This window comes from Chelatococcus sp. GCM10030263 (genome assembly GCF_042666455.1).
GTDB lineage: Bacteria > Pseudomonadota > Alphaproteobacteria > Rhizobiales > Beijerinckiaceae > Chelatococcus.
On record NZ_JBHTDB010000005.1, the window covers coordinates 516045 to 572712 of the forward strand.

The following is a 56668-nucleotide window of genomic DNA, read 5'->3' on the forward strand; positions in this document are numbered from 1 at the left end:
AGATTACGATTGCCCCGCCCGGCACGCGTGCCGACGAGCGTGCCGTGGGGCATGTGGAACTCTCGACCTATCTCGGTGCCGAATTGGAGCACGTCGTCCACCTCGGCTCGGATTTGCGCGTCGTCATCAGTAATTCCTGCTTCGGCCCGGCCGGAGTGCGTCGCTTTGAGCCCGGGGAATCCGTCGCGCTGTGCTGGTCGGCCGCAAGCGAGCGCCTGTTCGACGACGCAGACCGCGCGATCCCGCCCGTCGGCTCCGACATGGCCAATCGGACGGCTTTTCCACGGGTGGCGAGCGATGCGTAAGCGGCACCTAGCTTTGCCTGTGTCGAGGCGCCGGACCAGGCGTCCTCCGGCGGTTCCAATGCGTCCTCCGGCGATTTCAAAGTGTCCTCCGGGCGATCCTCAGATGTGTTGAACAAGGAATGGCGGAATGACTCTCGGTGTCGGCGGATCGACTTTTGAGGCGGAACTGGCGCGGCTGTCCCCGATGCTCGACGGCATCGAGCCGATTTCCGTCACGGAGCTGCAGCAACGGGTCGAGAAAGCCCAGCGTCTATTGAACGAACAGGGGTTGCAGGCGCTGTACCTCGACACCTCGACGAGCCTTCACTACTTCACCGGCATTTCGCTGAAACTGACCGAGCGGCTGCACGGCGCGGTCATTCCGGCCAAAGGCGACATCGTTTATCTGAGCCCCGCCTTCGAAGAGCCGAAGACGCGCGAATATATGCGCTTCGGCGATGACGTCCGCACCTGGGAAGAGCACGAGGACCCGAGCGCTCTCATCGTCGAGACCCTGCGCAACAAGGGTTACGAGAGCGGCACGATCGCCATCGATCCGGCGACGCCCTTCTTCACCGTGGACGGCCTGCGCCGTGCGGGCAACCGCTTCGACCTGGCCGATGGCCGCTCCATCACCGCAGCCTGTCGGCAGGTGAAGTCGCCCGCCGAAATCGCGCTGATGCAGCGCGCCATGGACATCTCCATGGTGGTTCACAAGGCGGCGGCGCGTTGCCTCTGCGAGGGCGTCACCACGACGGAGGTGCAGGCCTTCATCGATCAGGCGCATCGCAAGCTCGGCGCGGTCCCGGCCGGGGCGGCGGTGCAGTTCGGCGAGGCGACCGCCTATCCCCATGGCGTGCCTTATCCACAGACGCTGAAAAATGGCGACATGGTGCTGATCGACCTGGGCGGCTTTGTCCAGGGCTACCGGTCGGACATCACGCGCACCTTCGTCTTCGGCGAGCCGACGCCGCGCCAGCGCGAGATCTGGAACCTGGAAAAGGCGGCGCAGCGCGCCGGCTTCGAAGCGGCCCGTGTGGGCGCGGCCTGCGAGGCGGTGGATGCCGGAGCCCGCGGTGTCATCGAAGCCGCGGGCTTCGGTCCCGGCTATAAAGTGCCGGGCCTGCCCCACCGCACCGGTCACGGCATCGGCCTCGATGTTCATGAAGAGGCCTATATGGTGCGCGGCAACAAGACGCCTCTTCAACCGGGCATGTGCTTCTCGATCGAGCCGATGATCTGCATTTATGGAGAATTCGGCGTCCGTCTCGAAGATATTGCCTATCTCACGGCTGAGGGACCGCGCTGGTTTACGGAACCATGCCACTCGGTCGACGATCCGTTCGGATATGAGGTCTAGCGACAAGCGAAAAAGACAGGGGAATGGACATGAATGACAGCACGCGGTTCCGGCAGTTCCGGTCTCGTCTCTCCCGCCGTCAGATCCTCGTCGGCGCGGCGGCGCTTGCCGCTCCTGCCATCATCGGCAGCGAGGCGCGCGCCCAGGCCAGCAAGGTGGTGGTCGGCACCTGGGGCGGGGATTACGCCCGCCTTTTGCGCGAGAATATCGACGTGCCCATCCTGCAGAAGCAGGGCATCGAGGTCGTGCAGGATGTGGGCGACGTGGCGCCACGCGTCGCGAAGGTGCAGGCACAGCGGCGTCTGCCACGCGGCAGCGTCGACGTCGTCTGTCTTGAGGCGGTGAACGCCTATCTGCTCAGCGCCCAAGGTCTGCTCGAGCCGCTCGACGAGAAGAAGGTTCCCAATCTCGCCCATCTCGATCCGAAGCTGCGCGCGTCAGATTATGCGGCGCATATCTACAGCCCGCAGATCCTGATCTACAATCCCGAGCGGGTGCCGGAGCCGCCGACCACCTTCGGCGATCTGCTCGATCCGAAATACAAGGGCAAGGTCGGCTTCCCTGACGTGAATTATTTCTATGTGTTGTTGAGCGCCGCGCTCTACGGCAGCGGCAACCCCAATGACATGGCGAAGGCCAAGGAGCTCCTGCCGAAGCTCAATGCCAATGGCCTGAAGCTCTATCCGACGACCGATTCGGCAGGTCCTCCCTACAAGTCAGGCGAGTTGGACGTCGGCGTGATGTGGATGGCGCGCGTCGTCATGTGGCAGAACGCGGGCATTCCGGTCAAAGGCTCCTTCCAGAAAGAAGGCAGCATTCTCTACGTCTCCGGCATGGGTGTTCCGAAGAACGCACCCAACAAGGAAGGAGCGTACAAGTATATCAACGCGATGCTCGAGCCGTCGGCCCAGCAGGGCTTTGCGGCGCAGATGGGCTATCTGCCGACGGTCGACAACGCGCCTCTTTCCGGCAAGGTCGCCGAGCAGCTCGCCCTTCCAAACCCGGCGCCCAAACTGATCGTGCCCGATTATGCCTTCACCACCAAAGTCCAGCCTGAAATGGCCGACTGGTGGAAGAAGAATATCCAGCACGGGTGAGGCAGGTGGCCAGGACTGGCAACACCGCGGTATCGCGACAGGGGCTGGCGGCGACGGTCTTTCTCGCCCCGGCCACCCTGGTCGTGCTGATGCTGCTCATCGCGCCGCTCGCGATGCTCGCCCGCTACAGCGTAAACCGCTTCAGCCCGACCGAGCTGATGGTGGAAGCGTTCACGCCGGAGAACTACGTCCGCTTCGTCACCGATCCGTTCTATGTCGAGGTTCTGCGCACGACGTTGTTCGTTGCGCTCGTCAGCACGGCGCTGTGCCTGCTGCTCGGCCTGCCGCTCGCCCGGCGGCTGGCGCGTATGGCCGCGCCCTGGAAAGGCATCTGCATGCTGGCGGTCGTGCTGCCCCTATTCATCGGCAGCACGGTACGCACGGTCGGTTGGATGATCCTGCTCGCGAGAGGGGGGCTGCTCGACATAGCGTCGGCGCAGCTTCTCGGCAGCCGGCTCGATTTGATGTTTTCCGCGACCGCCGTGATCATCGGCGTCGTCTCCTTCAACTTGCCTTATGTCGTGCTGACAGCGCAGAGCGTCTTCGAGGGCATTGATCCGCAGCTGGAGCAGGCGGCCCAAGGCATGGGGGCGGCGCCCGTGCGCGCCTTCTGGCGCGTGGTATGGCCGCTCGCGCTTCCGGGCATTTCGATCGCCGCCGTGCTCTGCTTCGTCCTCAGCATGAATGCCTATGCGACGCCCGTGCTGCTCGGCGGCCCACGCTTTCAGATGATGGCGCCGCTCCTCTACTGGGAGTTCGCCACCAACAACAACTGGCCCTTCGCGGCGGCGCTCGCCTTCATTCTCATGGCGACCACGCTGCTCCTGACCGTCGTCGCCAATACGCTGATCCCACGCCGCTACCGCGCATGACGCGGCCGAAGGGGGGATCAATGCCGGCCCGCACGTCGCGGCCGCGGTGACGCGGCGCCAACAGGTCCCTCATCGGCGCGCCACGGCCAAATGCGCCGCACGATGATCGGATGATGCGGCTGGCGGGCGTGATCTCGGAGCCGAACTGCTAGCGCCGGGGTAACGCTTTTCTGATTGCTTGCCGGTAGGCGTCCTTTCTGCCCTGAAAGATCTCAGCTCTCCGAAGCTCTCTCGTCGAAAGCGCGGCGAGCCTCGTCAACCTTGCTGAGGTTCTCTGCAGCCCAGATCCACACGCCGCAGAATGCCTGGCCGAGCGTGAGGCCGAGCTCGGTCAACCGATACTCCACCTTCGGCGGGATGACGGGAAATACCTTTCGCGTGACAAGGCCGTCGCGCTCCATCTGACGGAGCGTCTGGGTGAGCATTTTCTGGCTTATGCCGCCGACGAGTCTGCCGATACGCGTGAAGCGGAGCGTCCCATGCTCGGCGAGAACTTCCAGGATCAGCATCGTCCATTTGTCGGCGACGCGGCCGATCAGGTCGTTGACGAGGGCGTCAACCCGCGGGTCGATCTCGGCCGGGGGAGGGGGAAACATTGGCGCGGTTGCTGCTGCCTGCTGTTTTCTCGTCGCTTGTGTCGCGGCCATCGATCGCTCTCTTTTTGGTGCGTATAAATCTTTGAGGTGCCTACTTCATTGGGGGCGGTACGTGTGTATATGAAAGAAGCCGCAACATCCACACCACGGAGATCGGCATGACCCCCAACGGCAACACCATTCTGATTACCGGCGCTACGTCGGGTATCGGCCGCGAGCTGGCGCGGGAATTCCAAAATCTCGGAAACAAGGTCATCATCGCTGGCCGCCGCAAGGCGGTGATCGACGAGGCGACGACAGCAAATCCTGGAATGAGCGGCTATGTGCTCGACATCGACGATCCGGCTGCCATCAAGGAATTCGCGGCCAAGATCCTCGTCGATCACCCCGATCTCAACGTGCTCGTCAATAATGCGGGCATCATGAAGGCCGAGGAACTGACAGCCGAGACCATCGATCTCGCCGTCGCCGAGGCGACCATTACGACCAATTTGCTCGGACCGATCCGTCTGACGGCGGCGCTCCTGCCGCATCTACGCAAACAGCCCCGGTCGGCCATAGTCAACGTGTCGTCAGGGCTTGCCTTCGTCCCGCTGGTGATCACGCCAACCTACAATGCGACGAAAGCGGCCATTCACTCCTATACGATCTCGCTGCGCCGCCAGCTGCAAGGCACCACGGTCGAGGTGCTGGAGTTGATCCCGCCGTCGGTCCAGACGGACCTGATGCCGGGCCATGCCGAGGATCCAAATGCGATGCCGCTGGCGGATTTTATGGCCGAGACGATGGCGCAGTTTCAGCTGCAGCCCACTCCACCGGAAATCAAGGTTGAACGGCTGAAGTTTTTGCGTGATGCGGAGGCCGAGGGCCGCTTTGAACAGACGCTCGATATGCTCAACAGCGCGCATTGAACGCTCACATCAAACGGCGGGATGAATCGCTTCACCCCGCCGTTCCCGGCGTTCCGATAGCCGCCCAGCTCCCGGCCGCGAGACTTTCCCGATATTCCCTGACCGGGGGCATAAACGGCGAGTGTGAACCCGCCGCCTTCGGACCTATTTCAGCGCGCCGGCGGCGAATCGGGCGAGGGCCTCGGCGACGCCCCGGCCATAGGCGGGGTCCGCCTTGGCGCAATTGGCTATGTGACGGTCCTGGATAAACTTGGCCGCCTGGCCCACCTGCCGCGCCGTATTCTCGAAGAGCACCTGCTTCTGCGCCGGTGTCATCTTGCGGAAGAGGTTCCCGGGCTGCTGCCAATGATCGTCATCGACCCGGTGGTCCCAGTGGGCGGCCGCGCCCGTGATCTCGAGCGGCGGTTCGTTCAATTGGGGACGATCTGTCCACTCGCCATGGCTGTTCGGCCAATAGGTGGGCGTTCCGCCGAGATTGCCGTCGGTCCGCATGGCTCCGTCCCGGTGATAGCTGTGGACCGGACATTTCGGCGCGTTCACGGGGATGTGGTGATGATTGACTCCAAGGCGATAACGCTGCGCGTCGCCATAGGAGAACAGCCGGGCCTGGAGCATCTTGTCGGGTGAATAGCCGATGCCCGGCACGATGTTCGCCGGCGAGAAGGCAGCCTGCTCGACTTCGGCGAAGACGTTCTCGGGGTTCCGGTTCAGTTCGAAAAGGCCGACCTCGATCAGTGGGAAGTCCCCCTTCGGCCAAACCTTCGTCAAGTCGAATGGGTTGAAAGGAAAAGCCTTGGCCTGATCGTCCGTCATTACCTGAATAAAGAGCGTCCACCGCGGGAAGTCGCCGCGTTCGACGCTTTCGAACAGGTCGCGATGGTGCGATTCCCGATCGTGGCCGATCAGGTCCTGCGCCTCGGCATCCGTCAGGTTCTGGATGCCCTGCTGGGTGCGGAAGTGGAACTTCACCCACGTCCGCTCATCAGCCGCGTTGATCAGGCTGTAGGTGTGACTGCCGAATCCGTGCATGTGACGGAAGCTCTTCGGAATGCCACGCTCGCTCATGACGATGGTGACCTGATGCAGCGCCTCCGGCAGCAACGTCCAGAAATCCCAGTTGTTGTCGGGGCTGCGCATGCCCGTGTGCGGATCGCGCTTGATCGCGTGGTTGAGATCGGGGAAGCGCAGCGGATCACGGAAGAAGAACACCGGCGTGTTATTGCCGACGAGGTCCCAGTTGCCTTCCTCCGTATAGAATTTCAACGCAAAGCCGCGGATGTCACGCTCGGCGTCGGCGGCGCCGCGCTCGCCGGCGACTGTCGAGAAGCGGGCGAAGATCGGCGTCTGCTTGCCGATTTCGGAGAAGATCGTCGCCTTCGTGTAACGCGTTATGTCGTGGGTGACCGTGAAGGTGCCATGGGCACCGGCGCCCTTGGCATGCATTCTTCGCTCCGGGATCACCTCCCGCGCGAAATGCGCCAACTTCTCGATGAGCCACACATCCTGCAGCAACGCCGGGCCGCGCGGACCGGCGGTTTGGATATTCACGTTGTCGGACACCGGCGCGCCCGACGCATGCGTCAGAAGCGGCCGCTTTACCTGATCGTTCACTGTTGTCTCCTGTTTCGCTGCGACGCCGGCTGAACCTTGGCATTTCGTTCGCGGGAGGAAAATGACAAGAAATCTCATCTATTGAGAGGTATTGCCTCTTAATAGGGGAGCTGATCGGGCTTCTCGCAGAGACCACCGCCGGAACGGGCGCGCCATCAAGCGCGCCGCTTGGCGCGCTCGTGAAAGATCGCGCCGATGAAGTCGAGGCTCGTGCGCGCGGCGAGCAACGCCGTGATGCCGGAGGGATCGTAGGGCGGCGAGACCTCGACGAAGTCGACACCCACCACCTCGAAGCGCCTGGCGACCTCGCGTAGAAGATCTTTGGCTTCGTAGTAGGTGAAGCCGCCGTGACTAATAGTGGCCGTGCCGGGCGCGATGGACGGATCGAAGCTGTCGATGTCGATCGAGACATAGACCCGTTCGCCGTCGGGGATATGGGCGAGCGCGGCCTCCGCGCCGATGGACCGGAACTTGCGTAAGGGCACGATATGGGTGCCATAAGCCTTGGCCGCCTCGTAATCCTTCTTGCTGACCGAGCCCATGTTGTGCGGGCCGAGCGTGGTGATGCCCTTGACATGGGCCATTTCCGAGGCGCGGCGCATCGGGCTGCCGTGGCCCCAGTTGATGCCGTTGCGCTCGTCGATAAAGTCGAAATGGGCGTCGAGATGGACGATGTGAATGGGCTTCTCGTTCGAGAAGGCGGCAATGGTGGCCATGGTGATGGCATGGTCTCCACCCAGGATGTAGGGCATCGTCTTGGCGTCGAGCAGCGCCCGCACCGCCTGTTCGGCATTCGCCAGGCTGCGCTTCGTGTCGCCGTAGATCACGTCGCTATCGCCGGCATCGACGATCCTTACTTCTTCCGCTGAGAGATAGGTCACCTCGTCCTCGAAATCGAAGACGCCGTCGGGGCCGAAGCCGTGGAACATGGAGACCTCGCGGATGGCACGGGGGCCGAAGCGGGTGCCCACGCGGTAGCTCGAGGCAGTGTCGATGGGAACGCCGAGAACGGCGACGTCGGCGCCGTCGAGCCTGTCCCAATCCTCACAGGCGGGCTGCCCGCCGAAGGTCACGAGGCCGACGAAGGGAAGATCCATCCGATCGGGCGTGTTGCGGCTGGTTGGCGAATTCGTCATGGCAGTATCCTCATCGTCCGGGCGCCGGGGAGGCGCTCCAGTCCGGTCGAAGTGCTCAGCAGATCTCATCGGTAATGCCTTCACGCTCGTAGGCGCGCCGGACGGAGGGAAGGGCGGTCACCCGATCCAATAGATTGGCGATATGAGGACGCGAGCGGGGTGGTCTTGTCATCGGCCGGCCCCAGCGTGCCAGCATCGCCAGGTAGAAGTCGGCGGCGCTGAGCTTGTTGCCCAGCAGGAACGGTCCGTTTTTCTCGAGATGCTCCTCGATGACATCAAGGAAGGCGCCGGCGCGCCGCTCGCTGCCGCGCTTGACGACGTCGAGCGCGGCCTGATCATCACCAGCTAAGCGTTCCGGATATTGCCAGATCATCAGTTCTTCCTGGAGGGAGTTCGTCAGGAAGATGAGCCATTGGTTGAACCTGGCGCGCTCCGGGGTGCCGACCTTCGGGGCAAGTCCCGCGTCCGGGTGGTTGTCGACGAGGTAAAGCACAATGGCCGCCGCCTCGTTCAGGATGAATTGGCCGTGGACGAGGGTAGGGATCCGACCATTTGGATTGAGCTTGAGATATTCCGGAGACTTCTGGGCGTTCTTCGTCCGGTCGACGAGACACAGCTCGTAGTCCGCTTTGATCTCTTCGAGGACCATGTGCGGTGCCGCATTGGCGTTTCCAGGAAAATAATGGAGTTGATACACGCGCTATCTCCGCCTTTGTGCTTTCTGTCGGCGGACGGTAGATCTGTGCCCCATTGGCCGCAATTTCATTGAGGCGACGATTCCGGCCAAAGCGCCGGCAGATCCGGCCGCACGCCTTCCCCGCGGCCGGCGAGCGCTGGTGCCGGAAGTGTCGAGGCCATATGCACAGGCGTGGATCGGCCTATCCTATCCGTGCCCTGCGAACCGACCTCGAACGGCGTGCGCTCATGATGAATTTCAGCGGTCTCTCGCTTCGCGACCTCGAATATGTGGTCGCCGTTGCCGACCATGGCAGCTTCGTGCGGGCTGCCGAACACTGCCGTGTTGCCCAGCCCTCGTTGTCGGCGCAGGTGCGCAAGCTCGAAGCCTGGGTTGGCATTGCCGTTTTCGAGCGCACGACGAGACGTGTTCTTGTCACACCGGACGGACGTGCCTTCATCGATCAGGCACGCAAGGTTCTGGCCGAGGCCCGCCTGCTTTTCACCATTGCGCGACGGTCACAGGAGCCGTTCGGGGGATCGCTCCGACTGGCGGCGATCTCGACGCTGGGGCCTTACCTCTTCCCGCGGATCCTCGGTGAACTGCGGCGCAATCATCCCACAGTCGCATTCATCCTCGGTGAGGGGCTGACGTCGGACCTGATCGCCAAGCTGAACGACGGCGAGGTTGATGCGGTCCTGCTCTCCTTGCCGCAACCGGAGGCGGCCTTCGTTACGGTACCACTCTTCTCGGAGCCGTTTCTGCTGGCTGCGCCGAAGGGGCATTCCGTCGGTCGGCCGGGCGGGCCGGCATGGGACGAACTCCCCGCGAAAGAGCGGCTGCTGCTCGATGAAGGGCATTGCCTCCGGGAGCAGGCACTCGCGGCCTGTTCCGTCACGGACCGGACCAATAGGCACGCCACGAGCCTGGAAACCTTGAAATACATGGTGGCGGCTGGCGAGGGCTGCACGCTCGTGCCGGCACTCGCGGTCACCGAACGTGATGCCGTCGTCTACTCGCCACTGCCGGCTTCGAGCTATTCCCGGACGATCGGCCTGGCTTGGCGCAAGAGCGATCCGCGCGGGAAGGATTTCACGGCCCTGGCCATAGATCTGCAGAGGATCTCGCTGTCCATCGATGCTGGGCTGACTGCGCCTGCGCCGCCGGCGGTGCCGTGAGGGATGCTCGGGATTTGGCCGGCGCGGCAGTGCCTGCCACCCGGCCTCCAACGCCTCGGATTGTCGCGCGGGCGCCGAAGTGCTATTGGCCGCTATCGCTGGATCCGTCAAATCGAGCCAAGACAGGGCCTGCGCTCGGCACGGGGAGAATCCATGACGAAAAGCTCGGCAGGGCCGGGGCGGAGGATCGCGCTGGTCGTGCCACCGAATGCGCAGTCGCTCGACGTATCCGGGCCGCTCGACGCATTTCTCGAGGCTAACCGTCAATCGGCTGGGCAGGCGGGCTACGAGGTCCGCCTCGTAGCGACCGGAGGCGATCGCACTGTAAAGGCCGGGGGGCTGTCATTGGTCGCCGATACGACGATCGGCGAGGACGATCGTCCCGTCGATACGCTGCTGGTCTGCGGCACGCCCGACTATGCGCAGGCTTATGAGAGCACCGAGGTCCATGCCTGGCTGCGTCGTCGCTCGAGCGAAGCGCGCCGATACGGCTCGGTCTGTACGGGTGCCTTCTATCTCGGTGGCGCCGGATTGCTGGACGGTCGGACTGCCACGACCCATTGGCAGCATGCAACGGAATTGGCAGAGCGTTTTCCCGCCGCGCAAGTGGTGCCGGACCAGATCTATGTGGTCGACGGCGCGCTCTACACCTCCGCCGGCGTGACCGCCGGCATCGATCTGGCGCTCAAGCTGATCGAGGACGACTGCGGGCGCGAACTGGCCTTGACCGTCGCTCGCCGGCTGGTGGTGTTCCTCAAGCGCCCCGGTGGACAATCGCAGTTCAGCGCTCATCTTGCGGCCCAGATCGCGACCGAAGGACGTATCCAAGCCGTTCAGCACTGGATCCTGGATCACTTGTCGCTCGATCTGTCGCTTGCAGTGCTTGCGGACCGGGCGGCCATGAGCGTGCGCAATTTCACCCGCGTCTTCCAAAGCGAGACCGGCACTACGCCCGCCGACTTCGTCGAGATGGCACGCGTCGATGCCGCGCGCCGGCTTCTCGATGACAGCGACATTCCATTACAGCGTGTCGCATCCCGTTGTGGATTCGGTGGACCCGACACTATGCGCCGCGCCTTCATGAGGCGCATCGGAGCCGGACCGGCGGACTATCGCGAACGGTTTCGATCATCCTAGATGGGGATGATGTCTCCAGCCACGCGAAATGGAGTGAATATCCAGGGCAGGCGCACCATCGTTGTGAACAGCGGCCATATGGAACTTGTCATTCGCGAACCAGGATATTTTCGTAATAATAGTGTATTAGGAAAAATAATTCGATAATTTAAGACTGTTGCAAGATCCTTATATTGCAATTAGGACCGCGCTCAGTTCCTCATGTGCTAAGGAAATGACCGTATGCGCAACATCTCAGTTTCAGAAGCTGGTGTTTTCTCTGGAGGACATGGCTGTCATGCGGCCGTGAGCGTGTGTAGCAGTGTAATCGGCCTCGCATCCGGAGGGGTCCTGTCCAGTTTCACCAGTCCGCTCATTGGCGTTCCCATCGGTGTGGGGATCGCGGCGTCCGTGGGCGGGGTTGCGGCTGCCTTGCTTTGCAACGAGGATCTGAGAGCGAGAACTACGTCAGCCGCCGGCCTGAATAGATCAGTGATCTACTTCCAGACAGCTGACGCAGCTACCAAGCCTCTCGATCATGAGGTGCATGTGCAAACGCGATGGTAGAGCGCCGCATGATTGCGCCGTCTTTGCCGATTGCCTGGAAGATTGGTCGCTGTTTACAGAAAAATATTTGATTAATTGCAAGAAAATATACGGGGAAATTTGTACGTGCGGGATCTTGCGTTCGAAGAAATGCAATTGGCCGCAGGCGAAGGTCTGTGTCCTGTTATTTTGTATATGGGAACATTTACGGGGGCTGTGACGGCCGGAATGGTCACGTCCTTCGCGCTGTCGCCCATTGCGGGCCCCTTCGCTCCTGCCATTGGTGTCGCCGTTGGGCTGGGATTTGGAGCCGTGGGATTCCTGGCGAGTGAGTTCATTTGCAGTGATGACGATATGGCGGCAGCCGACGACATCAATCTGAGATGAAGCGTTCTCCGTTACCTGCGGACTCAGGTCGGCGCCTGCATTGGGGGGAGGCGGCGTCGCGTCAGTATTCACCGGGGCCCTCCGAGTCCCCGGCGCGGCGACACGCCGAACAATGGTCAGCTCCAGGCCCAGGCACGACCACCGGATGCGTGAGCATAGCCGTGAGCTGGACTTTGCGATTGCTGCTTGCCTCGCTGTCGATCATGTAATATCAGATGTTACATGAAATCCGACAGCCGCCTGTCTTCCGTCCTCCACGCGCTTCTCCATATGGCCGCCAACGATGGTCCGATGACATCCGAGGCCCTGGCCGACTGCATGAGGACGAATCCGGTCGTCGTTCGCCGCACGATGGCCGGGCTGCGCGAGGCCGGATTCGTGCGGTCGGACAAGGGGCATAACGGCGGCTGGTCGATCGCCTGCGATCTGCAGGCGGTAACGCTGCACGATATTCACAAGGCGCTCGGCGAGCCGACCGTTTTTGCGATGGGTAACCGCAACGAGGCACCGCAGTGTCTTGTCGAGCAGGCCGTCAATGCGGCGCTCGACGAGGCCTTCCGCGAGGCCGAAGCGCTGCTGATGCAGCGCTTCGGCAGCCTGACCCTGGCGCAACTGGCGGAGGACTTCACCCGCCGGCTGGCGGCGCGCCGATGCACAAAGAAGGGACGATGGAACGATGCAGTTTGACGTGATCGTCGTCGGCGGCAGCTACGCAGGAATGGCTGCGGCGCTGCAGATTGCCCGTGCACGCCGCAAGGTGATGGTGGTCGATGCGGGCCTCCGCCGAAACCGCTTCGCCGAAGAAGCGCACGGCTTCCTTGGCCAGGACGGCCGCCCTCCCGGGCAAATCGCGGAGGAGGCGAAAACGCAGCTCCTCGCCTATCCCAACGTCGTCTGGACGGAGGGCCGGGCGCACGGCGCCGCTAATGCCGACGACGGCTTCGAGGTTGAGACGGGGGATGGGCGAGCCCATGGTGCCCGGCGACTGGTTCTAGCCCTTGGCGTCACGGACACGCTCCCGGATGTCCCGGGCCTGAAAGAGCGCTGGGGAAAAAGCGTCTTTCACTGTCCTTACTGCCATGGCTATGAGCTCGGCAACGGCAGCATCGGCGTGCTTGCCACCGGTCCCGTATCCATGCACCAGGCCCTGCTGATACCCGAATGGGGAAGGACGACGCTCTTCATCAATGACGCCTTCTTGCCCGACGAAGAGCAGCTTGCACAACTTGCCGCGCGCGGCGTGACGGTGGAGCGCACTCCGGTTGCCGCGGTCACAGGCCATGCCGACCTGCGGCTCACGGATGGCCGTGTCATCGCGCTCGCCGGGCTTTTCACGGCGACGGGTACGCGCCCCGCGAGCCCTTTGGCCGAAGCGTTGGGCTGTGCCCTCGATGATGGCCCGCTCGGCCCTTATATCCGGACCGACCCGATGAAGCAGACATCCGTCCCCGGCGTTTTCGCCTGCGGCGACGTGGCGCGTGCCGCGGGCTCGGTGTCGCTGGCCGTCGGCGATGGCGCCCTGGCGGGAGCCGCGGTGCACCGATCACTCATCTTCGGGTGATCAGGCGGGCTTGCGGTGACAGCCGAGATCGGTACCGGCGCCCATGATCGCCGCGCTCGGGGGTGCTGATCCACCTGTCGGCCTCAGATATCGAGGTCGACCCAAACGGCGGCGTGGTCCGAGCCGGCATCTTCCTTGCGTTTGAGTTCTTCATAGACGTCCCAGCGCTTCGGCCGCGAACCCGGCCACATGCCGGACCGGAATACCCCGCCGCCTTCGACACGCGCGTAGAGCGCCGGCGACAGCAGCAGATAATCGATCTTGTCGCCGGCATTGCAGAGGCCATAGGTGCCCGGATAGCCGCCGTCGTCGAAGGCGGGATGCGTGAAGGCGTCTTTGAGATTGCTGTCCAGCAAAGGCTTCAACGGCTCGCTCTCCGGCGTGTCATTGAGGTCGCCGATCACGGCGACATATTCAGTGCCGCCGGCAAGGACGTCCTCGTAGATGGCGCGCACCCGCTCGGCCTGGAGCCGGCGTTTGGCATTGGAGGCGGCTCGGCCGCCGTAGCCCTTGCTCTTCAGGTGGTTCACCATGACGACGAGTTGATTGCCGTCGGGCGTTGTCACCGAGAACTCCGGGCAATCGCGCGAAAAGATCTGTTCGCCATTGGCGGCGCGATCGTCGACATGGCTGCGCATCGGCCCGATCGGGAAACCCTCGCGCGTCATCAGGCCGACGTCGATGCCGCGCTCGTCATTGCCGTCGATGACCATGACATGCGCGAAGGGCGAGCCGCCCATGGCGGCAACGATCTCCCTGTTGAAGGCGGCAAGAACCGGACGGCTCTCGGCTTCCACCACGCCGAAGATGTCGGCGCCGACGTCGATGAGGACGCGGGCGGTGTTGTGCATGGCATGTTCGTTGATCGGCTCGTCACGCAATTCGAGCGAGCCGACCCAATCGAGCCGGCTGTCGGCGACGATCTCGATGCCGCCGCCGCGTGGGCGCCGGACCAGTCCGCCGCGGTTGCGGCGCAGGATGACGAAGGGTCCGGTGTCGGATCTCTCCAGGCCGAGCTCGATCATCAGCGCGGCCATCTTCGTCTTGATGGCCTCGGTATAGGTCAATTCGCCGAGCAAGGCATTGAGCGCGGCAAATTGCTCGAGCACCGGCTTGCCGTCTTCCCAACTGTCGAGGTTCATCGCCTTGGCGCGATCGAACAGGTTCTCGACATTGTAGGACGCAAGCCGCATGGTCGCCTCTCGATCGATCGGCTCGTCCGTTCCGAGGGGACGAGCGCCGCAGCGGCAGCGTAGACCAGCAAGCTCATCGTTATTTGACAGTCCCGGGCCTCAGATCGACCCAGGCGAAGGATCAGGCTGCGAACCGGGGCGACCGCGATCGGCCGCCCCGTCCAACCATTCGCTCAGGTGCCGCTGAGGCTCGCGAGATCGAGCGGCAGCGAGCGCAGCCGCTTGCCCGTTGCGGAGAAGATCGCATTCGAGATGGCGGGGGCGAGGCAGGGCACGCCCGGCTCCCCGATCCCCGTCGGCGCCTCGGTGGACTTCACCAGGTGAACCTCCACCTTCGGCATCTCCGACATGCGGGTCGGCTCGTAGGTGTCGAAATTCGCCTGCTCCACCTCGCCATCCGTCATGGTGATCTTGTTGCGCAGGACGGCGGAGAGGGCAAAGCCCACCGAGCCTTCGACCTGGGCCGCGATCACGTCCGGATTGACGGCGATGCCGCAATCGACCGCAGCCACGACCCGGTCGATCTTTACCTGGCCGTTGTCCACACTGACGTCAGCGACCATGGCGACATAGCTGTTGAAGGACTCGTGCACGGCGATGCCGCGCCCCTTGCCCTGCGGCAGCTTCTCGCCCCAGCCGGCCTTCTCCGCCGCGAGCTTCAAGACGCCGACATGGCGCGGGTGGTCCTTCAGCATGGCCAGGCGGAACTCCACCGCGTCCTTGCCGGCGGCATGGGCGAGTTCGTCCATGAAGGCCTCGACCACATGGCCCGTATGGGTGTGGCCGACGGAGCGCCACCACAGCACCGGCACGCCTTCCTTGGCGTTGTGGACGGTGGCGAGGAAATTCGGCACCGCATAGGGCATGTCGGAGACGCCTTCGACGCTCGTCGAATCGATGCCGTCCTTCACCATCATGTCCAGAATGGTGCCGCTCATGATGGACTTGGTGACGATGACATGCTCCCAGCCCGCCAGGTTGCCGGCGCCATCCAGCCCGGCGCGCACCTTGTGGTAGACCATCGGCCGGTAATAGCCGGCGTGCATGTCGTCCTCGCGCGTGCGCAGGAGGTGGATGGGCGCCTTCATGCCGGTGGCCTTCAGGATCGTGGCCATCTCGGCGACATAGTCGGCGGTCGGCGTCGCACGGCGGCCGAAGGAGCCTCCGGCGAAGAGCGTATTGATCGTCACCTGCTCCGGCTTGAGGCCGAGGATCTTGGCGGCGGTCGCCTGTTCCACCGTCTGGAACTGCGAGCCCGTCCAGATGGTGGCCCCCTCCGCCGTGGGCTCGATGACGCCGTTGAGTGGCTCCATCGGGGCATGTGCGAGATAGGGGAACTCGAACTCGGCCTCGAGCAGCTTGGCCGCGCCGGCGACCGGGTCCGCCTGGCCGCGGGCGGCGGCCTTGAGGCCCGGCTCTCGCGCCATCGCCTTGTATTCGGCCATGAGCGCATCGGTGGAGCGGCTCTCCGCGCCTGCCAAATCCCATTCGACCTTGAGCGCCTCGCGGCCCTTCATGGCCGACCAGGTGTCCTTGGCGACGACCGCCACACCGGAGGGAATGGCGACCACATCGACGACGCCCGCAACCTTCTTGGCGTCCGCGGCGTCGAAGCTCTTCACCTTGCCGCCGAAACGCGGCGGATGCATCACCACGGCCGTGAGCTGGCCCGGCCTGCGGATGTCGAGGGAGTAGATCGCCTTGCCATCGGTCTTGTCGGCCGAGTCGAGGCGCGGCAGGCGCGTGCCGATGAGCTTGAAGTCCTTGGGATCCTTCAGCTTCACGTCGGCTGGCAGCGGCAGGGTCGCGGCCTTGGCCGCAAGCTCGCCGAAGCGGGCGGTCTTGCCGGAGGAATGGCGCAGCACGCCCTTCTCGATGGTGATCTCGCCGGCCGGCACCTTCCAGGTCTCGGCCGCCGCGGCGACGAGCATGGCGCGTGCGGCCGCGCCCGCCTTGCGGAGCTGCTCCCAGGAATTGGCGACGGAGGTCGAGCCGCCGGTCCCCTGCATGGGGCCGAAGGCGAGATTGTTGTAGAGCTTGGCATCGGCCGGAGCGAAGGCGAAGCGCATCTGCCCCCAGTCGGCGTCGAGCTCCTCGGCAACGATGGTGGTGAGCCCCGTCGTCGTGCCTTGGCCCATGTCGAGATGCTTGATGAGCACGGTCACGCTGTCATCCGGCGCGATGCGGATGAAGGCATTCGGTTGCGGCGGGTCGGCGAAGGTTGCGGCCTTGGCCTGGCGCAGCGGCAGATAGGTGGAGAGCACCAGGGCGCCGCCGAGCGCGCCCGAGCCCTTGAGAAAGGCGCGGCGCGAGGTGGTGGCGAGGGCGGCCGTGTCGAGCGGTTTCGCGAACATCGTGGGTTCTCCCGTCTCAGCCGAGCCGGTTCGCGGCATCGTGGATGGCGGCGCGGATGCGCTGATAGGTGCCGCAGCGGCAGATATTGCCTTCCATGGCGGAATCGATATCGGCATCGGTCGGCTTGGGCGTCGACGAGAGAAGCCCGATGGCGGACATGATCTGCCCGGACTGGCAGTAGCCGCATTGCACCACGTCGAGCTCGCGCCAGGCGGCCTGCACGGCCTCGGCCACCTTGCCGGACGCGCCCTCGATGGTCGTGATCTTGCCGTCGCCGACGTCGCCGACGCGCGTCTGGCAGGAGCGGATGGGCTGGCCGTCGAGATGCACGGTGCATGCCCCGCACAGCGCCTGGCCACAGCCGAATTTGGTCCCTGTCAGGTCGAGGTGATCGCGGATCGCCCACAGAAGAGGCATGTCCGGATCGACGTCGAGCTCCTTGACGGTCCCATTGATCGAGAGTTTGACCATGGTGGGTCTCGCAATATGGAGGGGATGAATTAAAACACGCGCGGGCCAATGATAGGAGCTCGCGCGTGCAATGCAGCAGGACTCTCAAACTGGACGAGTTCCAAACAGCCACGATGTGCGGGAGCGCACATCGGCCGCGGTTCCGCTTGGCGAGTGAACTTTGGATCAACCAGTGGATGATCAGCGGCTCACGTATGCCGTCACGGCGACAGGAGAAAAGTCCGGCTTTGCACCGCCGCGATCACCTCACGCAGCATGTCCTGCCGGCTATGCCCTTCCGTTCGGAGAACATGCCGCTCGAGCTCGCCCAATGAAGCGAGTTGCCGGTAGAGCGCGGTGATAGGCTCGGGATCGCTCAGCGTGCCGCCACCGCGCGCGCGGCACCGCTGGATGGCCACTTCGAGCGGCGGGCGGAGCACAACATAATGGACCGGCGCAGTCAGTGCCTTGAAAGGTAGCAAGAACCAGGGTCCGATGATGCCATCTACAACGACGAAGTAGCCGCCGCCGCCATATCCCTCTGCCACCTTTGCCAGGACATCGATCACCACTTTGTTCTGCTCATGAGCTTCAGGCAGATAGGGCGCGATTCCGCCATGCTTGATGAAATGCCAGAAGTCGTCGGCGTGAAGATGCACCTTGGCGGACCCCGGCTCTTGGGCGAGGGCTTCGGCCGTCGTCGTCTTTCCGGATCCGGGCGGGCCCGTCAGGATGAGAATCTCGCCTGCACAATCGAGCATGCGTCCGTTTTAGCGGAGCGCGTCCGATCGCTCCAGAGTCGCCGAACCCCTGATGCTCTCCAGAAGCATCACGCCGCGGCGCGCTGGAGTGGTAAGATAGGAGGCTGAGACCCTCGCCGGCGCATCCGCGACCGGGGAGGCCGAGCCAACACCGGAAGGACGTCATGCCGCGCACCTATGCCGTGCCCGATCTCCACGGCCGATACGATCTACTGGAGGCTGCACTTGGCGCGATAGAGCACGATGCGGAGAGCGGCACGGTGGTCTTTCTCGGTGATTATATCGACCGCGGACCGCAAAGCAGGCAAGTCGTCGAGCGGCTCATCGCGGGGCCACCGCCAGCCTGGCGCTGGATATGCCTCAAGGGCAATCATGAGGACATGCTGGTCGAGGCCCTGCACACGCCTTTGAAGCGCGACCTGTGGCTCGAAAACGGAGGAACCGAGACGGTGCTCTCCTACGGCGGCATGCGCCAGATCCCCGAAGCCCATGTGAACTGGATGGCAAGCCGACCGACGCTACATGTCGACCGCTATCGCATCTTCGTGCATGCCGGCGTCGACCCGACTGCGCCGACCGACGAGCAGTCGCAGCGAACCCTGCTGTGGCACCGCTGGCAGCGCGACCAGGATTGTCAGCACCCGCGCGGCCATATCGTCCATGGCCACACGCCTCATCGCGACGGGCCGGTGCGCCTCTCCGGCCGAACCAATCTCGATTGCCTCGCGGTGATGACAGGACGGCTCGTCATCGGCCTGTTCGACGACGACTATCCCGGCGGCCCGATCGATCTCATCGAGATCGTGAAGGCCCCGATCGGCAAGCTCTGGTGATCCTTGCACGACGTGCAGTGCAGCCTGGGGCCGTCGCTTTGCTGCCCAAATCGCGATCATTCAGCAAAGTGGCCGTCAAGCGGCCATCCAGCCACCGTCGACGAGCAGATTGTGCCCGGTGATATAGGTCGCCTCGTCGCTCGCCAGGAACAGGGCAGCATTGGCAACATCTGCCGGTGTTCCCAAGCGCGGCATCGGCGTCCGGCGGCGGGAATAGTCGAGCATGTCCGGCGCGACCGCCCGCCCGGACTTTCCTGTCAATATCTTGCCCGGGGCAACGGCATTGCAGATGATATGGTCGGCCGCATAGTCGGCGGCGATCTGCTTGGTCATATAGACGAGACCCGCCTTGCTGACGCCGTAAGCGAAATCGCCCGGTGCCGAGACCATGCCGTGCTGCGAGGAAATATTCACGATCCGGCCACGCACATCGTTCTCGATCGGCTGCTGCAGCATGCGGCGGATAGCAGCCTGGCTGCAGAGATAGGCCCCCTTGAGATTGACCGCCATGACGCGGTCCCAGCTCTCCTCGTCCGTTTCCAGCAAGGGCGTTGCGCCGTGGATGGCCGCGTTGTTGACTAGCACATCCAGCCTGCCGAAGCGAGCGATGCTGTCAGCGACGACATGCTCGACATCATCGGCGCGGGAGATGTCGGCCTGAAGGAAGACCGCCTGCGGGTTGATGGCGGTCAGCGACCCTATGACCGGCTCACCGCCTTCGACCACATCCGGGGTTATGTCGACGGCAACGACATTCGCGCCCTCTCGACAGAAGAGCAGCGCGATGGCCCGCCCGATGCCGGATGAGGCTCCCGTGACGATCACGGTCTTATTCGCGAGGCGCATGTTCTTTTCCTGTGGTCAGCTTCCCGGACTGCTGGTCGCGCGCAGCCAGGCCAGGTGATCCTCGACGGCCCGGCCACCCGGATAAGCCGGGCGATACCCCGTGTCCGCCGTTATGCGATGGATATCCAGGGGGGCGCGGTCGCGGGGCAAGCTGAACAGGATGTTCGGCTCTTCTCCAGGCCTCGCCAGTCGCCAGCCACGGGACAGTGGCGAGGCTCCAAGGCGCTCGCACCAGTCCGCGACGCTCGTCGAAACGCCGCCGCCGAGATTGTAGACGGTGTGATGAAGCCGGTCGGATTCCAGGACGGCCGCTATCCCTCGTCCGGCGTCACGGCTGTAGAGCCAATCCCCGAGGAGCGCGCGCGGAAGGATCGCTTCCTCGCCCCTGCTCCAGACGTCGAGCACTTGAGCATGCGGGCTGAGCAGAGGTCGCAATCCCGTTGCATGTTCCCATGGCCCGAAAACCGGCCCGAGCCTGATGATCCGCAGATCGATCTGATAGAGTTCGGCGAGCCGCACGGCTGTTTGTTCCGCCGCCAATTTGGTGATGCCGTAAAGGCTCACGGGTTTGAGCGGCGTGTAGTCCTCGTCGAAGGATCCGGTCAACGGCTCGTCAAAGCCGTAGACGGCGACGCTGCTCGCGAGAATGAGCCGCGGCCGCGCCGGCAGGCGTGCCATCGAGCGCATCACATTGGCGATGCCGCCGACATTGACGCCGATGACGGCCGCAGGATCCGACATCTCCACCTCGCGATCCGGCGTGACGGCGGCGAGATGGACAACAGCTGCGGGCGCGCAGGTATCGAGCAGGCTGTCGATGCCCTTCGGATCGCGGACATCGCCGACGAAGGTCGCTGCCTCCGCAAAAGCGTCGGCGAAGCGGGTGGGGAGGGGAGCGCTGCCAAATAGCACAACAGGGTGACCGGCATTTTGAAGCGCTTCGGCGAGCGCCAGGCCGACGAAGCCGGTCCCGCCGGTGATGGCGATGCTCATCGCTTCGCGCTTCCGATGATGGCCTGTCTCTCCAGCCGCGATACCCAGTGGGAGAAAGGCCAAAGCATGACGAAGAAGATCACTGCCGCAGCCGTGAGCGGCGTCGGGTTATAGGTCTGTTCCTGCGCGACCCGGGCCGAGCGCAGCAGTTCCGGCAGGGCGACAACCGCGGCGATGGAGGTTGCCTTCACAAGCTCGAGGGAGTTGCTCGCCAAGGGAGCGACGACCTTCCTGAGGACTTGGGGCAGAACGACAAGCACCATCGTCTGATAGCGACGCAGGCCCAGCGCTGCCGCCGCCTCGTGCTGCCCCTCCGGTATCGACATGAGGCCGGCACGAAAGATCTCGCCGAAATAGCCGGTATTGTTGATGACGAGTGCGGCAACGACTGCCGTGAAACTGCTGAGGGTGAGCCCCAGGAACGGCAGGCTGTAATAGATCAGCACGAGAAGGACGAGCACCGGGAAGGAGCGCAGGAGGTCGATCAAGAGGATGACCAGCCGGCGCGACGCCGTTCCCCCGAAGCTGTAGCAGACAGCAACGGTCAGCCCCGTGAAGACCGATAGCGGAAGCGCCACGAGCGCGAGGAGAATCGTGAGCTCAAGCCCCTGCAGAAGCAGCGGATAGATCCGCAGGAGCGACGGAATGCTCACGAAATTCTGCAGGAAGAGTTCCATGACGCGCCTCAGTGCCCTTTCGCAAACCGCTTTTCGATCACTCGGCTGAGCCACACGAGCGGTATGAAGAAGGCGAGATAGAACCCTGTCGCAAGCGTGAGCGGGGAGGGATTTGCCTGGATGGACATTACGCTCTGGGCGCTTCCCAGCGCTTCCGGCAGGGAAATGGCGGCGCCGAGCGCCGTGCCCTTGGTGATGGCGATCGAGCGATTGGTGATCAAGGGGACGGCGAGCCGGATTGCCTGAGGCAGAATGATCAGGCGCAATACGCGCCGTTGCGGCAGACCGAGGGACGAGGCCGCCTCCCACTGGCCCTTTGGAACGGCCATGATGGTCGCCCAGAAGATCTCGGCTGAAAATGCTGCAAGCACAGCGGCGAGCGCCAGCGCCGTGGCAAGAAACGGGGAGAAGCGGATGCCGAGATAGGGAAGTCCGAAATAGACGAAGATGATGATGACGAGTTGGGGGAGTGTCCGGAACACTTCGACATAAGCTGTCACCAGCGCACCGAGCAGGCGGCTGCCGGTGCAGCGCAGCAGCGCGAAGGCAAGCCCCACGGCGACGCCGATCACGATCACGCAGAGCGCAACTTCAACGGTGACGAAGAAGCCCTGCAGAACCTCGGGGAAGGCTGCGACCAGGATCGGCCAGTTGAAGTAGTTCTCGAGGATCTGGTCCATGACATCCTGCAACATAGACGGCGCGGCATCGCCGCGCCGGTTCTCGTGTCATGTCACTTGCAGGTCAGCTCGTGGGGCTTGTCGTCATAGCCCTTGAAGCCAGGGGCGCCATATCCCGCATAGACCGTCGTCAACGACGTTCCTTCCGCAGGCTTTTCCTTGTACCATTTTTCATAGAGTTTCGCCATGGAGCCGTCCTGCTTCATGCACTCGATGGCGGTTTCGACCTTGTTTCGATAGTCTTCGCTGTCGTAGCGGAATGCGTAACCGAAATTCCGCCCATTGAAATCCTTGAAGCCGACCTCGATCGCCGGGTTCTGGCTGGCTGCATAGACGGTGGTCGGAATTTCATTGAGGGCCGTGAAGGCACGTTGTGTGATGACCGCCTGCACGGAATCCGGGAAGGTCTCGTAACGCTGGACTTCGAAGCCGTATTTGGCCGCGTTCTCCGTCGCCCAGGTATCGGAAATCGTCCCCCGGTTGACGGCGAGGATCTTGCCCTTCAGGCCATCGAATCCGGCGAGCTTTTCGCCCTTGCGCACGAGAAAGCCGTTTCCGGTCGCGAAAAAGGGCTCCGTATAAAGCATCTTCTCGGCGCGTTCCTTGGTGATATTCAAGGGATTCACGGTGAATTCGATGCGCTTGGAAAAGAGCGCAGCGAAAAGGCCGGAGAAGTTGATATCCATCACCTCGACGGAAGGGCGGCCGATGCGCTTCGAGATCTCGGTGATGAGATCGACGCCGAAACCTTCGGGCCCATTGGTGCCGCGCACCATCCAAGGCGCTACGCCGAAATCCGATCCGACGACGAGCGGCTTATCCTGAGGATGGTCCTCAGCGCGGGCTGCCGTTCCCGCCGCGAGGGCGGTGGCAAAGACGGCCGATAGTGCGACGGCCTTCACTGTATTTCTGATCATTACATTCCCCTTTTTTAAGTGTTGTCGTCATGTTGGCTGATGGTGTTGATGCCAGTGCCGCGCAATATCGCCACGCCGGCAGATCCACACGTCTTGGTGTTGCTTGACGTAATCGAGAAAGCGCTGCAGGCCCGCGGCGCGGCCGGGGTGACCGGTGATCCGCAGATGCAGGCCCACCGACATCATCTTTGGCGTGCGCTCTCCTTCGGCGTAGAGCATATCGAAGGCGTCACGCAGGAAGTTAAAGAAGTCGTCCGACGTCGCCATCGCGCCGCGCATGAACTTGGCATCGTTATTGGTGAGGCTATAGGGGACAACCAAATGGTTTTTCCCCTCGACGCTCACCCAATAGGGCAGCTCGTCGTTATAGGCGTCGCTGTCGTAGAGGAAACCACCCTCCTCGACGAGGAGGTTGCGCGTATTGACGCTCGGCCCATAGCGGCAATACCAGCCATCCGGGCGCCGGCCGACGGTCGCCTCGAGGCTCTTGACGGTCGATGCGATGCGTTCGCGCTCTTCTTCCACCGACAGCCCGCGGTGGTGTTCCCAGCGCCAGCCATGGGCACAGACATCGAAGCTGCTTTGACGCAGATAGCGGCAGATCTCGGGATTGCGCTCCAGCGCGAGCGCGCAGGCCATGATCGTGGCGGGCAGGCCGCGTTCCTCGAACAGCCGGGCGAGGCGCCAGAAGCCGACGCGGCTTCCGTATTCGAACATCGATTCTGCAGCGAGGTCGCGGCCGGGAAAACTGCCGGATCCGCCTTCCGTCAGCGCGCTTTCGGTAATCGCATCGCCGTCGCCGACGGAGGGCTCTGAACCCTCTTCGACATTGATGACGAAGTTCAGCGCAAGACGTGCGCCGTCGGGCCATCGTGGATCAACGGGCTGGGGTCCGTAGCCGATAAAATCTCTATCGAGATGAACGACAGGTTTCATGCGTGTCCGCCCTCAAGCGCGATGTGCAGTGGTGACGGCAGATCACAGAACTCGTCATTCGTCGCGTTATCCGCCACGCCCATTGTAACGAAGAACTCGGCTGGCGCGGTCAAGGACGAAAGTGGCGCGTGCCACACGTTGCGGCGATAGATGATGCCCTGTCCGGGGCCGGCGACGAAAGCCTCGCAAGCCTCCATATCGGGCATGCCGTCCGGCCGGCTGGGGCATACGACCACCAGGAATTGAACGGCGTTCAACGGCACGAAAGCTTGGTCCGAAAGCGGGTGCCGTTCGAGTTGGCCAATGCTGTTCGGCAGATCCGTCGCGGTCGAAACCTTCGAAACCCAGAACGCCTGCCGCATAGGGTTGTGTTCGCCACAGAAATCGATCGACAGCCGATGGCGCCGCTCGCCGCCATAGTGCTGGATCACGTCGCCGAAAGCCCCGAACTCGGACTGAGTGAGAGGACGCACGAAACGCTTCACGCATCATCCTTCCAATGAATCCCGTTGGGATACCAGCGGGGCACGGGGGGATTTTTGATCGCGGAGGGCGCGTTTGTAAAGTGCTAATTCAGGCGCCGGCTGCCGTTGCACATCACGACTTCTGAGACGAAGGGCCAGTGGGACCCCAGTGGTATTGCTGACGGCGCCATGATGGGTTACGAGGGAGTGGACCCATTCGCAGCATCGACCGTGGAAGGCGACGGTGTCTTGGCGACCTCGCGTGATCAGACGAGAATTTCCGAACAGGCTTACCAGTATCTGAGAAGCCTCATCCTGGCCCGCGAGCTTGGGCCGGGAGAGGTTTTCACCGAGCGGAAGCTTGCCGAGCAAATCAGCGCCTCCCGAACTCCGCTGCGTGCTGCCATCAATCGCCTGGTCGGCGAGGGGCTCGTGTCACGCCTGTCCAACGGCACCATCGTCATCCGGCAGGTCGCTGTCGAGGAACTGATGGAGATCCTCGTCATCCGTCGGCTGCTCGAAGGCGAGGCGGCCGCGCAGGCGGCCTATCGCAGCACGCCTGGGAGCGTGGACGACATGCTCCGCAAGAGCGTGGCCGTTCTGCAGAATCCAGGCATCGAGTTCGACGATTTTTGGGACTACGACGACAAGTTCCACTATTTCATTGCGGACGCGAGCGGCAAGTCTTTGCTCGCGCAGTACATCCGCAATCTGCGGGACAAGGCGCGAATGTGCCATCTCGTGCGTATGGAAAAGAATTTCGAGCAGCAGGCACGGGAGCATATCGCCGTGTTGGAGGCTGTCGGGCAGAACCAGCCGGACGAGGCGCGCCAGGCCATGACGGTGCATATCGATCGGGTCCGCGAACGCTTCCGGCGCTGGCTTTTCGCGGAATAAAATCGAGCGAATGCCGCCTCGATGGCCTGATCTTTGTCGCACCGCGAGGATGGCCTCGTCGAAGCCGCGGTCCGGCAAGGTGTGTTGATGGTGGGCGGTGCACGCGATGTCTGGACAGTCCTTTTCGCTGCAGCAACTGGCGCAAGGCAGACGGCCGATCCGGATCGGCTTCTTCCTGATTCCGGATTTTCCGCTGATGACCTTCTCTGCGGCGCTGGATTCGCTCCGCCAGGGTAATCGGCTGGCGAAGAACAAGGTCTTCGAATGGGTTTTGATCTCGGCAGACGGAGCACATGTCCGATCGAGTAGCGGATTGGGCTTCGACATGGACACGGCGATGGCGAAAGGCCCCCGCTGCGACGTCGTCATCCTGTTCGCGGGCATCAACTACGCCGAGTCCTACGACGCCAATGTCTTTGCCTGGCTCAGGCGGATCTATTCGGAGGGGTGCGTTCTCGGTGCGGTCAGCACGGCGGTCTTCTTCCTTGCCAAGGCCGGCCTCCTGGAAGGTCGGCGCTGCGCTATTCATTGGGAGGCGCTCGCAAGCTTCCGCAGCGAATTTCCGAATTGCTTGGCGACGGATGACATTTTCGCCATCGACGGGCGATTTCTGACGTCGTCGGGCGGCACCGTGACGCTGGACATGATGCTCTATCTGATCGCGGCGGCCGAGGGCCGTGAGCTCGCATCGCAAATTTCCGACCAGTTCAATCATCCCCGCATACGCAGGCAGGACGACGTGCAAAGGCTGGAGCCGGAAGACCGGTTCGGTATTCGCCATGCCAAGGTCGGCTTCGTCATCCGGCGCATGGAGGCGAGCCTCAATGATCCGGTCGAGATCGCCGTCCTTGCCGAAAATGTCGATCTATCGACCCGACAGCTCGAGCGGCTGTTCCATGCCCATCTCGGAAAGAGCCCCTCCAAGTTCTACATCGAGCTCCGTATGGCGCGCGCACGCGAACTGCTGACGCATACGGAACTCGCCGTTGCCGAGGTCGCCGACGCCTGCGGCTATGAATCCGCGTCACATTTCGGCCGCTTCTATCGCCAGCACTTCCGGGAGAGTCCGACGACCACGCGAAAGGCACTGTTCGGGCGCGGCGTGACGGCGCGTCGACTGCCCGAAATATCAGCCGTCGGAGCAGCTGATGCGGAAAGAATCAGCGATGTCGGATAGCGCAGAGAGAACGTCGTGTTTGTGCATATTTTAGACGGCTGAACGCTTCTAGTTTTTTTCGACAGAACGCGCTGACGGACAAAGTTTCGCAGCAAACCCGGACGGTCGGCACTGCCGCCGGGTGTGACAAGCCAGACGGGAACGATGTGCGACAGTTGGGAGACGATCTTGGACAAGAAGCAGCACCCCTATATCCCCACGCTCGTTGACGAGCTGTCTCGCGGGGAGATCGGCCGCAGGGATTTCCTGCGCAAGGCGACCCTTCTCGGCGTCTCGGCTGCGGCGGCCTATTCGCTCGCCGGCATTCCGAGCCCTGCCCGTGCCGCGCCGGCTGGCGACATGCCGAAAGGCGGCAATCTGCGCATCGGCATGCGTTGCATGGAAATCAAGGATCCGCATGCCGTCGACTTTGCCGAGCGATCCAATGTCGTCCGCCAAGTCTGCGAATATCTGACCTTCACCGATAGCCGCAACATCACGCATCCCTATCTGCTCGAGAAATGGGAGGTCAGCGAGGATCTCAAGACCTGGACGCTGCATGTCCGCAAGGATGTGAAATGGCGCAAGGGCAGGTCCCTCACGGCCGATGACGTCGTCTGGAATTTGAAGCGCGTCTGCGATCCGGCGGTCGGCTCCTCCATGCTCGGCCTCTTCACCGGCTACCTGGTCCAGGAATACGAGACCGGCGAGAAGGACGATAAAGGCAATCCCAAGAAGTCCAGCAAGCTCTGGGCCGACAATGCCATCGAAAAGGTGGACGACTACACGGTGCGTCTCAACGCTTTCGCGCCGCAAATCGCCGTGCCCGAACATCTCTTCCATTATCCGATGTTCATTCTCGATCCGCAGGAAAATGGTGCCTTCGGCCCCGGCGCCAATGGCACGGGCCCGTTCGAACTCACCGAATATACGGTAGGTAAGGGTGCGAAATACAAGGCGCGGCCTGATTACTGGGGCACGGGACCTTACCTCGATACCTTCGAATATGTCGATCTGGGCGACAACCCGGGCGCGGGCATCGCGGCGATGGCCTCCAAGCAGGTCGATGGCCTGTCGGAAGCCGATGCCGTGCAGGTCAATGCAATGAAGAATTTCCCGCATGTGGCCGTCCACAAAGTCGAAACCACCCAGACGGTCGTGGCGCGCATGCACCCAGATGCCGGGCCGTTCAAGGACAAGCGCGTCCGCCAGGCAATGCGCTATGCGATTGATCGTGAGAAGGTGATCCAGACCTCACTGCTCGGTGCTGGCACGCCGGCGGAAGATCACCACGTGGCGCCGTCGCATCCCGAATATGCGGTGCTTCCCAAATATGGCCGCGACATTACCAAGGCGAAGAAGCTGTTGGCGGAAGCCGGTTATCCTAATGGCTTCGAATTCGACATGGTGACGCGCCCGGATCCGATCTGGGAGCTGAACACCGCGCAAGTTCTCGCACAGCAGTTCGCCGACATCGGCGTCAAGATCAACCTCAAGGCTCTGCCGAGCGCCCAATATTGGGAGGTGTGGACCAGCGTTCCATTCAGCCTGACCGCTTGGGGGCACCGGCCACTCGCCATCATGACGCTGTCGCTCGCCTATCGCTCCAACGCCGCCTGGAACGAGTCCCACTATTCCAATCCGGAATTCGATCAGCTCCTCACTCAGGCCGAGGGCATCCTCGACCCGAAGGAGCGGAGCAAGGTGATGGCGAAGATCGAGGCGATCATGCAGGACGACGGGCCGATCGTGCAGCCCTTCTGGCGAGTTTTCTCGACGGTGATGGACAAGAAGGTCAAGGGCTTCGAGCTCCATCCATCGCAGTATATCTTTGCACATCAATACGCGGTTGCCGTCTGACCTCGGATGCATTCGCCCCGCTCGATCGCCGGGGCGAGTGCGACGGATGATGTATTCTGCGGACTGGTGCGCGATGGCGAAATTCCTCCTGAAACGACTGGTCATGATGCTGCTCACTATGCTGTGCGCGTCATTTCTGGTCTTCGCGGTCTGCGAGTTCACGCCCGGCAGCGTGGCGCGCAAGACGCTCGGGCCTTTCGCGACCCAGCAGCAGGTCGACATTCTCTCCGAGAAGCTGAAGGCCAATGATCCGCTGATCGTGCGCTACGGGCGCTGGCTCGGCGTGCTGGTCGGTGCCATTCCCGATCCGCTGCAAGATCCCGCGACGGGGCTCAACTTCAAGGATCCGCGCGGCGCGCAGTATTTCGGGAATTTCGGCTATTCGACGTTGAGCAAGCTGCCGGTCAATGACGTGATCTGGGATAGGCTCGGCAACACCGCAGTTCTCGCCGGCCTCGCCTTTCTTCTCATCATTCCGCTGTCGATCATCTTCGGAGTGCTCTCCGGGTTGAAGGAGGGAAGCCCGCTCGACCGGACGCTTTCGGTCATATGCATCACCTTCACGTCGATCCCCGAGTTCGCCTCCGGTGTCTTCCTCGTCACGCTCTTCGTGATCCTGTGGCCGATCCTGCCCGGCACGAGCCCGCTCAACGCGGACGGCGGTTGGTCGGTCGCCTCCCAGCTCATCCTGCCGGTCGCCGTGCTCGTCATCTACGATTTCGGCTATGTCGCGCGCATGATCCGCGTGTCGATGATCGGCGTCATGGAGCGTCCGTTTATTCGCACCGCCGTGCTCAAGGGCATGAGCATGAGGAAAGTCGTTCTCGGGCATGCGCTGCGCAATGCCATGATCGCGCCTTTCACAGTGTTGTTGCTGCAGATCAACTTCCTGGTCAGCGGCGTCGTCGTCACCGAACTCGTCTTCGCCTATCCGGGTTTCGGCCGCCTGCTGCTCGATGCCAGCTTGTTCGGTGATATCGCCACGCTCGAGGCGGCCACGCTCATCACCGTGGCGATCGCCGTCACGACGCAGCTCATCGGCGATCTCGGCTACATGCTCCTCGATCCCCGCATCAGGGTGAGGTGAACCATGGCCCTGCAAGACAGTATCGCTCGGGTCGAGAAGGGGACGGTGAGACCCGCCCAGCGCCCAGCCTGGATGCGAATATTTCGTTCGCGCACGGCCGTCGTCGGCCTCTGCCTCGTGCTCTTCTGGGTCGTGGCTGCGCTGCTCGCACCCATCCTGCCGCTTCCGTCGCCGACAGATTCCGATGTGATGGCGATGGCCAACCCAAATCCTTCGGCGGCGCATTGGCTCGGCACCGACATCCTCGGCAGGGATATCTTGTCCCGTCTGATATTCGGCGCACGCACGGTGTTGTTCGTCGCGCCGCTTTCAGTCACGGTCGCGATGATCGTCGGAATTACCTTGGGCATGTTGGCGGGCTACTTCGGCGGATGGATCGATGCCGTCGTCAGCCGCGCCTCCGATATCATCCTCGCCTTCCCGGTTCTCGTCATCTACGTCATCCTCATCGCCAATATCGGTCCCTCCGTCATCAATATCGTCATTGCGACGACGATCGCCTCCGCCCCCGGCATCGGCCGCATCACCCGCGGCCTGGTGCTCGGGCTCAAGGAGCAGGAATATATCGCCGCAGCCAAGCTCAGGTCTGAGAGCACCCTCTACATCATGTTGGTGGAGCTTCTTCCCAACTGCCGCAGCATGCTCATCGTCGATGCCTGTCTGCGCATCGGCTATACGATCATCACCATCGGCATCCTCGGCTTCCTCGGGCTCGGCCTGCCGCCGCCCAATCCGGACTGGGGCGGCATGGTCAAGGAAAGCGTGACCGTCCTGAATGTCTGGCCGCTGATGTCCTTGGCGCCGTCCTTCGCGATCGTCAGTCTCGTTCTCGGCTTCAATCTGCTGGCCGACGGCATGCGCGAGGCCTGGAAGCCATGAATGTCAGCGCATCGGCTCTCAAAGGGGCAGCAACGATCGAGAAGCCCATGTCGGAGCTCGATCCGTTGCTCGACGTCAAGGATCTCAGGATCGAGTTCCGCGGCAAAAGCGATACGGTCGTTGCCGTTCCCGGCCTCTCCTTTCGCGTGAAGCCGGGTGAAAGCTACGGATTGGTCGGCGAGTCCGGTTGCGGCAAGTCGACAACCGCCATGGCCATCATGGGCTATCTCGGCAGTACCGGCGTGATCGCCCGCGGCAGCATTCGTTTCGAAGGCAAGGAGCTTGTCGGCGCCGGCGCCAAAGAGCTCCGTTCGGTCCGCGGACGGCGCATCGCGATGGTCTATCAGGACCCGATGAGCGCACTGAACCCGGTCAAGACGATCGGGGCGCAGCTTGCGGAAGTTCCGTTGCTGCATCTCGGCGTCGGCCGCAGAGAGGCGATGGAGATGGCGGCCGCCATGCTCGGCGATGTGCGCCTGCCCGATGCCGGCGATATGCTGAAGCGCTATCCCCATCAGCTTTCCGGCGGTCAGCAGCAGCGCGTGGTCATCGCCATGGCGCTGTTGGCGCGCCCGTCGCTGCTGCTCCTCGACGAGCCGACGACGGGCCTCGACGTCACCGTCGAAGCGGCCGTCATCGACCTCATCGCAGAACTGCGCCGGCGCTATTCCACGAGCCTGCTCTTCATCTCTCATAATCTTGGGCTGATTGCCGAGACCTGTGATCGCGTCGGCATCATGTATTCGGGCGAGATGGTGGAGGAGGGGGTAACCGGCGATCTCTTCCGCAATCCGCGCCACCCCTATACCCAGGGCCTGATCGATTGCATCCCGGACATCGACAGCGACAAGCGCAGCCGTGTTCTGAGGGCCATCCCCGGTCACATTCCGCTGCCGCAGGAACGTCCGGCCGGCTGCCTTTTCGCGCCGCGCTGCAGCGGCTTCACCAAGGGCCTCTGCGACGCGCCCGCTCTCGATCTGGAGAGGGCGGACGAGGACCATCTGGTCCGCTGTGCGCGATGGCAGGTGATGGAAAGGCCGGCGGCCGTGGCACCGAAAGAGGCCGATCATTCCGACAAGCAGGCGGACGCGATTACGCTGTCCGAGGTGACCAAAGCCTACAGGCTCCCTGCGCAAAAGACGTTGAAGGCCAACGAGTCGGTTTCGTTCAGCGCGCGCAAGGCCGAGATCGTGGCGCTCGTCGGCGAATCCGGCTGTGGCAAATCCACGCTCGCGCGCATCGTGTCCGGGCTTGATCGGGCGACATCCGGCGCCATTCGGATGGCCGGGGAGAATATTGCCGAGCTCGAGGCGCGCGATCGGCCGCGCCGCCTCCTGCAGTCCGTGCAGATGATCTTTCAGAACCCGGACAGCACGCTCAACCCGTCGCATTCCGCGGCGCATTCGATCCGCCGTTCCATCAAGAAATTCGGCGTCCGCAAGGGAAAGGCGGCGATCGAGCAGCGCGTCCGCGAGCTTCTCGCCATGGTCCGCCTCTCCCCGGCGCTCGCCGACCGCAAGCCGAGCCAGCTTTCGGGCGGCCAGAAGCAGCGTATCGCGATCGCCCGCGCCTTTGCCGCCGATCCCTCGCTCATCGTGGCGGATGAGCCGGTTTCGGCGCTCGACGTTTCGGTGCAGGCGGCCGTGGTCACCCTTCTCCTCGACATCCAGAAGGAGAAGCACACGACCATGCTGTTCATCAGCCACGACCTGGCTCTTGTCCGGCATGTCGCCGACAGGGTCGTCGTCATGTATCTCGGCAAGGTCATGGAGCAGGGGGCCGTCGAAGAGGTCTTCGGCGGGGGCACGCATCCCTATACCGAAGCGCTGATTTCGGCGATCCGCAGTCCCAATCCGGATGAGGTGCCGCGGGAGCGCATTCGCCTTTCGGGCGAGACGCCGAGCCCGGTCAATGTTCCGGCCGGCTGCCGCTTCGCCACGCGCTGCCACCGCAAGGTGGGCGCCGTCTGCGACACGGTTCCACCGCCGACCCGCAAGATGTCGGACACCCACGAGATCGCCTGCCACATCGAGGAAGCGCAACTGCGTGTCGAACCGCCGGTCTATGCTGCGGCGAACGAGGCGTAATATGCACAGCCTCTCCCAAGGCGGCGACTTCTGGGCGAAAGCCGCGCGGCTGCGCAGGCTTGCACCGATCATGGCCAGCATCTGCCTGATCGGGACGGGAAACAGCGTTCTGACCACGTCTGTTTCCCTCAGGCTGAGCCAGCCGGATGTCGACACGCAGAGTGTTCAGCTGCTGCTGACCGGCTTTCCCGTCGGCTTTTTAGCTGGGTGTCTTGCCGCACCATTTCTGGTCAACCGCTTCGGGCACCGTGCCGTTTTCCTCAGTGTCGGCTTTTTGGCGATGGTGGCCAGCTTCGGATATATGGCAACAGCTGACGCAGTCGCATGGTTCTGCCTGCGCGTTCTGAACGGCTTCGCGATGGCGACTTTGTTCGTCGTTTGCGAAAGCTGGATCAATCTCTACGCCGACCATCGCAACCGTGGCGCTTATTTTTCCCTCTACATGCTGATGACGTCGCTGGCCGTATTTTTCGGCCAGCTTCTCATCGAGGTCGCGGGCCCTCATTCGAGTCATCTGTTCCTGATCGGCGTCCTGACGACGTCGCTCGGCTTTCTCTATTGCGGCCTGACCGGCCATTGGCCGGCTCTGCCTTCACGCATGGATGGGGCGCAGCAGGGGGCGGCGGCGGGCTTTCAGCGCTTCGGTCTGTGGCGTATCGCCGTTCTGGCCCCGGTGACGATCTTCGCCGTCTTCCAGTCGGGCATGACCAATATGAATCTCTATGCCTTGACGCCCTTCTACGGCGCCAAGGTGGAACTTTCAGCTGCCACCACGGTCGGATTGCTCACCGCCTTCAGCATCGGCGGCCTGGTTGCCCAGGCGCCTATCGGCTGGCTGTCGGATCGGCTCGATCGGCGCTTCTTGCTGCTGGTGCAGGGCGCGCTGACGGCAGCCTTTTGTGCTTGCATCATCATGCTCGGGCGCCAGTTCGTGCCGCTTCTCTACCTTCTCTTCTTTGCTTATGGCGCAACGGCCCTGACGATCTACCCCGTCGGCATCGCCTTTGCCAATTCGCAGCTCGACAGCCGTCACATGGTTGCAGCGTCCGGCGGACTGCTGCTGCTCTACTCGATCGGCAATATCCTGACGCCGGGCATCGCCGCCGCGCTGATGGAGCGTTTCGCCCCTCAGATGCTTTTCCTGATGCTCGGCAGCGGCGCGGCACTGGTCGCGGTCGCCGCCTGCCTCAATCTGCGGCGCAGGATGGTTCCGGCCGCCGCCCCCATCACACGCGAATGCCTCGTTCCCGGAGCGAATGAATGACGAGCGAGCCAGCTTTCGATCTCGTGATCCGCGGTGGCCGCGTCGTGCTGCCCGATGCCACGCGCGATATCGACGTGGGCATCCGCAACGGCGTGGTCGCAGCACTCGGCGCCGACCTGCCGGAGGGCAAAGAGGAGATCTCCGCGGCGGGACGCCTCGTCCTGCCGGGCGGGGTCGACAGTCACTGCCACATGGACCAGCAGCCCTGGGAGGGCAAGGCGACCGCTGACGACTTCGACACCGGCACGCTGTCGGCGCTCTGCGGCGGCACGACGACCGTCGTTCCCTTTGCGATGCAGATGCGCGGCCAGTCGCTACGCGCGATCGTCGACGACTACCACGCGCGGGCGCGGCCCAAGGCGCATATCGACTACGGCATCCATCTCATCGTCGGCGATCCTTCGCCGGAGGTGCTGCGCGACGAAATCCCGGCGCTTGTCGCCGAGGGCTGCACCTCGATGAAAATCTATCTGACCTATGAGGGATTGAAGCTTGACGACTACGAGGTGCTGAACGTTCTCGACGTCGCCCGATCGCAGGGTGCGATGGTGATGGTTCATGCCGAGAACGACGCCTGCATTCGCTGGCTGACGGAACGCTTCATCGCCGCGCGCAAGACGCAGCTGCGCTATCACGAGAAGGCCCATCCGGAGATCGGCGACCGCGAGGCGACCTTCCGCGCCATTAGCCTCTCCGAGCTTATCGAGACGCCGATCCTCATCAGCCATGTCGCCGCAGCCGGAGCGGTCGAGGAAATCCGCCGCGCCAAGGCCCGCGGCCTGCTGGTCTATGCCGAGACCTGTCCGCAATATCTCTTCCTCTCGGCCGAGGACATCGACACGCATGATCTCTGCGGGGCCAAATGCGTCTGTACGCCGCCGCCGCGCGACAAGTCGAACCAGCCGGAGATCTGGCGCGGCATTCTCGACGGCACGCTCGAGGTCTTCACCTCCGACCACTCGCCCTGGAATTATACGGACAAGATCGCGGGTGGGCCGGACACGCCCTTCCACCGCATCCCGAACGGCATTCCCGGCATCGAGACGCGTCTCGCGCTCTTGTTCTCCGCCGGCGTCAACGGCGGGCGGATATCGCTGCAGAAATTCGCCGATCTGACCGCGGGCGCGCCGGCACGCCTGTTCGGGCTTCATCCGCGCAAGGGGCTCATCGCCGTCGGCGCGGATGCGGACATCGCCATCTGGGACCCGGAACGGGTGGTCACCATCGGCAACGACATGCTGCATCACGCTACCGACCACACGCCCTATGAGGGACAGGTGGTGCGCGGCTGGCCGGTGATGACCATCTCGCGCGGTGAACTGGTCTGGGACGACGGCAAGGTGCTTTCGTGCCCCGGGCGCGGCCAATTCGTTCCTCGCCTGCGCCCCTTTCCGCCGCAACAGGGCCTGTCGCGGGTGCTCGCATCATGACCGAGCCCACCAATCCGGTACTGACAAGGCTCGCCGACAGAGTGATCATGATCACCGGCGCGGCGAGCGGCATCGGAGCCGCCATCGCGCGGCGCTGTATCGCCGAGGGAGCCAGGGTCGTCTGCGCCGATTACTCGTCGGACGTCGTTCAGCTTGCCGAAGCGCTGGGCCCGGCCGCCCTGGCCGTCTGCTGCGACGTCGCGGATCGGCGGTCGGTGGAACGGGCGGTGGACACGGCCTGGGTGCAGTTTGGGCGTCTCGACGGCCTCGTGCACAACGCAGCCGCGCCATCGCTGGACGGGACCGTGGTCGATCTCGCCGAGGAGCAATGGCGGCTGGAGATCGACGTCAGCCTGACCGGTGCCTTTCTCGCCAGCAAATACGCCATTCCCGTAATGGCCGCAGGCGGCGGTGGTGCGGTGGTCTTCATCGCCTCCCAATTTGCGCATGTGGCTGTCGGAAAGGCTGTGGCCTATTGCGCCGCCAAAGCCGGCTTGGTGCATCTGGCCAAGGCCGTGGCCATCGACCACGCCGCCGATGGCATTCGCGTCAACAGCCTCTCGCCGGGGGCGGTCGCGACCACCCGGTTGCTGCAGCGCTGGCCCGATCTCGATGCCGCCAATAAGGGGCTCGGCCCCGCCCATCTCCTCGGCCGGATCGCCGCGCCTGACGAGATCGCCGCGGCCGCGGTTTTTCTTCTCTCGTCTGATGCCTCCTTCGTCACCGGCACGGATCTACTTGTGGATGGCGGCTATGCGGCGCGCTGAACATGCCGGCTTCAATACCCTGGAAGGGATGTCGCCATGACCCTCCTCGTCACCGGGGGCACCGGCTTCGTCATGAGCGTCGTGGCGCGGGCGTGGCTGGAGCGCGATCCGGCGGCGCGCGCGGTCATCCTCGACCGTTCGAGACTGGACCGGATGGCCGAGCGCCATTTCGCGCCGGTTCGCGACCGACTGACGGTGCTCACCGGCGATATATGCGATCCCGCGCAGTGGTCCGGGAGACTGGATGAGCACGACATCACCGCGATCGTTCATGGCGCGACGGTCACGCCGATCTCCCGGGGAAGCGCCGGCGAAGCGAAGCGCCAGCCCGAAGCGGATGATCCGGCCCGCATCATCGACGTCAATCTCATGGGCACGGTGCGCCTTCTGGAATGGGCACGCGGAAAACCCGGTCTGCGGCGCTTCCTCTATGTCAGCTCCGGCTCCGTCTACCGGCATCACGGACCGGATTGGGCCGGCGAGCCGCTGCCCGAGGATGGCTATGTCGCGCCGCTCACACTTTATGGCATCTCGAAATTTGCCTCGGAGATGGTCGTCAATCGCTATGCCGATCTCTTCGGCCTCTCGGCACTATCGGTGCGGCTTGCATCGGTTTACGGCCCGATGGACCGGGCGACGGGGAGCCGCAATTTCCGCCATGTCCCCAACCGCGTTGCCCATATGGCGCTCGCCGGCGACGTCATTCGCCCGAACAGCCTGGAGCCGGTTGGCGACTACGTCCATTCGGCTGATGTGGCCCAGGCGATCATCGCGCTCTTGTCGGCCGAGCGTCTGCGCTACCGCCACTACAATATCGGAAGCGGCGTCACCGCGACCATCGGCGATGTCATCGGCTGGGCTCGCGAGCGCGTGCCGGGGCTCCAGGTCGAGGTCACGCCCGACGAGAGAGCCAATATCGTTCAGGACGTGACGCTGAAGGATGGGATGTGGGGCGCCTATGACCTCGCCCGTATCGAGCGCGATACAGACTGGCGCCCGCGCCCCGGCAGGGAGGCCTTTCTCGACTACATGGACTGGATTGCTGCCAACGAAAGCGCGGCGAACGGGGAGGGCACGTGATGTCCGACGACAGGACTTTACAAAAGACCGAGCGTCAGCCGCGTGATTTCATCGGCTACGGTCCCAATCCGCCCTTCGTGATTTGGCCGGGTGGCGTGAAAGTCGCGATCAATCTCGTCCTGAACTATGAGGAGGGCGCGGAATATTCCTGGCTCGACGATGGCCGCAACGACAATTGGGGCGAGTACAATATTCCGAACAGCCCGCCGGTTCGCGACCTCGGAACGGAAACGCATTTCGAATACGGCAGCCGCGCCGGCATCTGGCGGCTTGCACGGCTTTTCGATCGCTACCAGATCCCGATCACGGTCTCGGCCTGCGCCGTGGCGCTCGAGCGCAACCCCGCCGTCGTCGCTTGGATGAACGACCGTGGCCATGATCTCCTCGGCCATGGCTTGCGCTGGCACGAGTATTCCTCCATGCCGCGGGACGAGGAAGAGCGTGAGCTATACGAGGCCATCGCACTTTACGAGAAACTCACCGGCCGCAGACCGTTGGGCTGGAATTGCCGCTCCTTCCCGAGCGTCAATACACGCGACCTGATCGTGCGCGAGGGCGGCTTTCTCTATTATTCCGACCCCTGCAACGATGATCTGCCTTACTTCGTCGACCACGCCGGCACACGTCTGCTGGTCGTTCCTTATTCGAAGACGCTGAACGACAGCCGCTATCTGATCGCGCCGGGCTACAGCAACCCCCGCGATTTCGCCGAGGATTGCCGTTCGGCGATCGATTACATGATGAGCGAGGCTGACGAGACCGGCGGGCGGATGCTCACCATCGGCATTCACGCGCGCTGGATGGGCCAGCCCAACCGCGCATCCGGCCTGCGCGACGTCATCGAACATGTGCGCAAAACCCCCGGTGCTGGCTTCATGCGCCGCGAAGACATCGCCCGCTACTGGCTCGAAAATCATGAATCATTTGATCGTCGCGCCTGAGGTCGGCGAGGCGGAGCACCCGCCCGCCGAACAGCGCCCCCGGTGGGACAGGGCCATGACGGGCGCCCAGGTCGTCGCGTCGATCCTCAAAGCGGAGGGCGTGAAGCAGATCATCGGCTTTCCCAATAGCGAGCTCTTCGACGCCTCGGCGGAACTGCACATCCCGCCAGTCATTCCGCGCACGCAGCGCGTCGCCGTCAATATGGCGGAAGGTTATGCCCGCGTGACGGCCGGCAAAGAGCTCGCCGTCGTCACGGTCCAATACGGTCCCGGCGTGGAGAGTGCCTTCGGAGGCATTGCGCAGGCCTTCAATGACCGCGCGCCGATGCTCTTTCTGCCGACCGGTTATCCGCGTGGCTCGGAGGCGGTGGCGCCGAACTTCGAGGCGAGCCGCAACTTCCGTCACATCACCAAATGGTGCGAGGCGGCCATCCGCGCCGAGCATCTGCCGAAATTGATGCATTCGGCCATTACACGCGTGCGAAACGGTCGCCCGGCACCGGTTCTGCTGGAGCTGCCGGTTGATCTTCTTGCCGAAACCATCGACCTCTCACGCGACATCTATCGGCGGCCGCGCCGCAGTGTTCCACAGGCGGATGCGGGTGAGATCGCCGAGCTTATGCGCACCCTGCTCGCCGCCAAGAACCCTGTCGTCCTGGCCGGCCAGGGGGTGCTTGCGGCGAGCGCCTCCCGCGAACTGATAGAGTTCGCGGAGCTCTTGCGCATTCCGGTGATGACTACTCCTAACGGCAAGAGCGGCTTTCCGGAAAATCATCCGCTGGCGCTCGGGACCGCCGGGCGGGCGCGACCGGCGACGGTCGATCATTTCATGGACAAGGCGGATGTCGTTCTGGCGCTCGGCACGAGCCTGACGCGATCCTACTACATCCTGCCGATCGCTAAGGACAAAGTCCTGCTGCAGATCACGATCGACGACGGCGATCTCGGCAAGGATTATCCAATCGCCCAGGGGATCGTCAGCGACGCCCGCTCGGCGCTCAGGCAGATGATCGCCCACATCAAGGAGCGCGGAATTGCGGTGTCGGCGCGCGCCGGCATGGCCGACGAAATCCGCTCGCTGCGCGCGGCCTTCATGGAGCGATGGCTGCCGCATCTCACGGCCGACAGCGAGCCGATTTCGCCCTACCGCGTCGTCTGGGAGATCATGCGGGCGGTGGACCCGGCCAAGGCCATTGTCACGCATGATGCGGGCAATCCGCGTGACCAGTTCAGCCCCTTCTACGAAGCGACCGTTCCGGGGAGCTATATCGGCTGGGGCAAGACCACCCAGCTTGGCAGCGGGCTCGGCTTTGCGCTCGGTGCCAAGTTGGCACGTCCCGAGGCGACCGTCGTCAATCTCATGGGCGAGGCGGCCTTCGGCATGGTCGGCATCGATTTCGAAACGGCCGTGCGCTGCAATCTGCCGATCCTGACGGTGGTGATGCGCAACAACGTGCTCGGCGGTTATGCCGCGAGCATGCCTGTCGCGACCAAAAAATACGGCGCGAACCGCATGTCCGGCGGCTATGCGCCCATCGCTCAGGCACTCGGCGGCTACGGCGAATGCGTCACCGCGCCGGCCGAACTGCAGGCGGCGCTGGCGCGCGGCCTCGGCCATGTCGGCCGCGGACAGGCGGCACTGATCGAGGTCGTCACCCATGAAGAGCCGCGCCTGCCGGGCCTCGGCTGACGAGGGGAGAGCGCCATTTTCGACCTGCTCATCACCGGCGGCACTGTCGTCAATGCCGACAGCGAGGTCAGGGCCGATGTCGCCGTGGCCGGCGGCAAGGTCGTGGCAGTCCTGCCGCCGGGCGAGACGGCCCTTGCGCAAAACGTGCTGGACGCGACCGGCCGGCATCTGCTGCCTGGATTGGTCGACGTCCATGCGCATCTGCGCGAGCCGGGCCTGACCCACAAGGAGGATTTCGACAGCGGCACGATGGCGGCCGCGCTCGGCGGCGTCACGACGGTGCTGGACATGCCGACCGACGAACCCTGGACCGCAACGCCCGCACAGCTCTCCGCGAAGATGGCGATGGCAAAGGGCCGTCTCCATGTCGATGTCGGCTTCCAGGTCGTCATGAGCAGGAGCATCGCTGATCTCGACGCGCTCTTGCAGTTGCGGCCCGTTTCCTTGGAGGTCTTCACGGCCGATGTCCCCGACGCTTTTCTGTTCGAGAGCTTGGATGAAGTCAGAGAGACGCTGAGGCGCCTTGCCAGCCGAGACACGCTCATCGGCATCTCGCCGGGCGATCAGTCGATCTTGCGCGGGAGCCTGTTGCGGGAAAGCGCCGGGGACATCGCCGCCTTCCTGTCCAGCCGCCCGCCGCTGGCGGAGGCCGGCGGGATCGCGCGCGCCATGCTCGCCGCTGCCGAAACGGGAGCGCGCATCCATGTCCGTCAGGTCAATTCCCGGCTCGGGGTCGATACATGGCGCCGGCTGCGGGACATGGCCGATGCCAGCGTCGAGACCACCCCGCAGAACCTGTTCTTCACGGCCGAGGATTACGCGACGGGCGGGGCCCATCTGAAAGGCTCGCCGCCATTCCGCGCCAGGGATGATGTCGCAGCCCTGCGCGCGGCCCTCTCCGAGGGGCTGGTCGATATCGTGGCGACCGACCATGCGCCGCACAGCCCGGCGGAAAAGGCAGCGCGCTATGCGGCTTTTGCCGACATCCCCGGCGGCATGCCAGGCCTGCAGACCCTGCTTGCCGTCATGCTCAAGCTCGTCGGCGAAAATGTCATCCGCATGACCGACCTCGTGCGGATGTGCTCCTATAACCCGGCAAGACGTTTCGGCCTCGGCCGCTCGAAGGGCGCGATCGCTACCGGCCATGACGCCGATATCGTGATCATCGACCGCGGCCGGACGGGAGTCATCACCCATGACGAGCAGGCAAGCCGGGCTGCTTATACGCCCTTCGACGGCTGGGTGGCTCCCGCCGCGCTCACCCATGTCCTTCTTCGCGGTGAGCGCATCGTCAGCGAAGGGATGCTCGTCGCGCCCGGACGCGGCCGGGTCGTGACCCGGCAGGATTGAGGACAGTCAATGCCCATGCTGCAGAACAGAGTGGCCATCGTCACCGGCGCCAGTTCCGGTATCGGCCGTGCCATTGCGCTGCGCTTTGCCGCGGAGGGAGCGGCCGTCGTGATCGCCGACAGGGTGGAAAGCCCGCTGGAAGGCGGCGAGACGACCTTGGAGCGCATTCGCGCCGGCGGCGGTACCGCCGCCTTTCTCGAGACCGACATTTCCGATTGGAATGCTGTCGATGCGCTGGTCGCCGAGACGGTTCGGCGCTTCGGACGGCTCGACATCATCGTGAACAATGCGGCGATCTATACGTCGACTAATCTACTGGAGACCAGCCCGGAACAGTGGAGCCGGGTGATCGGCGTCAATCTCACCGGCTTCTTCTATTGCTGCAAGCGGGCAGCCCAGCAATTTCTGCAACAGGAGCCGGTCGGCGAAGCGCGCGGCCGGATCGTCAACATTTCCTCGCAGCACGGCATGGTCGCCTGCCCCGGGGATTTCCCCTACGGCGTCTCGAAGGGCGGCATCGTGCAGATGACACGGCAGATCGCCGTGGATCATGCGAAGGATCTGATCATCTGCAACGCGATTGCACCCGGAAAGATCATCACCGGCAAGCCGGGCATCGCCAACGATCCCGATGCGCTCGACTATTCGAATAGCCGTACGCCCTGGCCAAGGCTCGGGACGCCGAACGATGTCGCGGGCGCCGCTCTTTTCCTGGCGAGCGACATGGCGAGCTACGTCACTGGCGTCAACCTCATGGTCGACGGCGGCTGGATGGCCGGCTGACCGGCAGTCTCAGCGCGAGCCCCGCGCTGCAGGCTCTGTCGTGCGACATGGTCTCATCGACCATGCCCGCCGGCATAGCTGTTGCGCTGGGGGGATTGCCAGCCGCGTGGCGGGCTGATCGGCTGGTAGATGTCGATCCGTAGCGGATGGCAGGCGGCCGCATCGCTCGAATGGGCAGAGCTGCAATCACCGCCGGGGCAGGCGGACAGCGCGCCGATCAGGTCGATTTCGGCGAAAAACTCCAGGAAATCTCCCGGCCGGACCGGCGAGGCCTTCATGAAATATTGCCCGGTGTCGCGGGTGAACCCCGTGCACATGAAGACATTCAGCACGTCGTGCACATGGGCCTCCGCGGCAGCGAGCGGCAAGCCCTGAGCGTCAGCGAGGGCGCGGGTCAAATTGGAATGGCAGCAATGATGGTAGTCGCCCCCGGAAAGGAGCTTGTTGGTATTGGGATCGCAGCGCGTGCCGATGACGTCGTGCACCGAGCCGCCCCACTCGTCGAAACCGTACCAGTCGAGCGTATCTTCGGTGATGGTCGCCATGGGCCTGAGATAGGGCAGGTTCGACCATAGCCGGTCGCCCGTCGACAGATGCGTGCCGTGCAGGGCGCGCGTCTTGCCGGAATAGAAGCGCTCGCCGATATCGTGCGCATTCCACAGGTTGAGGTCGCCGACCTGCGGTCCCTCGATGCTGACGATGCGGAAGAAGCAGCCTGCCGGAACGGAAAAGCTCGCCGCGTCCCGCGGCGGAACGATCACCGTGTCGAGCCGTGTCCACCCGTCGCGTGCGGCGCGGTAGGCGGTCAGATCGGCCGGCGGGAGCGCGTCGATCGGATAGCAGATCACGGGGCGCACGGCCTGCTTCGCCGCCGCGTCGTCGGGCTGAGGGTGTTCCGAGAGCGAGGGCTTCATACCTGTCCGCCTCCTTGGCAGCCGGTACCCGGTGGGCATGGCTGACGAGTTTAGCGCCCGGACGAGACCTCGTCGACCGCGCCGAGGACTTGGTCCGCATTGCCCCTCTTGCGGAGAAAGCGGCTTCCGCCTCCGCCTTTCGTCTCGCATCCTATCCCATAGTGATCAACGAAACTTGTCTTGACACGGTTAAGCCTTCGCTTCGCCACGATTCGACGGTAGCAGGCGGCGCCCCTCCCCCAGGGGGCAGGCCCCGGTCGTGCCTGGCGCCCCCCAATTTCCGGGCAAGACCGGGGCCACCGGATATGTGTATATCTGGGAAGCGGCATCCGCGGAGGCGAAGCGGCTCGCGCGTGAGCCCTCGCTATCATTGCGGTTGGCGGTGGTCTCGAAGTCTGCTCAGAGTGCCTTACCCCCGGACCTGAGGCGGAGAGACGATCATGATGCAAGACCCCAAACTGCGTATCGGAATGCTCGTTTTCCCGCGCTTCACCCAGCTCGATTTCGCAGCCCCCTTCGAGGTCTTTTCTCGGCTTCCCAACGCGGCCGTGGACATCGTCTGGAAGACGCAGGAGCCCGTTCGCGACCCCTTTGGCTTGACGCTCCTGCCGACCTCCGATTTTGCGGCCGCCGGGCCTTACGACGTCCTCTTCGTCCCGGGCGGTCCCGGGCAGACGGACCTGATGCTCGACGAGGAGGTGCTCGGCTTTCTGCGTCGGCAGGCCGAAACGGCCCGTTGGGTTACGTCCGTCTGCACGGGGTCGCTCGTCCTCGCGGCCGCGGGACTGCTTCGCGGCTATCGCGCGACGTCGCACTGGCTCTCATTGGATCAACTCGCCCTTTTCGGCGCCGAGCCGGTAAGGCAGCGGGTGGTCATCGACCGCAACCGCGTCACAGGCGCCGGTGTGACGTCGGGCATCGACTTTGCCCTCGTGCTCGCCTCCGAGATCGCCGGGCAGCAGGTCGCCGAAACCATCGCTCTTCAGATCGAATATGACCCAGCGCCGCCGTTTCCGCCGCGATCGACGGCGGATTCGACCGATCCCCTCGTCGCCGAACTTCGAGCCAAGGCCGAAGGCTTCCAGGCCCAGCGGTTGGAGATCGCCAGGCGCGCGGCTGCCAATCTCATGGCACCGGGAGCGCCGCCCCGTCCATGATGGTTCTCCTTCCTCAGCGGGTCGCCGCCTGCGATTGACGGCCATGACGCGCGCCGCCACATCGCGAATGTCGCCCGCCGTGATCATGGCGGGACGGAGCGGCAAGGCCACAATCTCGCCCAGATAAGCCCCGCTATTACGCGCCAGTTTTCTATCGAATCGTTCTTTCCGAAGTCCAAGGCAGGCCCGCGGACGATATGCTGAAAACCTTGTTCGCAAAGTCCGTCGCGTTGTTCCCGCGCGCCAGTTGCTCCGTCGGCGCCTCGCGCCGGCCCTTAGGGCACCGCGCCATTCCGGCAAGGGACAATCGGCGGAACGGACAGGCGTGAACCGTCGCTGGAACTCACGTGAGATGCTGGTCGGGGTGGCCCCGCCCCTCAATTCAGCTGTCGAAAGGGCCGCTCCGCTCGGGCATGCCGTCCTCAATATCCGATGGCTGCTGGCGACGGTTCTCTTGGCCTCCGTTGCCGGAGGCTTGCTATCGGGTGCACTGACGTCGGCCGTCGGCAAGAAGCTCGGGTCCGCCGCCGCCCCTGTCCTGGTGGTGCCCAGCCTGACGCATCAGGAAGTGGCCGAAACGGGGCGCGGCGATCGCGCGGCTTCCGCGCATCGCGCCAAGACAAAAGCCACGCCCGTGCGCGTCGAGCAATTGAACGAGTCCGGCACGGGCACGCGGCGCTTCACGCATCTCTTCGCCCGGCTCGACCAGCTGGAACAGGAAGCGCTGGAAGCCGTCGCTATCGCGCGACCCGATCAGGACAACGACCCGGCCCTTTCGAGCCATGACGCTGCGGCGGGCCCGGCCTTGCGCCCGATCTCCTTCGTGAAGGCGCGTCCGCGCCCGCCGAAGGCCGTCACCGCCTATGCGGAGCTCGGCAAAGATCCGCCGAGTCCTGCTCCTGTCTTTGACCAGCCCCTGAACCTGTCGGTGGTGCCGCGATCGCCGGAGCGGCCGGAGAATCCTGTCCATGTGGTCGTCGCCAGGGTAGGGGACACGCTGCCCGCCATCCTGGAGGCTCTCGGCGATCCGGCCAAGGAGGCAGAGGCGGCCGCCTCGGCGCTTTTGGTCCAGGGCCGGCTGGGGGATGGCAAATTTGCCGGCGGCGAGGTGATAAAAGTGCTCGAGGAGCGTCCGGATGAAGGGGCCGCTCCACCATCCGTGCTCAGGGTCACCGTAGAGCCGCCCGGCCAGCCCAAGCGCGCGGTCGCGCGCAGCGACAGCGGCAGCTACAAGCCGGTCGATGCACCGCAGACCGATGCGATCCGTATTGATGCAACATCGGAGGATGCTCGAAATCGAACGATCGGGGGCGGCGAAAGCCTGCGCGACGGTCTCGACGCCCTCGCCAAGGTCAATCAACTCGACCAGGGCGTCGTCGACGAACTGGTGCGGCTCTGCGGCCACGACTTCGACCTCGCATCGCCCCTATCGGCCTCCGACTCCGTCGATCTTCTATACTCTCCCGACGAGCGTGGCCGGCCCGAGCTCGACTTCGTCGCGCTGAACGTGGCCGGCCAGGCCCGCCGTTATTATCGCTTCGCGGCGCCCGACGACGGCAGTACCGATTTTTACGACGAGAATGGCCAGTCGGTGACGCAATTCCTGCTGCGCAAGCCGGTTGCCGCCGGCCGGCTCGGCGATGGCTTCGGCTGGCGCGTTCATCCGATCCTGCGAGATCGTCGGTTTCACGAAGGGGTCGATTACGCCGCGCCCTACGGCTCTGCGATCGTCGCGGCCGGCGCGGGCGCCGTGGAGATCATCGGACAGCAATGGGGCTACGGCAAATACATCCGCATCAAGCATGATCTCGGCTATGAGACCACCTATGCCCATGTCGCCGGTTTCCCGCGCGGGCTGAAGGTGGGCGACCGAGTCCGCCAGGGCGAGACCATCGCCTATGTCGGCTCCACGGGGCTGTCGACAGGGCCGCATCTTTATTACGAGGTCCGCATCAACGGCCACAATGTCAATCCGCTGCGCATCAAGCTCGCCGGAGGGCGCGTGTTGAGCGGCAATGTCCTTGCCACTTTCTCGCAGGCGCGACAGCAGCTCGATCAGCTCGTCGACGCGTCCGCCATTGCGACCGCCAGCCGCTGAGCGGATTATCCGCTGCAGGGCTGATGCGCGCGGAAGCTGCGCGAGCAGCCCGCGACCCAGACCGTGCTCTGCAGGTCTTCGCTCGGACGCGCCGGCCTTGGCGGATCTACACTGCGGCGCGGCGCCGCCTGCGGACCGGTTCGCTCGTCCGCTCCCCGTCGCCCTCCACGAAATAGGTTTCGAGGGCGGCGAGCGCGTTGATGTGGTTCGAGCGGATCAGGGCGGCGGCCAGCTGCTCGTCGCGATCCTCATAGGCCTTGAGGAGCCGCGCATGGTCGTCGAAGGAGCGCGCCATGCGCCCCGGCCGTGACAGGCTGATGCGGCGCAGGCGCGCCGTGCGCAACAGGAGAGAATCGAGCATTCGCTTGACGGTGCGGTTCTTGGCGAGCTGCGTATTCAGCTCGTAGAAGTCGACATTCGCCCAGATGAAGGCGTTGAGGTCGTCGCGTTGATAGGCGCGCTCCATCTCCCGGAACGGCTGCTGCAGGAGGTCGAGCTCTTCCGATGTGATGGTGCGCGCGACCTCTGATGCGATCATGCCGAAAAGGACGGAGCGCGCCCGGTAGATCTCGCGAATCTCGGCGACGTCGGGGGAGGCGACGCGTGGGCGCTTGCGCGGCGGCACGTCGACGAGCCCTTCCTTCTCCAGCAGCATCAGCGCCTCGCGGATCGGCGTGCGGCTCGTCTTGTACCGCTTCGACAACTCGACCGAATTGAGGTCGGCCCCCGGCGGCCGAAGCCCCTCGATGATCTCGCCGCCCACCTCGCAGGCGATATGCGAGACGAGCGAAGGCCGGTCGTGCCGCTCTGCGACGATCCGGCGGACGAGCGCCTGTGCCTGCTCGATGGAGCGCGGATCGGGCGGCCTATTCTTCACGACCTTGGTGTCCACTTTTGTTTCGCTGACCTCGTCTTTGTTCTCACGGCGAGTTTACCAGATCGCGATGGCTGTCGCAGCCGCGCTCGCTAGAGGCCCTTTCTGCTGGTGCTTTGATCCGCCCTTTCGATCGTAATGTCCACACTTGACGTATTATGCCTTGCATAAGCTTCCAAAGGAAGCCGAGTTGTGCTTTATCTGTCGACACAGATTGCAAGGCGGGACATTCTTGCCGAGAGCATGGAGGAAACAGGCATGGTTGCTGGGGCGCTTCTCACAGGAAACATGGAGCATCTGCGCCGACCGCTCGCCCGCAACGTCAAGGCGGGCGACAAGGTGCTCGTGCTGTCGGACACCGCGCATGATCCGCGCGTCTGGCAGGCCGTGATGAGCATCCTGCAGGAGATCGGCGCGGATGTGACGGTCACACTCTTCGAGCGTCGCCCGGCGGACTACTACGACCCGCCGGCTGCCGTCTGCGAGGCGATGTTGAAGTCGGACGTCAACGTACTGATCGCCTCCACCGGCATGCTCCATTGCGCCGCGAGCCTGCGCTCGATGGAAGCCGGCATCCCGTCCATCTGCCTCGACGGCGGCATGCAGCTCGAATGGCTGCAATCAGGCGGCATCACTGACGACATGCGCCAGATCGCCGTGCGCAAGCATTACGTTGCCGAGCGGGTGTTCGGGGCGGATGCCAAGCTCTGCCGCGTGACGTCGCGCTATGGCACCGATTTCACCTATAGCGTGGAAAACCAGATCTGGATTCCGCCGCTGCCGGGTCCGGAATTCGATCCTTTCAAGATCATCAACTTCCAGAAGGAAGAGAACAGGCCGGCCGGCAAGCTTTATTACTATCTCTACCCGACCGGCGAATTCAATGTGGCGCCGCATGAAGGCTCGGCCAACGGCAAGCTCGTCATCGACTTGACCATGCATCACCTCGGCCGCCTGTCGAGCCCGATCGAGCTCACCGTCGTGAACGGCCGCATCACCAAGATCGACGGCGGGGCGGATGCGCACATCCTGCGCGACTTCCTCGACACCTACGGCGACGAAAATGCCTATATGTGCCCGGCCGAAGCGTCGGTCGGCGTGAATGCCAAGGCCGTCATTCGCGGTATTCAGCGCGAAGACAAGAATATCATGGGCACCATGCATTTCGGCCTCGGCACCAATGTCGATGTCGGCGGCTCGATCATGTCGAAGATCCACATGGATGGCGTCATCCTGCATCCGACCCTCTATGTGGACGGCGTGAAGCGCATCGAGGACGGGCGCTTCCTGGTCGATATCGAGGGCTGACGGCCCGGTGCCGGCGCCTGCCGCGCCGGCACTCACCTGCAGGAGTTCGGGCCATGCGTGTCGCCTTCATCGGCGTGTCCCACTGGCATATCGGCCTTTATCTCGACCCCTTCCTGGATCTCATTCGGGCGGGTGAGCTCGATGCCGAGCTCGTCGGCATGGCCGACCCCGACCCGGCGGTCGTCGACGGCTTCAAGGCGCGACTCGGCTGCGACGGGGACACCGATTACCGGGCGCTGTGCGAACGCACCAAGCCGGATTTTGTCTTCGCGCTCGGTCGCCACTGCGACATGGCGGAGGAGGCAGCCTATCTCATCGAGGCGGGCATTCCCTTCGCCATCGAGAAGCCCTGTGGCCTGAACGGCGCGGAGGTGGAGCGGCTCGCCGATCTCGCCGAGCGCAAGGGCAGCTTTGCCGCCGTGCCGCTCGTGCTGCGCAATGGCGGATTTCTGGCGACGGTCGATCCCATGGTCGCCCGGGAAGGCGTGCATTACGCCACCTTCCGCTTTGTCGCCGGTTCCGCCAAACGCTATCTCGACAACGGTTGTGCCTGGATGCTCGACCCCAAGCTCTCAGGCGGCGGCTGCACGGTCAATCTCGCGGTGCATTTCTTCGACATCTGCCAGATGTGGTTCGGCGGGCCGGATCTGAAAGTGGTCTCCTCGACGATGTCGAACGCTGCCTGGGGCTTTCCGGTCGAGGATTATTCGGCCGTCACCTTGGCGAGCGGCAGCAAGACCTGCGTCATCGAATCGGGCTATCTCTATCCCGCCCCGACCAATGTCTTCGACATGCATTATGCGGTGAAGACGGGCTCGCATTACGTGACGGCCTGGGGACCGAAAGCGCTCGAGATCCGCGATTACGACGGCAAGGGCGAGATGCTCGATGTGTCGAACACCAACGTGCCGCACTACCGCGATTTCGTCATCGACGTTCTCGCACGCAGTGCGGCAGGGCGCCCGCCCTTGGCGTCGCTGCGCGATATGGCGCGGGCCTTTCGCCTGATCGACGAAGCCTACAGATTAGCCCAGCCGCTTGCCGTCGCACGCGCCGGTTGAGCAACCATTCGGAGGACGCCATGACCGAACCTCAGCGCCGCAAGAAGGGGCTCCTGCTCGTGATGATCGACATCGAGCCGGAATATGAGGAGGAGTTCAACCGCTGGTATCGCGAGGAGCATTTCCCCGAGCGCATGGGCTGCCCCGGCATCCTCAACGGCCGCCGCTTCCTCGCTCTCGAAGGCGGGCCGAAATATCTCGCGCTCTATGATCTCGATAGCCCCGAAGTGCTCGACAGCCCGGATTATCAGAAGATCGCCGGGCCGAGCGAATGGACCAAGGAACTACTGCCGCATTTCGTCAATCGCGTGCGCAACGTCTATGTCGAAATCGAGCCCTGAGACGCCGGCCTACGGCGCAACATCAAGTAAACCACGAGGGGAAACGCCATGACGCAAAATACAGAAAAAGCACAAGATAGAAGACATTTTGTCAGAGGGCTTGCCTCGGCGGCTCTGCTCGTCGGTGCGGCACTCCTCGGTGCCGTGGCGCCGGCCGCCGCCCAATCCAGCGAGGCGGGCAAGGTCGTCAAATGGAAGGGGGTCGCTCTGCAGCGCACCAGCCTGCAGTGGACGGAGAAGTGGATGTGGCTCAAGGATGAGCTCGCCCGCCAGACCAACGACCGCCTGCAGCTCGACGTGGTGAGCTTTCCGGAGCTCGGCATGACCGGTCCCGAGCTCATCCGCGTGCTCAATTCCAATCTCGTCGACATCGCCGATGTAGTCACCGGCTATGTCTCGGGCGAGGTGCCGCTGTTCGAAGGGGCGCAGCTGCCCGGCATCTACGCCGACTACGCGCAGGCCCGGAAAGGTTATGACGCCTGGGGCTCGGCCGTCGTTGATGGCCGCGAAAAGCAGATCGGCGGAAAGGTCATCGGCTCCTTCGCCTTCTCTTCGCAATATCTTTGGACGAAGAACCCGATCAACAGCCTCGACGATCTCAAAGGCAAGAAAATCCGCATCTTCTCCAAGGCGCAGGCGGATTATCTCAGTGCGCTCGGCGCCGAGCCGGTCTCCATTCCGCTGGCGGACCTCTATACGGCGCTCGAACGCGGCGCAGTCGACGGGGCCGTCACCGGTCCGGAATGGGCAACCGGCGTGAAGCTCTGGGAGATCGTCGGCTATGTCACCGACCTCAGGCTCGCTGTCGGCGGCGGCTATGTGGTGGTGAGCCGCCGCGCCTGGGACGCCCTGCCGGCGGACATGCGCGCGGTCATGGAGAAGCTCGCTCCGGAGGTGACCCAGCGCGGATGGGACCTCGGTGCCCGCGACACGACGGCCGGCATCGAGCTCGCGGTCAAGAACGGCATCAAGGCGACCATCCCGGCCAAGGCGGAATGGCAGCCGACGCTCGCCAAGATCGCGCGCGAGGTCGTCGTGCCCGGCTGGGCCAAGCGTTCGGGTCCGGATGCGCTGGCGCTGTTCAACAAAAATCTCGCGCCGATCAGCGGTTTCACGGCGGAGTGATCCGGCGGCGCCAGCCGCCGTCCATGCGCAGCCGCGGCGCATCGGTCCGACGTTCAAGGCCGCAGCGGCTGCTTCGGACCGGATGTGCCGCCCAGCGGATCGAGGTTCACGATGGAAGCTGCCGCCTCCGCTCCTGCGGGCGTTCTCACGATGATCGAGGCGCTGCTCGGTCGCCTGACCTACGCCATGGCCTGGCTCAGCGGCGCATCCTTTTTGCTGCTCTCCTTCTACATGACGGCCGACGTGATCGGCCGCTACATGGGCACCTACTACACCGGCGTGACCGATGACATCTCGGTCTATGTGCTGGCGGTGGGCGGCACCTGGGCGATGGCCGAGGCCCTGCGGGCCGGCGCGCATGTGAGCGTCGACGTCATCGTGCATTTCCTGCCGGCGCGCCTCCGGGCCGTGCTCGCGACGCTTTCGCTCGCCGCGACCACTGTCTTCTCCGCCATCCTCGCCTATTACGCCTGGATCCTGGCGATCGACAGCCACGAGCTCGGCACGCGCTCCATCACCATGCTGCAGGCGCCGCTCGAAATCCCGCAGGGGCTGATGGCCTTCGGCCTCAGCGTGCTCACGCTGCAAGCCTTGCTCACGACGCTGGTGCACGCTTTGGGGCGGCGCCGGGCCCGCCTGGAGGAGTGAGCCGATGCTGACCGTTGCTCTCGTCCTCGTTGCGGTGCTGCTCGCCGCCTTCGCGACCGGCATGTATGTGTCCATGACGCTCGGCTGGACCGCGCTCGTGGTCGGCTGGCTCTTCAGCGAGCGGCCCTTCATGGACATCCTGTCCAACGTGCCCTGGAACGTGATGACCAATGCGACGCTCGTCGCGCTGCCGCTCTTCATCCTCATGGGCGAGATCCTGCTGCGCAGCGGCGTCACCGAGGGGATGTATGAGACCCTGAGCAAATGGACGAACCGGCTGCCCGGCGGCTTGCTGCATACCAATATCGCAGCCTCGGCCATGTTCGCCTGCGTCTCCGGTTCCAGCGCCGCGACCGCGGCCACCGTGGGCGGCGTCGCCATTCCCTTCCTGCGCGCCCGCGGCTACGGCGAGAAGCTGATGTTGGGGTCGATCGCCGCCGGCGGCACGCTCGGCATCCTCATTCCGCCGAGCATCGTCATGATCGTCTATGGCGTCTTGGCGGAGGAATCGATCGGGCGGCTTTATATGGCGGGTATCGTGCCGGGGCTGGTGCTTGCCTTCGCCTTCATGGCGGTGATCCTGCTGCTGGTGCGCTCCGACGCGGCCGCGGCGCCGGCCGCCATATCCGCCACCTGGCGCGAGCGCCTGGTGGGGCTCGGCAAGCTCCTTCCGATCGGTGCGCTGATCCTGCTGGTGTTGGGCACGATTTACGCGGGCGTGGCGACCGCGACGGAAGCGGCCGCCTTCGGCGTCGTCGGCGCCATCGCCATCACGGCGCTGAACCGGCGTCTCAGCATGGCGATGCTGCGCGACACCTTCCTGGCGACCGCCAATACCACCGCCATGATCATGCTCATCCTGATCTGCGCCTTCTTTCTGCAATTCGTGGTCAGCTTTCTCGGGATCCCGACGGCGCTCAGCAGCTGGGTGGCCAGCCTCAACCTGTCCAAGCTCGAGCTCGTGGCGGCCATCTGCCTGATCTACATCGTCCTCGGCATGTTCATGGAGAGCCTGTCGATGGTGGTGATCACGCTGCCGATCCTGCTGCCGATGCTCAAGACCATGGGCATCGACTTGGTCTGGTTCGGCATCATCGTCGTCATCCTGGTCGAGATGGCACTGATCACACCGCCGGTCGGTATGAACCTGTTCATCCTGCAGTCGATCGCCGAAGGGCCGGGGGTCGACAGACGCAAGGTCATCGCCGCCCTCTATGGCGGGATCGTGCCGTTCCTGGCCGCCATGGTGGCTGTGGTGGTCCTGCTGTTCATCTTCCCCGACCTGGCGCTTTGGCTACCGCGCACGGCGCGTGGCAGCTGAGCTGGGTGATCCGTCGCGCCGCAACTCCCGGCTTCACCGCGGGGCGAGGAGCGGCGTGAGATGGAGGCCCCGGCTCTGGCGGACCGCGTAGACTTCGGCGTTGTAGACATGGGCTGGCCGGCGGCCGGCGAGATCGTCGAGCACGGCGTCGGCGGCGGCAAGACCGACGCGTATCACCGCCTCCTCGGTCTGACCGGCGACATGCGGCGACAGCACCACATTGGCCAGCTGGCGAAGGGGGGATAGCGGCGGAAGCGGCTCCTCGGCGAAACAGTCGAGGGCCGCGCCGCCGAGGCGTCCCGATTGCAGCGCGGCGATCAGTGCGGGCTCGTCAACGAGCTCGCCGCGTGCCGTATTGACGATCAGCGCGCCGGGCTTCATTGCGGCGAGCGCCGCCGCATTGATTATTTGCGCGGTCTCCGGCGTGAGCCGGGTGTGCAAGCTGACGATGTCGGCTGTTTCGAGGAGCTCCTGGCGCGAGGCAAGCCGAACTCCTTCGATCGGCGATTGCGTGAGCCCGCGATCGCAGGCGATGACCCGCATGCCGAAGCCGAGGCCCTGCCGCGCCACGCGGCTGCCGATGGCCCCGAGACCGAGAATCCCGAGCGTCCGCCCGTCGAGTTCGCCACCGACCAGCGGATCGCGATGCCAGAGCCCGGCGCGCATGGTCTCGTCGGCCTCGCGCGTCTTGCGCAGGAGCGTCAGCAGCAGCGCAAACGTATATTCGGCAACTGCTGCAGCATTGGCAGCGCCGGTAGTGGTGACGAGGACGCCATGCTCAGTCGCAGCAGCCAGGTCGACGGCATCGACGCCGACGCCGTGGCGGGCGATGATCCTGAGGTGCGGCGCCGCCTCGATCACCCGCCGTGTGACGGTCCCGAGCCGGGCGAGGATGGCGGACGCCTCGCCGCAGGCGGCGATGTAGCGCTCTTCCGGCGCGTAAGCCTCCAGGATCGTGACGTCGCAGTCTTGGCGCAGTCGTGCGATCGCCTCCGGGCGAATGCTCGGATCGCTGACGACGACGCAGGGGCGAGCATCTTCGCGCATGCTGAAAAGATACCTTTATTATTGATCTATAAACAACGGTTGACTGAGGTCGTCAATGAGGCTTCGATGGCCCCATAATGCACGTGCCGCTCGATCCCCGCGTGGGCCATGGAGCGGTTCAAGACGGCGTCGGACATCCCGGCGCGACAGGGGAGGACTGACCTGCCAATGCGCGGACTTTGCGATTGCCACATGCATGTCTTCGGGCCGCCGGAGCACTATCCCGGCGCGCCGAACCGCACTTATCAGCCGTCGGAAAAAGGCTTTGCCGCGTACCGGCCGATGGCCGATCGCCTCGGCATCGAGCGCGTCGTGATCGTGCAGCCGAGCGCCTATGGCACCGACAACCGCTGCACGCTGGACGCCTTGCAGGCTCGCGGCGCAGACACGCGGGCCGTGGTCGTCGTCGATCCCGGCATCGCGGATGAGGACCTCGCGGCCATGGATCGCCTGGGCGTCAGGGGCGTGCGCCTCAACCTGATGTCGCCACGCATCGACGATACGGCCGCGGCGGCCGAGGCGTTGAACGCAGCGGCGCAGAAGATCGAGCGGCTGGGCTGGCATATCCAGATCTATGCCGATCTCGATCTCGTCGCGTTGCTCGCCCCGGCCGTACGCCAAGCGCGCGTGCCGGTTGTCTTCGACCATATGGGTGGGGCCAAGGCGACGGGCAGCGTCGATGATCCGCGTTTCCAGCTGCTGCTGGACCTTTTGGCGGAAGGCCGCTGCTGGGTGAAGCTCTCCGGCGCCGATATCGTCACCTGGGAGAACCGGGATTTCGGCGGCGCCTCGCCCTTCGCGCGGGCGCTCATCGCCGCCAATTCCCGCCAGCTCGTCTGGGGGAGCGACTGGCCGCATCTCGTCCACCATGCGAGCGGTCTCGGTGATGCCGCCCCGCCTGCCGGCTACCGGCCGGTGGAGGAGGAGGCGCTGCTGTCCTTCCTCAAGGACTGGGCCGGAGACGAGGCGACCCTTCAGGCCATTCTTGTCGACAATCCGGCCCGCCTCTATCGCTTCTGAGTTCCAGGGCACGTCTTGGGTTCCGCCGCGATCACGCGCGGCGGATTTTGTGCGCGTTCGGAACGATCCCGCTTGAGGCGTGTCGCCCGGTTCAGTGCGTAAAGCCGAGGAGATGCGGCACCGCCAGCGTGAACCAGGGAATGAAGGTGACGAGCAGCAGCCCCACGAGAAGCACCAGCACATAGGGCACCATGATGACCGAGGCCCGGTCACCCGGGGCACGCGTGACCGCGCAGGCGATGTAGAAGCCGACGCCGAGCGGCGGCAGGAAGGCACCGATGCCCATGGCGACGAGGAGCACGATGCCGTAGTGCAGCGGATCGACGCCGAGCTCCGGCGCGATCGGCAGGAGGAGCGGCGCCAGGATGAGCAGTGCCGGCAAGCCCTCGAGCAGCGAGCCGAGGATGACGAGCGCGGCGATCGAGGCGAGCATGAAGAGCTCGGCGCTGTCGCGCCAGGTCGACACCGTCGATGCCAGCATCTGCGGCAGCTGTGCCGCCGACAAGACCCAGGAGAAGGTTTGCGCCGCCGCGAGTGTGAAGAGCACCATGGCCGAGACGGTGGAGGCCTCGACCACCATGCGCCCGAACTGGCGCAGATTGACCTGCCGATAGAGCAGAACGGCGATCCCGAGGCCATAGGCAACGGCAAAGGCCGAGATTTCGGTGGGCGTGGCGAAGCCACTGAAGATGCCGAGGAAGAGCAGCGCCGGCATCGAGAAAGGGATGATGGCTCTGACGCCGAGCCGGGAGATCTCCACCCAGTTCCAGCCGGCATGGGGCTTCGTCTTATATTTCCGGGCCCGGACATAGATCAGCGCCATCAGGCAGATTGCGATGACGGCGGCGGGGATGAGGCCCGCCGCAAAGAGCGAACCGATCGACAGCGACGTCACCGAGCCGAGCACCAGCATGGCGAGGCTCGGCGGGATGCATTCGCCCATGGCGGCCGAGGCCGCGAGCACCGCCGCCGATTCCGAGCGGTCGTACCCCTCCTCGTCCATCATGTCGCGCATCACGAGCCCAACGGCCGCGACATCCGCCGCCTTCGAGCCGGAAATCCCCGAGACGATATACATGCTGACGACCATCACCTGCATGAGGCCGCCGCGCAGGCGCCCGACGAGCGCCGCGATGAGCATCACGAGCCGCCGCGAGATGCCACCGCCTTCCATGATGAAGCCGGCGAAGATGAAGAAGGGGAGCGCCAGCAGCACGAAGCGGCCGACGCCGTCCGCCATGTTCTGCGGCACCGCGACAAGGGACACGAAGGTGCCGGTGTGGAGATAGAGGATGGTGCCGAGCACCAGCCCGAAGCCGACCGGCAAGCCGAGCAGCACCGTCACGAGAACCACGAGCAGGGCGAGCGTGATGGCGATCGCATTGGGAAGCGGTGCGGAGGCGAGTGCCTCAAAGACGAGGAGCGGCGCGATCAGGATCGCGACGGCGATCAGCGCGATGAGGACATCCCGGCGCGCCCGCTCGAAAAGCCGGACAATGGCGTAGAAGGCAAGAAGCACCATGCCCGCGGGCAAGGGCAGGGCGAACCAGGCGCCCCGCAATTCCAGGATCGGCGACAACTCGTCCCACCGGGTTTGCACGAGATCGACCGAATAGAAGACGCTGACGATCGCCAGGATGAGCACCAGCCAATCGGCGGCCGCCAGAATGACCGCCCGGACTGCCTCCGGCAGGCTGCCGATGATGGCATGCACCGAGATATGCGCATCGCGGCGATAGGCGACGGCGCCGCCGATGAAGGCGATCACCGACAGGGCGAGCGTCGCGACCTCGTCGGTCCACAGCAGCGGCGCGTGGAAGAGGCTGCGGCCGAGCACATTGGCGATGACGACGACGAGTTCACCGATGAGGGCGATGCCCACCACAACATCGACGCCTCGATCGACGAAACGGAGCGCATGGCCGTGGGGGGCGTCAGCCTTGTGCATGGCTCGGGCTCCAGGTCGTTATTGCGCCTCTGGGCGCGCATCGCGTTATTCATGCGCCGGGCGGTCGCCGCTTCCGAGCGGCTAAGTCCGTCGCAACTG

The 56668-nt window shown here is 64.1% G+C and carries 54 protein-coding genes (2 of these 54 only partly in view); 33 read left to right on the forward strand and 21 right to left on the reverse strand.

Features of this window, described 5'->3' with window-relative positions; translation table 11 throughout:
* From ACFQU1_RS12700 to ACFQU1_RS12715, 4 genes are all read left to right on the forward strand, one after another.
* Window positions 1-305: the end of an ABC transporter ATP-binding protein gene (locus tag ACFQU1_RS12700; RefSeq protein WP_378133010.1), read on the forward strand. It extends 829 nt beyond the left edge of the window; only the last 305 of its 1134 coding nucleotides appear in the window; its start codon lies beyond the left edge, outside the window; its stop codon occupies window positions 303-305.
* Window positions 306-432: 127 nt separating this feature from the next.
* On the forward strand, window positions 433-1644 hold the full coding sequence (locus ACFQU1_RS12705; protein ID WP_378133012.1) for a M24 family metallopeptidase: 1212 nt from the start codon (window positions 433-435) through the stop codon (window positions 1642-1644).
* A gap of 29 nt (window positions 1645-1673) precedes the next feature.
* On the forward strand, window positions 1674-2741 hold the full coding sequence (locus tag ACFQU1_RS12710; RefSeq protein ID WP_378133014.1) for a PotD/PotF family extracellular solute-binding protein: 1068 nt from the start codon (window positions 1674-1676) through the stop codon (window positions 2739-2741).
* Window positions 2742-2746: 5 nt separating this feature from the next.
* Window positions 2747-3613 carry an ABC transporter permease gene (locus ACFQU1_RS12715; protein ID WP_378133016.1) on the forward strand — a complete coding sequence of 289 codons (867 nt, stop codon included), beginning with the start codon at window positions 2747-2749 and terminating at the stop codon, window positions 3611-3613.
* A gap of 212 nt (window positions 3614-3825) precedes the next feature.
* Here ACFQU1_RS12715 and ACFQU1_RS12720 read toward each other — a convergent pair whose 3' ends face one another.
* Window positions 3826-4209 carry a winged helix-turn-helix transcriptional regulator gene (locus ACFQU1_RS12720; RefSeq protein ID WP_378133018.1) on the reverse strand — a complete coding sequence of 128 codons (384 nt, stop codon included), beginning with the start codon at window positions 4207-4209 and terminating at the stop codon, window positions 3826-3828.
* Between the two features lie 158 nt (window positions 4210-4367).
* Here ACFQU1_RS12720 and ACFQU1_RS12725 point away from each other — a divergent pair, with 158 nt between their 5' ends.
* Window positions 4368-5120, forward strand: a complete 753-nt coding sequence (locus ACFQU1_RS12725) for an SDR family oxidoreductase (protein WP_378133020.1) — start codon at window positions 4368-4370, stop codon at window positions 5118-5120.
* A 144-nt stretch (window positions 5121-5264) separates the two neighbouring features.
* Here the strand turns inward: ACFQU1_RS12725 and ACFQU1_RS12730 are convergent, their stop codons facing one another.
* The 3 genes from ACFQU1_RS12730 to ACFQU1_RS12740 all read right to left on the reverse strand — a co-directional run bounded on the left by ACFQU1_RS12730 (window position 5265) and on the right by ACFQU1_RS12740 (window position 8564).
* Entirely contained in the window at window positions 5265-6731 is a 1467-nt protein-coding gene (locus ACFQU1_RS12730) for a catalase (protein WP_378133022.1), read from the reverse strand.
* Between the two features lie 155 nt (window positions 6732-6886).
* Complete coding sequence (speB, locus tag ACFQU1_RS12735) at window positions 6887-7867, reverse strand: agmatinase (protein WP_378133024.1); 981 nt, start codon at window positions 7865-7867, stop codon at window positions 6887-6889.
* A gap of 55 nt (window positions 7868-7922) precedes the next feature.
* Window positions 7923-8564, reverse strand: a complete 642-nt coding sequence (locus ACFQU1_RS12740) for a glutathione S-transferase family protein (RefSeq protein ID WP_378133026.1) — start codon at window positions 8562-8564, stop codon at window positions 7923-7925.
* A gap of 227 nt (window positions 8565-8791) precedes the next feature.
* Between ACFQU1_RS12740 and ACFQU1_RS12745 the strand changes: the two genes are divergently transcribed.
* Both ACFQU1_RS12745 and ACFQU1_RS12750 read left to right on the forward strand, forming a co-directional pair.
* On the forward strand, window positions 8792-9721 hold the full coding sequence (locus ACFQU1_RS12745; protein WP_378133028.1) for a LysR substrate-binding domain-containing protein: 930 nt from the start codon (window positions 8792-8794) through the stop codon (window positions 9719-9721).
* A 153-nt stretch (window positions 9722-9874) separates the two neighbouring features.
* On the forward strand, window positions 9875-10858 hold the full coding sequence (locus ACFQU1_RS12750; RefSeq protein ID WP_378133030.1) for a GlxA family transcriptional regulator: 984 nt from the start codon (window positions 9875-9877) through the stop codon (window positions 10856-10858).
* Window positions 10859-11326: 468 nt separating this feature from the next.
* Here the strand turns inward: ACFQU1_RS12750 and ACFQU1_RS12755 are convergent, their stop codons facing one another.
* Window positions 11327-11842 carry a hypothetical protein gene (locus ACFQU1_RS12755; protein WP_378133032.1) on the reverse strand — a complete coding sequence of 172 codons (516 nt, stop codon included), beginning with the start codon at window positions 11840-11842 and terminating at the stop codon, window positions 11327-11329.
* A gap of 150 nt (window positions 11843-11992) precedes the next feature.
* On the opposite strand from ACFQU1_RS12755, the gene ACFQU1_RS12760 reads away from it, so the two are divergent.
* Window positions 11993-12457, forward strand: coding sequence for an Rrf2 family transcriptional regulator (locus ACFQU1_RS12760; RefSeq protein ID WP_378133034.1), 465 nt, complete (start codon window positions 11993-11995; stop codon window positions 12455-12457).
* Complete coding sequence (locus ACFQU1_RS12765) at window positions 12447-13331, forward strand: NAD(P)/FAD-dependent oxidoreductase (RefSeq protein WP_378133036.1); 885 nt, start codon at window positions 12447-12449, stop codon at window positions 13329-13331. The genes ACFQU1_RS12760 and ACFQU1_RS12765 overlap by 11 nt, the downstream gene beginning before the upstream one ends.
* 83 nt (window positions 13332-13414) lie before the next feature.
* On the opposite strand, the gene ACFQU1_RS12770 is transcribed toward ACFQU1_RS12765, so the two are convergent.
* From ACFQU1_RS12770 to ACFQU1_RS12785, 4 genes are all read right to left on the reverse strand, one after another.
* The gene (locus ACFQU1_RS12770; protein WP_378133038.1) at window positions 13415-14524 is read right to left on the reverse strand and encodes an endonuclease/exonuclease/phosphatase family protein; all 1110 of its coding nucleotides are present in this window, start codon (window positions 14522-14524) and stop codon (window positions 13415-13417) included.
* 173 nt (window positions 14525-14697) lie between these two features.
* On the reverse strand, window positions 14698-16878 hold the full coding sequence (locus tag ACFQU1_RS12775) for a molybdopterin cofactor-binding domain-containing protein (RefSeq protein WP_378133041.1): 2181 nt from the start codon (window positions 16876-16878) through the stop codon (window positions 14698-14700).
* A 16-nt stretch (window positions 16879-16894) separates the two neighbouring features.
* Complete coding sequence (locus ACFQU1_RS12780) at window positions 16895-17350, reverse strand: (2Fe-2S)-binding protein (protein WP_378133043.1); 456 nt, start codon at window positions 17348-17350, stop codon at window positions 16895-16897.
* Between the two features lie 200 nt (window positions 17351-17550).
* Window positions 17551-18090 carry an AAA family ATPase gene (locus ACFQU1_RS12785; RefSeq protein ID WP_378133045.1) on the reverse strand — a complete coding sequence of 180 codons (540 nt, stop codon included), beginning with the start codon at window positions 18088-18090 and terminating at the stop codon, window positions 17551-17553.
* A gap of 164 nt (window positions 18091-18254) precedes the next feature.
* On the opposite strand from ACFQU1_RS12785, the gene ACFQU1_RS12790 reads away from it, so the two are divergent.
* Window positions 18255-18923: a metallophosphoesterase family protein gene (locus ACFQU1_RS12790; protein ID WP_378133047.1), complete on the forward strand. Its 669-nt coding sequence runs from the start codon at window positions 18255-18257 to the stop codon at window positions 18921-18923.
* Between the two features lie 75 nt (window positions 18924-18998).
* Here ACFQU1_RS12790 and ACFQU1_RS12795 read toward each other — a convergent pair whose 3' ends face one another.
* The 7 genes from ACFQU1_RS12795 to ACFQU1_RS12825 are packed head-to-tail and all read right to left on the reverse strand — an operon-like array spanning window position 18999 to window position 24457.
* Window positions 18999-19769 carry an SDR family NAD(P)-dependent oxidoreductase gene (locus ACFQU1_RS12795; RefSeq protein ID WP_378133049.1) on the reverse strand — a complete coding sequence of 257 codons (771 nt, stop codon included), beginning with the start codon at window positions 19767-19769 and terminating at the stop codon, window positions 18999-19001.
* A gap of 15 nt (window positions 19770-19784) precedes the next feature.
* Window positions 19785-20762: an NAD-dependent epimerase/dehydratase family protein gene (locus tag ACFQU1_RS12800; protein WP_378133051.1), complete on the reverse strand. Its 978-nt coding sequence runs from the start codon at window positions 20760-20762 to the stop codon at window positions 19785-19787.
* On the reverse strand, window positions 20759-21439 hold the full coding sequence (locus ACFQU1_RS12805; protein WP_378133053.1) for an amino acid ABC transporter permease: 681 nt from the start codon (window positions 21437-21439) through the stop codon (window positions 20759-20761). The genes ACFQU1_RS12800 and ACFQU1_RS12805 overlap by 4 nt, the downstream gene beginning before the upstream one ends.
* Window positions 21440-21447: 8 nt before the next feature.
* Window positions 21448-22119, reverse strand: a complete 672-nt coding sequence (locus tag ACFQU1_RS12810) for an amino acid ABC transporter permease (protein WP_378133055.1) — start codon at window positions 22117-22119, stop codon at window positions 21448-21450.
* Between the two features lie 53 nt (window positions 22120-22172).
* Complete coding sequence (locus tag ACFQU1_RS12815; RefSeq protein ID WP_378133057.1) at window positions 22173-23036, reverse strand: substrate-binding periplasmic protein; 864 nt, start codon at window positions 23034-23036, stop codon at window positions 22173-22175.
* Window positions 23037-23063: 27 nt separating this feature from the next.
* Window positions 23064-23972: an allantoinase PuuE gene (locus ACFQU1_RS12820; RefSeq protein WP_378133059.1), complete on the reverse strand. Its 909-nt coding sequence runs from the start codon at window positions 23970-23972 to the stop codon at window positions 23064-23066.
* Window positions 23969-24457: an ureidoglycolate lyase gene (locus ACFQU1_RS12825; RefSeq protein WP_378133061.1), complete on the reverse strand. Its 489-nt coding sequence runs from the start codon at window positions 24455-24457 to the stop codon at window positions 23969-23971. Before ACFQU1_RS12825 ends, ACFQU1_RS12820 begins: the two co-directional genes overlap by 4 nt.
* A gap of 228 nt (window positions 24458-24685) precedes the next feature.
* On the opposite strand from ACFQU1_RS12825, the gene ACFQU1_RS12830 reads away from it, so the two are divergent.
* The 14 genes from ACFQU1_RS12830 to ACFQU1_RS12895 all read left to right on the forward strand — a co-directional run bounded on the left by ACFQU1_RS12830 (window position 24686) and on the right by ACFQU1_RS12895 (window position 41707).
* Window positions 24686-25333, forward strand: coding sequence for a GntR family transcriptional regulator (locus ACFQU1_RS12830; protein ID WP_378133063.1), 648 nt, complete (start codon window positions 24686-24688; stop codon window positions 25331-25333).
* Window positions 25334-25439: 106 nt separating this feature from the next.
* Window positions 25440-26510 (forward strand): GlxA family transcriptional regulator, encoded by a 1071-nt coding sequence (locus ACFQU1_RS12835; RefSeq protein WP_378133065.1) that lies wholly within the window; start codon window positions 25440-25442, stop codon window positions 26508-26510.
* Between the two features lie 168 nt (window positions 26511-26678).
* On the forward strand, window positions 26679-28349 hold the full coding sequence (locus ACFQU1_RS12840) for an ABC transporter substrate-binding protein (protein ID WP_378133067.1): 1671 nt from the start codon (window positions 26679-26681) through the stop codon (window positions 28347-28349).
* A 73-nt stretch (window positions 28350-28422) separates the two neighbouring features.
* Complete coding sequence (locus ACFQU1_RS12845) at window positions 28423-29436, forward strand: ABC transporter permease (protein ID WP_378133069.1); 1014 nt, start codon at window positions 28423-28425, stop codon at window positions 29434-29436.
* Window positions 29437-29439: 3 nt separating this feature from the next.
* Window positions 29440-30315 (forward strand): ABC transporter permease, encoded by an 876-nt coding sequence (locus ACFQU1_RS12850; protein ID WP_378133071.1) that lies wholly within the window; start codon window positions 29440-29442, stop codon window positions 30313-30315.
* Complete coding sequence (locus ACFQU1_RS12855) at window positions 30312-32402, forward strand: dipeptide ABC transporter ATP-binding protein (RefSeq protein ID WP_378133073.1); 2091 nt, start codon at window positions 30312-30314, stop codon at window positions 32400-32402. Before ACFQU1_RS12850 ends, ACFQU1_RS12855 begins: the two co-directional genes overlap by 4 nt.
* 1 nt (window position 32403) lies before the next feature.
* Complete coding sequence (locus ACFQU1_RS12860; protein WP_378133075.1) at window positions 32404-33666, forward strand: MFS transporter; 1263 nt, start codon at window positions 32404-32406, stop codon at window positions 33664-33666.
* A complete protein-coding gene (gene hydA / locus ACFQU1_RS12865) occupies window positions 33663-35096 on the forward strand; it encodes a dihydropyrimidinase (RefSeq protein ID WP_378133077.1) in 1434 nt (477 codons plus the stop codon). The genes ACFQU1_RS12860 and hydA overlap by 4 nt, the downstream gene beginning before the upstream one ends.
* A complete protein-coding gene (locus ACFQU1_RS12870; protein WP_378133079.1) occupies window positions 35093-35863 on the forward strand; it encodes an SDR family NAD(P)-dependent oxidoreductase in 771 nt (256 codons plus the stop codon). The genes hydA and ACFQU1_RS12870 overlap by 4 nt, the downstream gene beginning before the upstream one ends.
* A 36-nt stretch (window positions 35864-35899) precedes the next feature.
* Window positions 35900-36943: an NAD-dependent epimerase/dehydratase family protein gene (locus tag ACFQU1_RS12875; RefSeq protein ID WP_378133081.1), complete on the forward strand. Its 1044-nt coding sequence runs from the start codon at window positions 35900-35902 to the stop codon at window positions 36941-36943.
* Window positions 36943-37884, forward strand: a complete 942-nt coding sequence (locus tag ACFQU1_RS12880) for an allantoinase PuuE (RefSeq protein WP_378133083.1) — start codon at window positions 36943-36945, stop codon at window positions 37882-37884. The genes ACFQU1_RS12875 and ACFQU1_RS12880 overlap by 1 nt, the downstream gene beginning before the upstream one ends.
* Window positions 37859-39574, forward strand: a complete 1716-nt coding sequence (locus ACFQU1_RS12885; RefSeq protein ID WP_378133085.1) for a thiamine pyrophosphate-requiring protein — start codon at window positions 37859-37861, stop codon at window positions 39572-39574. The genes ACFQU1_RS12880 and ACFQU1_RS12885 overlap by 26 nt, the downstream gene beginning before the upstream one ends.
* Window positions 39575-39658: 84 nt before the next feature.
* A complete protein-coding gene (locus ACFQU1_RS12890; protein ID WP_378133087.1) occupies window positions 39659-40924 on the forward strand; it encodes a dihydroorotase family protein in 1266 nt (421 codons plus the stop codon).
* A 15-nt stretch (window positions 40925-40939) separates the two neighbouring features.
* Window positions 40940-41707 (forward strand): SDR family NAD(P)-dependent oxidoreductase, encoded by a 768-nt coding sequence (locus ACFQU1_RS12895; RefSeq protein WP_378133089.1) that lies wholly within the window; start codon window positions 40940-40942, stop codon window positions 41705-41707.
* Between the two features lie 53 nt (window positions 41708-41760).
* Here the strand turns inward: ACFQU1_RS12895 and ACFQU1_RS12900 are convergent, their stop codons facing one another.
* Window positions 41761-42621 (reverse strand): urea carboxylase-associated family protein, encoded by an 861-nt coding sequence (locus tag ACFQU1_RS12900; protein WP_378133091.1) that lies wholly within the window; start codon window positions 42619-42621, stop codon window positions 41761-41763.
* 440 nt (window positions 42622-43061) lie between these two features.
* Here ACFQU1_RS12900 and ACFQU1_RS12905 point away from each other — a divergent pair, with 440 nt between their 5' ends.
* Both ACFQU1_RS12905 and ACFQU1_RS12910 read left to right on the forward strand, forming a co-directional pair.
* Window positions 43062-43778 (forward strand): DJ-1/PfpI family protein, encoded by a 717-nt coding sequence (locus ACFQU1_RS12905; RefSeq protein WP_378133093.1) that lies wholly within the window; start codon window positions 43062-43064, stop codon window positions 43776-43778.
* A gap of 325 nt (window positions 43779-44103) precedes the next feature.
* Window positions 44104-45876 (forward strand): M23 family metallopeptidase, encoded by a 1773-nt coding sequence (locus ACFQU1_RS12910; RefSeq protein ID WP_378133095.1) that lies wholly within the window; start codon window positions 44104-44106, stop codon window positions 45874-45876.
* Window positions 45877-45982: 106 nt separating this feature from the next.
* On the opposite strand, the gene ACFQU1_RS12915 is transcribed toward ACFQU1_RS12910, so the two are convergent.
* Complete coding sequence (locus tag ACFQU1_RS12915; protein ID WP_378133097.1) at window positions 45983-46768, reverse strand: GntR family transcriptional regulator; 786 nt, start codon at window positions 46766-46768, stop codon at window positions 45983-45985.
* A gap of 240 nt (window positions 46769-47008) precedes the next feature.
* Between ACFQU1_RS12915 and ACFQU1_RS12920 the strand changes: the two genes are divergently transcribed.
* The 6 genes from ACFQU1_RS12920 (at window position 47009) to ACFQU1_RS12945 (ending at window position 52554) form a co-directional block, all read left to right on the forward strand.
* Complete coding sequence (locus ACFQU1_RS12920; protein WP_378133099.1) at window positions 47009-48058, forward strand: aminopeptidase; 1050 nt, start codon at window positions 47009-47011, stop codon at window positions 48056-48058.
* A 53-nt stretch (window positions 48059-48111) separates the two neighbouring features.
* Complete coding sequence (locus ACFQU1_RS12925) at window positions 48112-49119, forward strand: Gfo/Idh/MocA family protein (RefSeq protein WP_378133101.1); 1008 nt, start codon at window positions 48112-48114, stop codon at window positions 49117-49119.
* A 20-nt stretch (window positions 49120-49139) separates the two neighbouring features.
* On the forward strand, window positions 49140-49460 hold the full coding sequence (locus tag ACFQU1_RS12930) for a DUF4286 family protein (protein WP_378133103.1): 321 nt from the start codon (window positions 49140-49142) through the stop codon (window positions 49458-49460).
* 48 nt (window positions 49461-49508) lie between these two features.
* On the forward strand, window positions 49509-50585 hold the full coding sequence (gene dctP, locus ACFQU1_RS12935; protein ID WP_378133105.1) for a TRAP transporter substrate-binding protein DctP: 1077 nt from the start codon (window positions 49509-49511) through the stop codon (window positions 50583-50585).
* 111 nt (window positions 50586-50696) lie between these two features.
* Complete coding sequence (locus tag ACFQU1_RS12940; protein ID WP_378133107.1) at window positions 50697-51233, forward strand: TRAP transporter small permease; 537 nt, start codon at window positions 50697-50699, stop codon at window positions 51231-51233.
* Window positions 51234-51237: 4 nt separating this feature from the next.
* On the forward strand, window positions 51238-52554 hold the full coding sequence (locus tag ACFQU1_RS12945; RefSeq protein ID WP_378133109.1) for a TRAP transporter large permease: 1317 nt from the start codon (window positions 51238-51240) through the stop codon (window positions 52552-52554).
* Between the two features lie 33 nt (window positions 52555-52587).
* On the opposite strand, the gene ACFQU1_RS12950 is transcribed toward ACFQU1_RS12945, so the two are convergent.
* The gene (locus ACFQU1_RS12950) at window positions 52588-53601 is read right to left on the reverse strand and encodes a hydroxyacid dehydrogenase (RefSeq protein ID WP_378133111.1); all 1014 of its coding nucleotides are present in this window, start codon (window positions 53599-53601) and stop codon (window positions 52588-52590) included.
* A 168-nt stretch (window positions 53602-53769) separates the two neighbouring features.
* On the opposite strand from ACFQU1_RS12950, the gene ACFQU1_RS12955 reads away from it, so the two are divergent.
* Entirely contained in the window at window positions 53770-54621 is an 852-nt protein-coding gene (locus ACFQU1_RS12955; protein ID WP_378133113.1) for an amidohydrolase family protein, read from the forward strand.
* 91 nt (window positions 54622-54712) lie between these two features.
* Here ACFQU1_RS12955 and ACFQU1_RS12960 read toward each other — a convergent pair whose 3' ends face one another.
* Both ACFQU1_RS12960 and ACFQU1_RS12965 read right to left on the reverse strand, forming a co-directional pair.
* Window positions 54713-56569, reverse strand: coding sequence for a TRAP transporter large permease subunit (locus ACFQU1_RS12960; protein ID WP_378133115.1), 1857 nt, complete (start codon window positions 56567-56569; stop codon window positions 54713-54715).
* 81 nt (window positions 56570-56650) lie between these two features.
* Window positions 56651-56668, reverse strand: the final stretch of a protein-coding gene (locus tag ACFQU1_RS12965) for a hypothetical protein (protein ID WP_378133117.1). Its footprint extends 633 nt past the window's final position; 18 of the gene's 651 nt are visible here — the last part of the coding sequence; the start codon falls outside the window, past its right edge; it ends in the stop codon at window positions 56651-56653.

Excerpts from the sequence above, each read along its gene's own strand:
- ACFQU1_RS12705 (WP_378133012.1), top strand. The coding sequence starts at position 433 with ATGACTCTCGGTGTCGGCGGATCGACTTTTGAGGCGGAACTGGCGCGG.
- ACFQU1_RS12855 (WP_378133073.1), top strand. The coding sequence starts at position 30,312 with ATGAATGTCAGCGCATCGGCTCTCAAAGGGGCAGCAACGATCGAGAAG.
- ACFQU1_RS12720 (WP_378133018.1), bottom strand. The coding sequence starts at position 4,209 with ATGTTTCCCCCTCCCCCGGCCGAGATCGACCCGCGGGTTGACGCCCTC.
- ACFQU1_RS12795 (WP_378133049.1), bottom strand. The coding sequence starts at position 19,769 with ATGCGCCTCGCGAATAAGACCGTGATCGTCACGGGAGCCTCATCCGGC.
- ACFQU1_RS12920 (WP_378133099.1), top strand. The coding sequence starts at position 47,009 with ATGGTTGCTGGGGCGCTTCTCACAGGAAACATGGAGCATCTGCGCCGA.
- ACFQU1_RS12960 (WP_378133115.1), bottom strand. The coding sequence starts at position 56,569 with ATGCACAAGGCTGACGCCCCCCACGGCCATGCGCTCCGTTTCGTCGAT.
- ACFQU1_RS12800 (WP_378133051.1), bottom strand. The coding sequence starts at position 20,762 with ATGAGCATCGCCATCACCGGCGGGACCGGCTTCGTCGGCCTGGCGCTC.
- ACFQU1_RS12900 (WP_378133091.1), bottom strand. The coding sequence starts at position 42,621 with ATGAAGCCCTCGCTCTCGGAACACCCTCAGCCCGACGACGCGGCGGCG.
- ACFQU1_RS12950 (WP_378133111.1), bottom strand. The coding sequence starts at position 53,601 with ATGCGCGAAGATGCTCGCCCCTGCGTCGTCGTCAGCGATCCGAGCATT.
- ACFQU1_RS12725 (WP_378133020.1), top strand. The coding sequence starts at position 4,368 with ATGACCCCCAACGGCAACACCATTCTGATTACCGGCGCTACGTCGGGT.
- ACFQU1_RS12790 (WP_378133047.1), top strand. The coding sequence starts at position 18,255 with ATGCCGCGCACCTATGCCGTGCCCGATCTCCACGGCCGATACGATCTA.
- ACFQU1_RS12860 (WP_378133075.1), top strand. The coding sequence starts at position 32,404 with ATGCACAGCCTCTCCCAAGGCGGCGACTTCTGGGCGAAAGCCGCGCGG.
- ACFQU1_RS12775 (WP_378133041.1), bottom strand. The coding sequence starts at position 16,878 with ATGTTCGCGAAACCGCTCGACACGGCCGCCCTCGCCACCACCTCGCGC.
- ACFQU1_RS12785 (WP_378133045.1), bottom strand. The coding sequence starts at position 18,090 with ATGCTCGATTGTGCAGGCGAGATTCTCATCCTGACGGGCCCGCCCGGA.
- ACFQU1_RS12815 (WP_378133057.1), bottom strand. The coding sequence starts at position 23,036 with ATGATCAGAAATACAGTGAAGGCCGTCGCACTATCGGCCGTCTTTGCC.
- ACFQU1_RS12945 (WP_378133109.1), top strand. The coding sequence starts at position 51,238 with ATGCTGACCGTTGCTCTCGTCCTCGTTGCGGTGCTGCTCGCCGCCTTC.
- ACFQU1_RS12940 (WP_378133107.1), top strand. The coding sequence starts at position 50,697 with ATGGAAGCTGCCGCCTCCGCTCCTGCGGGCGTTCTCACGATGATCGAG.
- ACFQU1_RS12710 (WP_378133014.1), top strand. The coding sequence starts at position 1,674 with ATGAATGACAGCACGCGGTTCCGGCAGTTCCGGTCTCGTCTCTCCCGC.
- ACFQU1_RS12870 (WP_378133079.1), top strand. The coding sequence starts at position 35,093 with ATGACCGAGCCCACCAATCCGGTACTGACAAGGCTCGCCGACAGAGTG.
- ACFQU1_RS12895 (WP_378133089.1), top strand. The coding sequence starts at position 40,940 with ATGCTGCAGAACAGAGTGGCCATCGTCACCGGCGCCAGTTCCGGTATC.
- hydA (WP_378133077.1), top strand. The coding sequence starts at position 33,663 with ATGACGAGCGAGCCAGCTTTCGATCTCGTGATCCGCGGTGGCCGCGTC.
- ACFQU1_RS12925 (WP_378133101.1), top strand. The coding sequence starts at position 48,112 with ATGCGTGTCGCCTTCATCGGCGTGTCCCACTGGCATATCGGCCTTTAT.
- ACFQU1_RS12850 (WP_378133071.1), top strand. The coding sequence starts at position 29,440 with ATGGCCCTGCAAGACAGTATCGCTCGGGTCGAGAAGGGGACGGTGAGA.
- ACFQU1_RS12930 (WP_378133103.1), top strand. The coding sequence starts at position 49,140 with ATGACCGAACCTCAGCGCCGCAAGAAGGGGCTCCTGCTCGTGATGATC.
- ACFQU1_RS12745 (WP_378133028.1), top strand. The coding sequence starts at position 8,792 with ATGATGAATTTCAGCGGTCTCTCGCTTCGCGACCTCGAATATGTGGTC.
- speB (WP_378133024.1), bottom strand. The coding sequence starts at position 7,867 with ATGACGAATTCGCCAACCAGCCGCAACACGCCCGATCGGATGGATCTT.
- ACFQU1_RS12765 (WP_378133036.1), top strand. The coding sequence starts at position 12,447 with ATGCAGTTTGACGTGATCGTCGTCGGCGGCAGCTACGCAGGAATGGCT.
- ACFQU1_RS12820 (WP_378133059.1), bottom strand. The coding sequence starts at position 23,972 with ATGAAACCTGTCGTTCATCTCGATAGAGATTTTATCGGCTACGGACCC.
- ACFQU1_RS12835 (WP_378133065.1), top strand. The coding sequence starts at position 25,440 with ATGTCTGGACAGTCCTTTTCGCTGCAGCAACTGGCGCAAGGCAGACGG.
- ACFQU1_RS12885 (WP_378133085.1), top strand. The coding sequence starts at position 37,859 with ATGAATCATTTGATCGTCGCGCCTGAGGTCGGCGAGGCGGAGCACCCG.
- ACFQU1_RS12875 (WP_378133081.1), top strand. The coding sequence starts at position 35,900 with ATGACCCTCCTCGTCACCGGGGGCACCGGCTTCGTCATGAGCGTCGTG.
- dctP (WP_378133105.1), top strand. The coding sequence starts at position 49,509 with ATGACGCAAAATACAGAAAAAGCACAAGATAGAAGACATTTTGTCAGA.
- ACFQU1_RS12805 (WP_378133053.1), bottom strand. The coding sequence starts at position 21,439 with ATGGAACTCTTCCTGCAGAATTTCGTGAGCATTCCGTCGCTCCTGCGG.
- ACFQU1_RS12760 (WP_378133034.1), top strand. The coding sequence starts at position 11,993 with ATGAAATCCGACAGCCGCCTGTCTTCCGTCCTCCACGCGCTTCTCCAT.
- ACFQU1_RS12810 (WP_378133055.1), bottom strand. The coding sequence starts at position 22,119 with ATGGACCAGATCCTCGAGAACTACTTCAACTGGCCGATCCTGGTCGCA.
- ACFQU1_RS12750 (WP_378133030.1), top strand. The coding sequence starts at position 9,875 with ATGACGAAAAGCTCGGCAGGGCCGGGGCGGAGGATCGCGCTGGTCGTG.
- ACFQU1_RS12880 (WP_378133083.1), top strand. The coding sequence starts at position 36,943 with ATGTCCGACGACAGGACTTTACAAAAGACCGAGCGTCAGCCGCGTGAT.
- ACFQU1_RS12955 (WP_378133113.1), top strand. The coding sequence starts at position 53,770 with ATGCGCGGACTTTGCGATTGCCACATGCATGTCTTCGGGCCGCCGGAG.
- ACFQU1_RS12845 (WP_378133069.1), top strand. The coding sequence starts at position 28,423 with ATGGCGAAATTCCTCCTGAAACGACTGGTCATGATGCTGCTCACTATG.
- ACFQU1_RS12770 (WP_378133038.1), bottom strand. The coding sequence starts at position 14,524 with ATGCGGCTTGCGTCCTACAATGTCGAGAACCTGTTCGATCGCGCCAAG.
- ACFQU1_RS12905 (WP_378133093.1), top strand. The coding sequence starts at position 43,062 with ATGATGCAAGACCCCAAACTGCGTATCGGAATGCTCGTTTTCCCGCGC.
- ACFQU1_RS12780 (WP_378133043.1), bottom strand. The coding sequence starts at position 17,350 with ATGGTCAAACTCTCGATCAATGGGACCGTCAAGGAGCTCGACGTCGAT.